Genomic DNA, 55,004 nt, shown 5'->3' with positions numbered 1-55,004 from the left:
CGCCCGCGTACAGGGCGAGGGCGCCGGACGCGGCGTACAGCATGGCCGTACGGCGCTGCTTGCGGCTCTGCTCGCGCAGCTCCTCGCGGATGGTCTCGCGTGCCACCTGCGCCAGCTCGTCGACCAGATGCTTGTCCAGATGCTCCAGGTGATCCATGCGCTCCATGGCGGCCGGGTACCCGGGGTGACGGGCGCGTAACGCCGGCGGGGCGGGGGTACCCGGGCGGCTCGTCCACCGGACACGCGAGAGAACGAGGAAAGGACGAGGAAGGAACGAGGAGAGAAAGAGGAGAGGGAGAAGGGAGGAAGAGGATGGACCGGCGAACCGACGTGGTGGAGCTCCTCAAGGGGCAGCACACGCGGATCCGGGAACTGTTCGACGAGGTGGTGCGGGCCCGGGGCGAGGTGCGCGAACGTGCCTTCCATGACCTCGTCCGCCTCCTCGCGGTGCACGAGACGGCCGAGGAGGAGGTCGTTCATCCCTTCGCGCGCGGCCACATCGACGACGGTGAGCGCGTCGTCGAGGACCGGATCCACGAGGAGGAGCAGGCCAAGCGGGCGCTTACCCGCCTCGACGACATGGACCCGGACTCGCCCGAGTTCCTCGACCTGTTCGCGGCCCTGCGCCAGGACGTGCTGGCGCACGCCGACAACGAGGAGCGGTACGAGTTCGCGCACTTCGACCGGGCCGCGGACCGGGGCAGGCTGGAGACGCTCGCCCGTGCCGTGCAGGCGGCCGAGGCCCTCGCGCCGACGCGGCCGCATCCCGGCGCGGACACCGCCGCCAGGAACCTGGCTGCGGCTCCCGTCGCGGCCGTGGTCGACCGCACGCGGGACGCCGTCCGCAAGGCCCTGGGCTGAGCCGGCGTGCGCGCGGCGGCCGGGGGGGATCGGGTGAAGGGTCCTCCTCTCCCCCGGCCTCCCCAACTAGGCTCGTCCGCATGGACATTCTCGGAGCCACGCTGCGTGTCTGCGTCGACGATCTCGAAGCCGCCGTCCCCTTCTACGAGCGCCTCGCCGGCACCCCGGCGCTGCGGTTCGAGCGCGGCGGGGTGCAGGTGGCGGCGGTCGGTTTCTTCCTGCTGATGAGCGGGCCCGAGGCCGAGCTGGAGGTGCTGCGCAAGGTCGCGGCGACGATCGCCGTCACGGACGTCGACGAGGCGCACAAGACACTCACCGAGCTGGGCGCCGACGTGATCGCGGGGCCGGTGCCGACGCCGGTGGGCCGCAACCTGATCGCCCGGCACCCCGACGGGTCGGTGTACGAGTACGTGGACCGTCGTCAGCCGTGACGCGGGCGCCGGTCAGGTGCGGCCGAGGGCGGAGACGACGATCTCGGTGAGGAGCGCGCCCGCGGTGCCGTCCGGGTCCAGGTCGGGGTCGTAGATGGTGACGTTGAGGCCGGCGCAGTGCGGGGAGTCGAGCAACGGCCGCAGCAGCGCGACGAGTTCGCCGGGGAACAGCCCGTCGGGGTCGGGGCTGTCGACGGCCGGCATGACGGTGGGGTCGAGGACGTCGGCGTCCAAGTGGACCCAGAATCCGTCGAGTTCGGGAATCTCGAAGGCCTGGGCGGTGGCGCGGGCGAGCGCCTCCGGGCCCCACTCGCGCAGCTCCCCGACCGTCACGACGGGCATCTTCAGGGCGACGAGTTCGGCACAGTCGTCGGTGAACTCGTCACGGATGCCGAAGAACCGCACGTCCTCGTCGCGCAGATACGGCCGCAGCCCTTCCAGGTCGGTGAGGTCCTCCTGCCCGCGCCCGGTGGCGAGCGCGACCTCCTCCCCGCCGGCCGCGCCGACCCGGTCGGAGTTGCCGGGGTGCCGGAAGTCGGGCGAGGCGTCGACCGCGGCGAGCCCGTAGCGGCCGATGCGGCGCAGGGCGAGGGAGGCGCCGAGCCCGATCGAGCAGTCCCCGCCGAGCACGACGGGGAAGTCACCGGCGCGCACGTGCCGCTCGATCCGGTCGGCGAGCCTGCGGGTGTAGGAGGCGAGGGCGGCCGCGTTGAAGACGCCGTCGCCCTCCTGCCAGTCCCCGCGGTCGTAGCGCGGCGGGACGACGACCCCGCCCTCACGGGCGCCGAGCCGCTGCAGGATCCGCTGCTCGCGCAGGGCTCCGGCGAGCTTGTAGCAGCCGGGCACGGTGCCGGGGGCGGGCGGGCGCAGGCCCAGGTTGGAGGGGGCGTCGAGCACCACGAAATTCCGCATGCGAGGCATCCTCGCCGACGTAGAGTCGGCCGTTCAACGGCTTTCACGAAGGAGCGAGGAGCGCGCGTGACCGAGCAGCACACCTACCGGGTCATCGTCCGGGGCACCTGGGACGGCCTCACCGACGAGGCCCGTGCGCGGCTGCTCGCCGAGGCGGCCGACCACGGCCTGGCCGGCATGCGGTTCACCGAGGAGGGCACGCTGTCGTACGAGCCGTCGCCGCTGAAGCACTTCTCGATGCGGTACGTGGTGGTGTCGGACGCGGCGGACGGCGAGGAGATGGCGGGCGCGCTCGCCGAGGACCGCGCCGAGGCGACGCTGCGGGAGCTCGGCTACGGCTTCACCGGGCTGCGGTCGACCGTCACCGACCTCGACACGATGAAGATCAACCGGAAGAGCGGGAAGGCCGGGAAGAGCGCATCTCGACGGTGAGCGCCCACCGCTCGTGGTCCCGCCAGGCCCCGTCGATGAAGATCATCTTCGGGGAGAAGCCCTCCAGGCGGAATCCGCAGGTGCGGGCGAGGGCGATCGAGGCGGCGTTGCCGGGCTGCACGTTGATCTCCAGCCGGTGCAGCCGCATCGGCCCGAACGCATGCGCCACCACCAGGTCGAGCCCCTCCCGCATCAGCCCGCGTCCGGCCGCGTGCGCGAAGGCGCCGTAGCCCAGCGCACCGCACTGGAAGCCGCCCTCGACGATGTTGTTGATGTTGATGAACCCGGCGATGGCCCCGTCGTCCAGGGTGCACACGAGGAAGCCCGCCTTCGTGGGGTCCTCGATCAGCCGGCCCGCGTACGCGGTGTACGCCTGGGCGGTGGCCGGCGGGAACAGCCACGGGTGGTGCAGGTCCTTGCTCTCCCGCACGCGTGCGGTGAACTCGGCCCCGTCCGCATAGGTGAAGTGGCGTATGCCCACGCGGGGGCCCTCGGCGAGGTAGCGGGATGCGGTGTGCGGCATCGGCCCAGCGTACGACGGGGTCGGCGGCGGCGTACCGGGAAGCCGGCCGGGCCCCTCACGCCCTCAGCCGCGCCGCTTCACGAGGTACGCGCCGCACAGCGCGCCGATGATCCCCGTGGCGAGGAGCGCCGTCCACAGCGGCGTCGTCACCTCGGGGACGAGCAGTCTGATCGTGGTGGCGCGGGTGTTCTCGAAGATGAAGATCAGGGCGAGCACGGCGAGCGCGAGCACGGTGATACGGGCGGGTGCCGGCGCACCGCCCTGTCCGCCGGCCTTCCTGCCGCTCCCGGAGGTCTTCGGGTTCATGCGACCAGGGTGGTCCCGGCGTCGGCCGCACGCACGGCGGGGTCTGCCCTCCGGGTGACCGGCCGGCGTCACCGCAGGGCGGGCGTGTCCAGGGTCAGCGTGCCGGCGTCGGCGTCCAGCTCGGCGCGCACGCCGAACGGCACGGTCAACGCCCCTTCGCAGTGCCCGAACCCCAGTTCCTCGACGACGGGCACACCGAGCCCGCCGAGCCGGTCGGCGAACACGGGCCGCAGCTCCTCGTAGGGCCCGCAGCGGTCCCAGGAGCCGAGTGCGACACCCGCGACGCCGTCGAGCCAGCCGGTGCGCAGGAGCTGGGTGAGCGCCCGGTCCACGCGGTACGGCTGCTCCCCCACGTCCTCGAGCAGGAGCAGCCCGCCGCGGGCGCCGGCCCGGGTGTGCGGGGTGCCCTGGCCGGTGGCGAGCAGGGCGAGGCAGCCGCCGAGGGTGACGCCCCGCGCCCGGCCCGGGGCGAGGGCGGCGCCGGAGGAGGTGAGGGTGCGGACGCTCTCCGGGGCGAACAGGGTGGCCTTCAGATGCTCCTGCGCCCGGGTGTTCTTGACGAAGTCGACGCCGGCGGCGACGGGCCCGTACAGCGTGACCAGGCCGAGGCGGACGGCGAACGCCTCGTGGAGCGTGGTCGCGTCGCTGAAGCCGAGGAACACCTTCGGGCCGGCCGCCCGCATCGCCTCCCAGTCGAGCAGGTCGACCATGCGCTGGGCGCCGTAGCCGCCCCGCGCGCAGATCACCGCGTCGACGGCCGGGTCGCACCAGGCCCGCTGGAGGTCGGCGGCCCGGTCGGCGTCCGTGCCCGCCAGATGGCCCAACTCCTCGTGCCGGTCGAGCACATGGGGTGCGGGCACCGGGTCGAGGTCCCAGCCGCGCAGCAGGTCGAGGCCGGCCTGGAGCCGCTCCTCCGCCACGGGTCCGCTGGGCGCGACGATCGCGACCCGGGCGCCGGGGGCGAGCCGGGCGGGCCGTACGAGGTCCTTCACGTCACGAGCTCCAGGGTCGGGATGCCGGGCCGGGGCGCAGCCGGAAACCTGAGCGTACAGGGACAGCTCGGCCTCCAGAGCGCGCACCGTCGCCTCCGCCCGCCGGAACCCGCCCCCTCGGAGGCGAGGGCCTTCGGCCACGCTGCACACCCGTTGGCTCGGCTGCGGTGAAGGCCGAACGCAGCCGATACTCGATCGCCGTGCCGACGCCGGGGCCCGGCAGCACGATCTGGCCACTGTGCGGCCGAAGGGCCCGCCGTGCGGCGGGCCCTTCGGCATGTCGGACGGCTTGCGTCATCGCTCCGCGCACAGTGAGCCGTAACCGCACGGCTTCTTGATCAGGATGAGGCTTCCGCTGCCGCCCTGGGGGTACTGGAAGCTGAGCGAGGGAGTCCTGATGCTTTCGAATCCGGTATCGGGGTCTGTGGGACCTGGTCCAAGCCCGCCTCCGGTGAGGATGTGATTCAGCTTGGTTCCCGGTTCGGTGAACACCTCGCTCCGAGCGGGCCCTTCCTGTGCGAGGTCGAACTGGAAGGTCAGCGCCGCAGTACCCTTGTCGCCTTCGTACCACACGACGACGTCGACTCTTCCGGTGGAGCTGAACCCCAATCCTTCGTTGAATGAGGCGAAGGGATTTTTCCTGGCCGGCACCCGCACCGTCAGCTCGCCCACTCCTGTGTCGTCGATGCGACGATCGTGAGTGATGTCGGGAATGAGCTGGACCGGCATGTCCGCGGATCGGAGACTGTCGACGTACGCCTGGTCATTGATGTAGATGTCCAGGGGATAGATGTGGAACGCGCCCGGAATGTTCAAACCAGCCGCGGCGGCGTCAGCCGGTTCCCGCACCAGGATGCTCGGGATGTTCACCAGAGAGGTTGGTTGTGACACCGTGCCGTCGATGCTGAAGTTTTCATTGCAGACGTTGACGATCACAAACACACCGTCGTTTTCGCCCCCTACTCCGACATCCGAGGCGGACACGGGTTCATACCCCTCCGGAAGGAGCGGAAGCAGCTTCGCCTTGTTGACGCGAATGGCGTTGGCCATCTCGGTCGCGAACGACATCCGGTAGGTGTGAAGAACCTCGGCACCTGGCGTGGTGGCGCGTGTGGTCACTGTGGGATCGGCACCGGCCCGACAGCTGCTCGACCCGTTCTCGGTGCGGCCAGTGGTCGCTGACGCGGGTACGGCCGCCAGCAGCGCCACCCCGCCCAGCACCAGGGCGCCGAGCCGGAGCAGCCGCCTCCGGGGCGCACTCCGGCGTCGGCTCTCACCGATCCGCCGGATCGCTTCCAGAGTGGTCAGCAGGACGAACAGCCCTGCCGCCATGGGGGGCTTGGATCCTCGCCGACTTCTCGTCCGAAACGGATGCATGGGCAACCTCAGCGTGTCAGGGTGCGCGGACGTTCTCGTTCCGACCCGCGCCAGGCGGAGTGACTGTCGTGATCCATTAGGTGACGCTCGGTGATGGACGGCAACCGCCCAGTCGTCGGATTGCTGCAGATGGCCGACCGCACAGTGGGGCAGGGACGGTCGTGCATGCCCTGTGCCCTCGGCGCCGTGGCGGCGGGAGCGGTCTGCCCACCGGGCGGCGGTGGTGTGGCGGGCCTGAAGCGCTCCGCGACCCGCCGCGAGGGCCAGTAGTCCTCCACGGCACACCGGGCCGGACGCAGCCTGCCGGTCGGGGTCAGCGGGGCATCACGGTGGGAGAACGAGGGCCTCCTGGGCGTCAGTTGTCGATGTCACGATCCACACCGACCCCAGAGGACCTCCCCCCCTTTCAAGGACCGCTCAAGGCGTGTCGCCCGTCGGCGACGTCCCCGGACAGCACACCTAGGCGATGCGCAGGAAGCGGTCGAGGACGCTGATTCCGAAGTGGAGGGCCTCGACGGGGACGCGTTCGTCGACGCCGTGGAAGAGGGCCTGGTGGTCGAGGCCCTCCGGCAGCTTCAGCGGCGCGAAGCCGTAGCCGGTGATCCCGAGCCGCGAGAACTGCTTGGCGTCCGTACCGCCGGACATGCAGTACGGCACCACGTGCCCCTCGGGTGCGAACTCCTCCACGGCGGCACGCATCTTCGCGAACGTCGGCGCGTCGACCGGTGCCTGGAGGGCGACCTCGCGGTGCTGGAACTCCCAGGCCACCTCGGGGCCGGTGAGCTCGTCGAGGGTCGCGCGGAACTCCTCCTCCCAGCCCGCCAGATACCGCCCGTCGACATACGCGACGGCCTCCCCCGGAATCACGTTGATCTTGTAACCGGCGTCCAGCATGGTCGGGTTGGCGCTGTTGCGGACGGTCGCCTCGACCAGCCCGGCCGCCGGGCCGAGCTTCTCCAGGAGGCCGTCCACGTCCTCGATGCCGGTCTCGATGCCGTACACGACGGCGAGTTCGGCGAGCGCGGCCCGCACGGTCGGCGTCAGCCGCAGCGGCCACTCGTGCTCGCCGATCCGCGTGATCGCGGCGGCGAGGCGGGTCACCGCGTTCTCCTTGTTGACCTTGGAGCCGTGCCCGGCCCGCCCGCGCGCGGTCAGCCTGAGCCATGCGGTGCCGCGCTCCCCCGCCGCGATCGGGTAGATCTCGCGCCCGCCGCCGTCGTGGAAGGTGAACGCGCCGGACTCGCCGACGGCCTCCGTACAGCCCTCGAAGAGGTGGGGATGCTCGTCGGCGAGGAAGCCCGCGCCGTCCTCGGCGCTGGCCTCCTCGTCGGCGGTGAAGGCGATCACCAGGTCCCGCCGGGGCCGGATCCCCTGGCGGGCCCAGGCGCGGACGACGGCGAGGATCATCGCGTCCATGTTCTTCATGTCGACGGCGCCCCGGCCCCACACCACCCCGTCGCGCACCTCCCCGGAGAAGGGGTGCACGCTCCAGTCGGCGGCCTCGGCGGGAACGACGTCCAGGTGACCGTGGACGAGCAGCGCGTCCGCGGACGGGTCGGTGCCCTCGACGCGGGCGACGACGTTGGTCCGCCCCGGGGTGCGCTCCAGGAGCGTCGGCTCCAGTCCCGCCCCGGCCAGCAGTTCGGCCGCGTACTCGGCGGCGGGCCGCTCCCGGCAGTCACCGCCACCCCGGTTGGTGGTGTCGATCCGGATGAGGTCGGAGGTGAACCTCACGACCTCGTCCTGCGCCCGCGCGTCAGCCATGCCGCTCCTCAGCCGTACTGCTCCTCGATCGCGGACGAGACGACCGTCGTGACCGCCTTGAACGTCCGGATGCCTTCGTACATGGTGCCGCTGGTGTACGCGACCTTCCGTTCCCCGATCCGCGCCACGCCCGGTACGACGGTCGCGGCCATCGCCAGATGCTCGGCGTCGAACTCCACGGCGACCGTGAACGGCCCGCCCACGACCGGTTCGTGACGGACCGCCAGGTGCGCTGCCTCCTTCGCCGCCGCCCGGATGTCGGCGGCGGTCCGGGCGGGCGTCCGGCACACGGCCGCGTACCGCGACACATGGTCCTTGACGGCCACCTTCAGCGCCTCGGGCGCGTACCCGAGCGCGTCCTCGCAGGCCACGTCGTCCCCGGTGACCAGCACGACCGGCACCCCGTACTCGGCGACCACCTGCGCGTTGAGCAGTCCCTCGCTCGCCCGTACGTCGTTCAGCCACACCCCGGTGACGGAGTTGGCGAGGTAGGTGTGGGAAAGGACGCCCTCCATGCCGGCGCCGGCGTGGTAGCCGACGAAGGCGATGCCGTCGACGTCGCCGTGCTGGACACCCTCCACCATGGACAGCGCCTTGTGCCGCCCGGTGAGCATCTCCGCCCGCTCGTCGAGCTGTTCGAGGAGCAGGTTGCGCATGGTCGAGTGGGCCTCGTTGATCAGGACCGTGTCGGCGCCGCCGTCGAAGAAGCCGAGGACGGCGGCGTTGACGTCCGAGGTGAACAGCGCACGGCACCGCTCCCACTCCGGCGTCCCCGGCAGCACGTCGGCCGGCCAGGTGACGCCGGTGGCACCTTCCATGTCGGCGCTGATGAGGATCTTCATGCCCGGTTCTCGCCCTCTCCAGGAAATCCCCTGAGCTTAACGGGCGTCCACCGGGCGGACGGACAACGAATCCGGTCGGTCCTCCGCCGACGCCGACCGGTGCACAGCCCCACCTCGAAGCCGGGTGCGGCTGACCGGTGCGGGGTGCTGTGGCCCGCGGGCCACAGCACCTCCCGGCGGGTTCAGGCCGCCAGCACGGCCGGCTCGTCCGCCTCCGTGAGCTGGCGGGCCAGCGTGGCGCGGGCACGGGCCACGCGTGAGCGCACGGTGCCGACGGGGCAGTCGCTGCGCTCCGCGGCCTCGTCGTACGGCAGACCGAGGATCTGGGTCAGCACGAACGCCTCGCGCCGGTCCCGCGGCAGCGCGGCCAGCAGGTCCAGCAGGACGACGCCGTCGTCGAAGCCCGGCAGACCGCGCGGCTGGGCCAGTTCGGCGGCCTGCTGCCAGTCCGGTACGTGTGCGCGGCGGGGCCGGGCGGCGGCGTACCGGTAGCTGTCCATGACCGCCCGGCGCGCGATCGACAGCAGCCAGGCGCGCGCGGAGGAGCGGCCCTCGAACCGGTGCAGGCTGCCGAGCGCCCGCAGGAACGTGTCCTGGGCGAGATCGTCCACCGCCTGCGGATCGGCGCACAGATGGGCGACGTAGCGCAGGACGTCCCGGTGCAGGGCGCGCACGAACCGCTCGACGGCGTCCGCGTCACCCCCGCGGGCGGCCAGCGCCAGCGCGGTGACCGACTCGTCGGCACAGGCCGATCGGTCGGACGCGCGGTGGACAGTGGTCAGGGAAGGGTCCATCACCTGGTGTCCTTCTCGGGTCAGGGATCCGGACCGGCGGCGCGCGAGGGCGCGGGCGGTCCGGTGAACGGGAGACGGCCCTACGGCGACCGCGCGGCGTCCTGGGGCGCCCGCGTCGGCGTACGGCCGTGGCCCGAGGCGCACAGGGGCGGCCTCGGGGCACCGGCTGTCGTCAGAGGACAGCGGTCTCCGCGGGCGGACCCCGAGAAATGATCGCGTGGACGAGGAGCAGCAGCCGCGGCGCCCGCTCGGCCCGGCGGCGCCGTACGCGCACGCGTGGGCCCTCCGGCGCGACCGGCCGGGCGAACAGCAGCCGCAGCGGCGCCGCCAGCCATCCGGCGACGGCCCGCAGGATGCGGAACGCGGCCCGCTCCCCGTACGCCAGCCACAGCCCGCACAGCAGCGCGGCGAGCAGGTGGGCGGCGAGCATGCCGTACGACGAGGTGCCGACGCCGGTCATGGAGTGCGGGGCGTGCCCCATGGAGGCCATGTCCATGGCGTCCATGGACATCGAGCCCATGCTCATGCCCATGTCCATGCCCATGCCTGGGTGCATGTCCATGTTCATGGAACCGGTGTCGCCGGCGGCCATGGTCCCGGTCGTCGACTGGGCGAGGGAGAACGCCGAGTGCAGGGCGGTCTGCGCGGCGACCACGACGGTCACGATCAGCGGCAGTCCGCGCTCACGCCCGGCCAGGCACCAGCCCGCAGCGCCCGTCACGGCCGCGCCGGCCCCCAGCGCCCACCAGGGCACGCCGCCGCCGGACATCAGGACGTGGCCGAGAGCGGCGAGCAGCACACACACGGCCGCGAACACCGCGGCCCGTACTGTGCGAGAACACCACCCTGCTGTCATGGCGCCTCATCCTCGCATCCCGGCTCGGCCCCTCAGTCCTGGGTACGGAAATCGGCCCGGTTCCGTACTCAATTCCGGCCGTGTGGCGCGCGTCACGCTCTGCCGCCGGGAAATCCCTGAGGTCCCGGAGATCGTTTTCTGCTCTGATCTCCCACGCGGAAGCCTTCCGCCCTTCGCCGAAGCGACATGAACGGGGACCCGGCCATGACCACGCCCACCCTGCCTGCGGAACGTTTCGAGGCCGACCGGCCCCGGCTGCGGGCCATCGCCCACCGTATGCTCGGCTCGCTCGCCGAGGCCGACGACGCCGTCCAGGAGACCTGGCTGCGGGCGTCCCGGGCCGACCTGGACGAGGTGGAGAACCTCACGGCCTGGCTGACCACGGTGGTGAGCCGGGTGAGCCTGAACATGCTGCGCTCGCGCCGGACACGGCGTGAGGAGCCGCTGGAGACACAGGTGGGTGAGGCGGCCGTGGACGCGGGAGAGGGCGCCGATCCGGAGGAGGAGGCGCTGCAGGCCGACTCGGTCGGGGTGGCCCTGCTGGTCGTCCTGGACACGCTGAACCCGGACGAACGGCTGGCGTTCGTGCTCCACGACCTGTTCGCGGTGCCGTTCGACACCATCGCCCCGCTGGTCGAGCGCACCCCGGCCGCGACCCGGCAGCTCGCGAGCCGCGCCCGACGGCGGGTCAGGGGAGGAACCCCCGCGCCCGCCGCCGACCTGGCCCGGCAGCGCGAGGTCGTCGACGCGTTCCTCGCCGCCACCCGCGGCGGGAACTTCGACGCACTGCTGTCTCTGCTGCACCCGGACGTGGTTCTGACCGCCGACCGTTTCGTCGTCCCGACCCCGGAGCCGATCACCCTCGGCGGTGCCCGCCCCGTCGCCCACAGCGCGATGGCGGCGACCGGCCGGGCCCTGTTCACCGGTCCCGCGCTCCTCGACGGCCGCGTGGGCCTCGTGATGGCGCCGCAGGGCCGGCTGCGGCTGGTCCTGCTCTTCACGGTCACGGACGAGGGCATCACACGGATCGACGTCGTCGCGGACCAGGAGCGGCTGGCCGGGATCGAGGTGGCGGTACTCGAGGGCTGAGGAAAGGGGGAGGGGTGACCGGGATTCCCGGTCACCCCTCCCCCGTGCTCGGACAGCCCTGCCAGGACCGCCGTCTCAGAACCGCCGTTCTCAGAACCGCCGTTCTCAGAACCACAGGACGAGCGAGACGGCCGCCGGTGCCGCGTAGATCAGCGGGAACGGCACGTGCGAGAACCAGCGGGCCCGCAGCACGGTGACGACCGCCCCGAGGAAGTACAGCACCAGGCCGGCCGCGGCCAGTGCACCGATCACGGGCACGAGCAGCCCCACCAGCAGACCGGCCGCACCGGCTGCCTTGGCGACGCCGAGCCAGAGCCACCACGAGCGGGGCACGCCGTAGTCGGCCAGCGGCTTCACGGTCCACTCGGCCCCGAAGAAGACCGAGGCGGCCGAGAATCCGGCCAGGACGGCTCCCAGGACGGTGACGACGACGTAGGCAGTGGACATGTCAGCAGCTCCTCATCAGGGTTCGCGGGCTTCCTTCACCCCCCTGACACCCCGCGCCGAGCCGGTGTGACAGGAAGAGGAGCTGCTTTTTGATGTGACCGTGCTCACACTGCCCGGCCGGCCAGGATCCACGTCGACGGCAGCTCGATCCGGGTGCCGTCGGGGGCGTACTCGGTGGTGGTGAGCGGGAGTTCGCCGGACGCCAGGACGGTGAGGCCGGCGGCCGCCAGATACACGGGTACCGCCTCGTCGGCCACCTCGCCGGGGGCGATGCCGTGCCGGAAGACCGACGCGAGCTTCGCGGGCGGTCCGCCGGGGCTCTGGGCGAGGCCGGCGAGGACGGGTCGGGCGGCCTCCGACAGCTCGACGAGGAAGGCCCGGCCGCGGTCGCCGAGAAGGGCGGCGATCCCGTCCACCAACGGCTGCCGGTCGTCGGGCTCGCACTGGTGCAGGACGCCCCTCATATAGACGTTGGCGTCGCCGAGTTCGGCGTGCAGCACCTCGGCCGCGCCCTTCTCGGCCGCGTCCAGCAGCCGGTACGTCGCCTGCCCGGCGGGGTCGGCCCGCCGGGCGTGGTCGAGGGCCGCGGCGGCCAGGTCGGCGCCGATCACATGCGGGAAGCGGTCGGCCAGGAAACGGGTCTGGGTGCCGTTGCCGCAGCCGAGGTCGATCAACGGCAGCCCGGGGTCCACGAGTCGGGGCTCGAAGAAGGCGAGGTGGGGAGCGGCGGTCACCGCGGGGTCCGCGTCCCAGAACACCGCGCCCGTCTCCTCGGGGGCCTCGCGCCAGAACCCCTCCCAGGTCTCCCGGTACCGACTCGTCACGCTCATGCCCAACTCCCCAGGGTGCGACGCCGATCCGTCGTAAGTGACGGGCCAGTACGGTGTATCGCTCCCGGGTGGGACGGACAAGCGCGGTACGGATTCCTTCACGCCTCGTTCGGGAGACATACGCGGTCGAGCGCCCCGCTCAGCGCCTCGGCAGCGTCAACTCGAACCAGACGGACTTGCCGCCGCCCGTACGGCTGGCGCCCCACTCGCGGGCCAGGGTGCTCACCACGCGCAGCCCCCGCCCGTACGCGTCACCGGGCCCGGCGCTCAGCAGGGTCGGCAGCTCGTGGCCGTCGTCGTCCACCTCGCACAGCAGTGTGTCCCCGCGGACGAGCCGCAGCGCGACGGGCCGGCTGTGGGAGTGCCGTACGGCGTTGGTGACCAGCTCGCTCACCATCAGCTCGGCGGGGTCGGCGAGCTTCGGCAGGCCCCAGTCGTGGAGCTGCTCGCGCACCACCGCGCGGGCGCGGCCGACCTGGGCCGGGTCGAGGGGGAAGGTCCACTCGGCGACGTCGTCGGGTTCGATACCGGCCAGACGGACCATGAGCAGGGCCACGTCGTCCTTGCGGCCGCCGCGGCCCGCTTCGGAGAAGGTCACAGCGAGGGCGCGGATGATGGTGTCGCAGGCGTCGTCCATGGAGGCGGCCGGGTGGGCGGCGGACTCGCACAGGGTCGCGAGGCCCACGCCGATGTCCTCGCCGCGCACCTCGACCAGCCCGTCGGTGCACATCACCAGCCGGTCGCCGGGCTTCACGCGCACGCGCACCGCCTGGAACGGCACCCCGCCCACGCCGATCGGCGCACCGGTGGGCAGGTCGAGCAGCTCGCTGCGACCGTCGTCGGCGTGGACCAGCACGGGCGGTATGTGGCCCGCGTTGGCGAGGTGCAGCTCGCTCGCGATCGGGTCGTAGACGGCGTACAGGCAGGTCGCGAGGTAGGTGTCGCCGAGGCGTTGGGCGAGATCGTCGAGGTTGCGCAGGAGCTGGGCGGGCGGCAGGTCGAGGGCGGCCATGGTCTGCACGGCCGTCCGCAACTGGCCCATCATCGCGGCGGAGTTGAGGCCGTGACCCATGACGTCGCCGACGACGAGGGCGGTGCGGGCGCCGGGCAGTTTCACCGAGTCGAACCAGTCGCCGCCGACGCGCCCCAGCAACGTCCCCGGCAGATAACGGGTGGCGATGTCGCAGCCCGTCATGTGCGGCGGGATGTGCGGCAGCATGCTGTCCTGGAGGGTCTCGGCGACGCTCTCCTGGTAGGTGTACATGCGCGCGTTGTCGAGCACGAGGCCCGCCCGGGCGGCGAGTTCGGCGCCGGTGACCCGGTCCATGTCGTTGAACTCGGCGCGCTCGGGGTGGCGCAGCAGGATCATGAAGCCGAGGACGACGTTACGGGCCTTCAGCGGGACGACGAGCATGGAGCGGCCGGTGATCAGGGGCCGGATGTCACGCTTGTCGAACTGCGAGGCGATGGCGTGGCCCATCTGCTCGCTGATGCGCGGCACCAGGACCGGCTCGCCGGTGGTCATGCACTGGAAGAAGGGGGTGTGCGCCGGGAACGGCATCGCCTCGCCGACGGGGACGACGTCGTCCCAGCGGCCGGGTTCGTCGGTGTGCTCGACGGCGACCCGGTGCCACATGGTGGTCGTGTCCGGTACGCCCTCCGGGAAGCCCTCACCGGCGACGACCTGTTCGCGCAGATAGGTGCCGGCGACGTCGGTGAAGCGGGGGACGACGGCCTTGCTGACCTCGATGATGGTCCGGGAGAGGTCGAGGGAGGTGCCGATCCTCCCACTGACCTCGTTGAGGAACTCCAGGCGCTCGCGGACGGCGGCGTACTCGAGGTCCTCGCCCTCGTCGTCGAGGTCCTCCGGTAGAGGTGAGCCGTCGGCCGCGGCGCGGGCGGCCCGCTCGCGGCGGGCTCTGCGCTCGACGCGCCGGGCGACGCCCCAGTCGGGGGTGACGGGCACCCGGTCGTTCTGGCTGAACTCCAGGACGGGGTAGCCGAGTTCAAGGACCTGCGCGACGATGCGGGCGCTCTCGCCGACGCTCATGCTGGGCAGGATCTCAGGGAGCCTGCGGGCGAGTTCCTCGGCGCCGGGGAAGTCGGTGTGCAGCGCGAAGCCGGGCGCGATGCGCTCGACGACCAGGCGGTTGTCCTGTTCGGGCCGGTGCAGGCCCTCCGCGTCGGCCGCCAGCACGAGCAGCCGCTCACGCCCCGGCCCGACGAGCGGGTACGCCCACCACAGGACGTCGACCCTCCCCGACCCTTCGGACGGGGGGACCACCGTCTCGCCTCGCTCGCGCTCGGGCACGGTCAGCCGGGCCCGCCCTGCGGCCGGATAGCTCAGCCCGCGGTCGAGGGAGGTCTCCAGGCCGGGCCCGAGTCCGTCGTAGGCGGCGTGGTCCCCGTACGGCAGGTCGTCGTCCACCTCCGGGAGGGCGCCGGAGACGGGTAACAGGTCGATGGCGGCCTGGCCGATCGCGTCGTTCTTGGCGACGCCGAAGAGCCGGCGGGCACCGGTGCTCCAGTGGGAGACAAGGCCGTCGCGGTCGACCACGACCACGGCGAGCGGGATGCGCCCGGCGTCGGCGGGTCCGGCCGCCGTACCGCCCCCGGCTCCGCGGCTGGGAGGCGCGTCCCCTTCGGTGCCACGGTCCATGGCCCAGGCCCTCTCTCCCCAGAGCTACGCAAGATCTGTTCCGCAGCCACCACCGTACGGCGCACGCTGCTCGCGATGTGCGGCAATTCTGGAATTGGTTTCACCCGGGCGGGGGCGGGTAGCGCCTGCCCCGCGTGCCGTCGGTCCTCGGGGCGGAGCCGCAGGTCACGCTCGGTGTGCGGCCGCCGCCCGCCAGGTGGCGCACGGTGGCGACCGGGGGGTGTCCGGCGGCGGCGACGGCGTACTCGCCGGGGGCTGACGCGGCCGCCCTCGCGTCCGCTGCGGCGAGTTGCGGCACCGACCCGGTCCGAGGGGGGGAGCACGCGAACCGGGAGAGCGGCCGACGGCCAAGGGCCGTGGGGCCCTTGACCCGGGTGCGCTACTTCTCGACCTCGGTGGCCAGGTTGGTGAGGATCGCGTCGTAGATCCGGCCGAGTCCCTTGGGCGCGAAGGTCTTCTCGAAGAAGCCCCCGATGCCGCCGGCGCCGGTCCAGGTGGTGGTGACGACGACCCGGGACCTGCCCTCGCCGGCCGGGGTGACGCGCCAGACGGTGACCATCGAGGAGTTGCGGTCCTTCTCGACGAGTTCGCCGTCGGCGGGCTCGGTGACCTCCAGGAGGCAGTCGCGGACGCGCTTGCTGGTGGCCTGGAGCTTCCAGTGGACGAGGGTGCCCTCGCCGTCGCCGCCCTCGCGCACCTCGTACTCGCTGAAGTGCTCGGGCAGCAGCCTCGCGCGCGTACCGCTGTAGTCGGCGATCGTGTCGAACACCGTCTCCGGGTCCGCCGCGACGACCCGCTCGGTGGTGGCTTCGACCTGCGCCATGGGTTCCTCCAGGTCTTTGTGTCTCGGGGTTGGGGCAAGCCAACCACCCCGGTGCCCGGCCGCCCAAATCGGGGTTCCGCAAGCGGTCGTGAGGCGATCGGAAAGAACCGTCGCACGATCATGGGAACACATGTTCTATTGTGGGCCCAGCGCTACCGAGGAGGCGTCATGCGCTGGGAGAACCTCACAGCCGAGTCCCGTCACGACCGGGCGGCGGACGCCGCGCTGTTCGGCGCGGACGCGGTCACGACCAGGACCTTCGACACCCCCGAGTTCCGCGGGATCACCTTCCACGAGGTGCGGGCCCGTTCGATCCTCAACCGGGTGCCGGGCGCCTCCCGCATGCCGTTCGAGTGGACGATCAACCCCTACCGGGGCTGCACGCACGCGTGCGTGTACTGCTTCGCCCGCAAGACGCACAGCTACCTGGACCTGGACACCGGGATCGGCTTCGACACCCAGATCGTCGTCAAGGTGAACGCGCCCGAGCTGCTGCGCCGCCAGCTGGCCTCCCCCCGCTGGCACGGCGAGCATGTCGCGATGGGCACCAACGTCGACTGCTACCAGCGCGCGGAGGGCCGCTACCGGCTGATGCCGGGCATCCTGGCCGCCCTGCGCGACCACGCCAACCCCTACTCGATCCTGACCAAGGGCACCCTGATCCTGCGCGACCTCGACCTGCTGAAGCAGTCCGCCGAGGTGACCGACGTCGGCATCTCCGTCTCGGTCGGCTTCACCGACACCGAGCTGTGGCGCACCGTGGAGCCGGGCACACCGGCCCCCGAGCGCCGTCTGGACGTCGTACGGACCCTCACCGAGCACGGCATCGGCTGCGGGGTGCTGATGGCGCCCGTGGTCCCCTTCCTCGGCGACGAGCCGGCCCAACTGCGGGCCACCGTACGGGCGATCGCGGCGGCGGGGGCCACCTCCGTCACCCCGCTGGTGCTGCATCTGCGGCCCGGCGCCCGCGAGTGGTTCATGGCCTGGCTCGGGCAGCACCATCCGCACCTGGTGCGCCGCTACGAGCGGCTGTACGCGGACGGCGCCTACGCGCCGAAGTGGTACCAGCGCCGGATCACCCGTCAGGTGCACGACCTGGCCGAGGAGTACGGCATCGGCCCCACACGCGCGGGGATGCCCCGCAGGATCCGGCCGCCCGAGCCGGTGGAGGAGCCCGAGGAGTCCGGGCCGACCCAACTCACGCTGATCTGAGCGCGTTCGAGGGCATCCCGCGACCCGATCGGGTCAAGTATCACCAGAACAGGTTCTTTCGGACGATCTTTTCGGGACGATGCGGCGAGGGCCGTGATCCACGCGGTCCGTCGACCTCCGTCCTGGGAGGACTCCATGAGAAAACGCGCAGCTGTGCTGTGCGGCGCCGCCGCCGTCGTCGTGGCCGGGACCTTCGCCGCCGTGCCCGCCGGCGCGAGCCCGTCGCACAGCCCGGAGGCCGTCCGAGCGGCGACGCTCAGCTGGAAGAAGTGCCCCACCACCGACTACCCGACGCTGCAGTGCGCGTCCCTCGAGGTGCCGCTCGACCACGGCGATCCCGGCGGACAGCACATCACGCTCGCGCTCTCCCGTGTCCCCCACACCGCCAAGAAGTACCAGGGGCCGCTGCTGGTCAACCCGGGCGGCCCCGGGGGCAGCGGACGGACGCTCGCCGGGTTCGTCGCGAAGTCGCTGCCGAAGAAGGTGGCGGCCGAGTACGACGTCATCGGCTTCGACCCGCGCGGGGTGGGCAGGAGCACGCCCGCGCTGACCTGCAAACCGGGCCACTTCGGTTCGGTGCGCCCGGACCCGGTCCCGGCCACCGCGGCGATCGAGCGGGCCAACCTCCAGCGCGCCAGGTCCTTCGCCGAGGCCTGCGGCAAGAAGTACGCGAGCGTGCTGCCGCACATCAACACCCTCAGTGCCGTACGGGACATGGACGCCATCCGCCGGGCCCTCGGCGCGCCGAAGCTGAACTACTTCGGCTACTCGTACGGCACGTACCTGGGCACCGTCTACGCCAAGCTCTACCCGGAGCGGGTGCGGCGCCTGGTCCTCGACTCGATCGTCGACCCCACCGGCGTGTGGTACGAGGACAACCTCGGGCAGGACCCCGCCTTCAACGACCGGCACCGGGCGCTGATGGCCTGGATCGCGAAGCACGACGCCACGTACGGGCTCGGCACCGATCCCGGGAAGATCGAGGCCAGGTGGTACGCGATGCGGACGGCGCTGGCGAAGAAGCCGGCGGACGGCAGGGTGGGCGCCGCGGAGCTGGAGGACACGTTCCTGCCGGGCGGCTACTACAACGGCTACTGGCCGCACCTCGCCGAGGCGTTCGCCGCGTACGTCAACGCCAAGGACGCCGAGCCGCTGGTCGAGGCGTACGAGGACTTCGCCGCGGTCGACGCCGCCGGGGACAACGGCTACAGCGTCTACACCGCGGTGCAGTGCCGTGACGGCTCCTGGCCGCGCGACTGGGACGCGTGGCGCGCGGACCACTGGGCGGTGTACGAGAAGGCGCCGTTCATGACCTGGAACAACGCCTGGTACAACGCGCCGTGCGCGTTCTGGCCGACCCGCCCCCTGGAGCCGGTGAACATCGCCAACGGCGAGGTGCCGCCGGCCCTGCTGTTCCAGGCGACGGACGACGCGGCCACCCCGTACGAGGGAGGCGCCACGACGCACGCCCTGCTGCGTGGTTCGAGCTTCGTCGTCGAGCAGGGCGGCGGCAACCACGGCATCACGCTGAGCGGGAACTCCTGCCTCGACACACACCTGGCGAAGTACCTGACCGACGGCACGGTGCCCCGCGGCACCGGCACGGTCGACGCGGTGTGCAAGGCGCTGCCCGACCCCAGGCCGCTGACCGCGAAGGTCGCCTCGGGCACGGCCCACGGCTCGACACTGCACGGGCTGCTCGGCTTCCGCGGCTGAGGGCCACGACGGCCGGCGACCCCGTCGGGGGCGGTGTCGGACCCATGGTCCACCATGGACGCATGAGTGAGCTGACCAGGATTCCCGCCCCCGACGGTGTCGCCGCCGCGGCCCAGTACACGCATGTCGTGCTGGGCACCGGCCGTTTCGTGGCCGTCTCCGGCCAGCTCCCTCTCGACGCGCACGGCGGGCTGGTCGGCGAGGGCGACCCCGAGGCCCAGGCCCGCCAGGTCTTCGAGAACCTGCGGCGTTGCCTCGCCGCCGCCGGAGCGAGCTTCGACGACGTCGTCAAACTCACCTATTTCGTCACGGACATGGCCCATCTGCCGGCGATCCGCGCGGCCCGCGCCGCACACATACCCGACGACCGTCTTCCGGCCTCCTCGGCCGTGCAGGTCGCCGCGCTGGTGCGCCCGGAGTTCCTGATGGAGATCGAGGCCTTCGCGGTGGTGGCCGAGTGACGGCCGCGCTCGTCCGTGAGATGACGCTCGCCGACTGCGACCGCGTCTCCGAGATCCGCATCCGCGGGTGGCAGACCGCCTACCGGGGCCTGATGCCGCCACATCGGCACCGGCACCGGCCGGGGGCGGTGAGAGGTGCGGCAGGTGGGGAGACTTGACGGCTTGACGGTGGATACAGGCTACGGGGGCAGGCGCGCGTTCTCGACCGACCGGTAGGGCAACTTCCCCAGGGGCGCGGGGCTGTGTGGATGTGCGGCTCCGCCGCTTGGGCGCGACCAGCCCACCACAGCCCGCACCCGCCAACTCACACCATTCCCCACTCCATCCCGCGCCCCCTGTACGTCGCCCCCTCAGCGTTGGCGAGGAATCCGCTCCAGCGCCCGTACCGCCGCCTCCGCGAGGGTCGGGTGGGCGAGGGCCTCCTTCAGTACGGGGCGGGCTCGGTGGTCGCCCAGGGTGCCGAGGCCGTCGACGCAGGCGAGGGCCACCCCTCGGTGGGGGTCGTGCGGGGTCAGCCGCCGCTGCAGGGTGGTGATCAGCGCCGGGACGGACTCGGGGGCGCGCAGCTCCACCAGGAGCCGGACGGGGTGCAGGGCGTAGGCGACGCGCAGTTCGTTGGTGGCCAGGGCGGCCGCGGCGCGGGCGGTGCGGGGGTCGCCGAGGCGGGCCAGGGCGTGGGCCGCGGCGGCGCAGCGCGGTGGGTCGCGGTGGTTGAGCAGCAGGACGAGGGCCTCGAAGGCGCGCCGGTCCCCGGCGAGCCCGAGCCGGAACGCGGCCAGCTCCCGGGCCCACAGCGGCTGTCCCGACTCGGTGAGCACGCCCGCCAGTTCGTCGTGGTCGGCGGTGCCCGCCAACCGCTCGTACGCCGCCGTCCCGCCCGACTCCCGCCGTAGACGCTCCGTGAGCGATCGCAACTCTTCGTCCATGCGTCGAGGGTAGGGGCTGCGCCCCTCGCCGGGGGCCGGGCGGCGCGCAGAGGCGCACGGAAGCACAACCAGCGCACTGCCCAACGCCGGGAACACACCTGCCCGGTACCTGCGCCCGGCCTCCGGGACGACCGCGGCTCAAGGCCCGGACGGTCCCGTTCCCACCAGTGACGTGCAGCAATGCCGCGCGCCCCGGACAGGTGGCACGGCCTCAGGTCCCAACTCCGTTCACTACCAGCCATGTTCGGCGAGTTTTCGAAGGAAGATCCTTCGTCCGGGTGAACTCGCGGGGCGGAAAGGCGTTGCCGCCCGGGTCAGTACGATGCGCAGCCAACAGCCCGTGAAGCGGCTGTTGTTGACGCATCCCCCGGAACATCCACCTCCTTGAGCAGTGGTCTACCCAAGAACGATCACAGAGCGTTGCTACTGGTAAGTAATGAGTCATCGAGTGGGTGCCGAGACCGACAGGAAAAGGGTCTGCGGTCTCCCCCCTGATGATGTGTGCCGTCGATGCGGAGCCGGTGAGCTCCTGCACCGAGGCGCCGGCGGCGCCATCGTTTTGTCCGAAGGGCCTTGAACAAATGAGTCCTGCTGTGTCCCTCGACCCGTCCCGCCAGATGGAACTGATGCACAGTCTGTTCCACAAGGTGCAGTTCGACACGTTCGAGGCCTACGACGACCCGCGCTGCAACGTCACGGCCATCACCCAGGAGACCTTCACCAGGACCCTGCCCCATCTGCCCGCCGACATCTGTGTCGAGGAGGCGTACGAGAGGCTGATGGACGTGAGCATGCAGCTCGCGGCCGACGACGTGAAGGCCCGCGAGAACTGCTGCGGCCCGCACGAGGTGCACCTGATCCCCCTCGTCTCCCTGTACGGCTTCCGGTTCGGCGAGGTGGACGACGGGTTCCGGCCGTGGCTGGTCGAGGTCGACGCCCTGCCGCAGTCGGAGCGGGCGGTCTACCGCCTCATCGCCTTCCTGGGGTGGACCAATGCCAGGACCGCCGAGGTGCTGGCCCGCTCGCCGGGCTGGACCAGCAAGCTCATGAAGCGGGCCAAGGGCCGCCTGACGTCCGCCGGCGTCTCCGTGGAGGAGCTCCAGAAGGGCTTCTTCGACGTAGAGATCGAGAGAAGGAAGGAGAAGGCATGCCTCATGTGACGGCGTATCGCCGTAAGGCACGTCTGATCGACCATGCCGCTCCGCCCACTCCCCAGGAGTGGTTGGAGCACGATGCCCGGTACTTCGAGGACGTCGTGGCCGAGATCCAGCGGCGGGCCGCGGGAGGCGACCCCGGCGAGGCCCCCTGGGCGTCGCCGCTCTATTTCGACACGGCCGAACGCGACGAGTCCGCCGTGGGCCGCGCCCTGCTCGCCCTGCGGCACCTGCCCGCCGGGGCGGTCGCCCGCCTCGCCGTCCTGAGCCGGATGTTCCAGGGGGAGAACATCCGGCCCGAGGCCGGCCCGGTGGCGGAACGCAACGAGGAGACCGACGCCGGCACCGACGGCGGGCTTCCTGCCCGCGCACGCCGCAAGGAAGGCACCGTGGGCCCTGCCGTTCGAGCCGGCAGGACCCTCGTGACGCCACTGGACAGCGCGGAGGCGCTGGCCGGCTGACGCCATGACGGAGCCGCCGCTCCCCCGGCCCCGGCCGACGGAGCGGCGGTACCCGGCGCCCCACCCCCGACCCCCCGCACAGAAAGCGCACGACGATGGCGACCCACGGCACCCCGCCGAAGAAGAACGCCGAGCGGCAGCGGACCGGCGTGCCGCAGCCGAGCCCGGCAGCCGCCACCCCCTCCGGCGCGGCGGCATCGACCGCGCCCACGGCCGGGACCGGGAGAGAGCCCGAGACCGGGACCGAGCCGGAGACCGCAGCGGCGGCACCGGCCGCGGGCGAGGCCTCCGCCGTACGGAACGCCGCGGCCGCCCGCCGTCTGCGCCGCCGGCTCCTCACCCTGAAGGCCACCATCTACGTGCTGGTCGCCGGCTGCCTCGTCGCCATCGGCCTCACCATCCGGCAGGTGACCCTCCAGCCCGTGCTCGCCGGCGTGTACGTCGGGCTGGCCTCGGTCGGCGTGGCGGGCATAGGTGTCTGCGTCACCGTCTACCTCCACATCCGCCGCAGGGACGGCTCCGACTCCTGAGACCGCAGGCGCGCCGCGCTCGGGAGCCACGTCACAAACACGGGGGCTGGCGCGCTCGTTACCCACCGGTTAAGCTCATACGAGCGAGTCACCCACTCGCTCCACCCCTCGCGGCGGCCTGGTGACGCAGTTGCCGCAAGGGAAGTCGGTTCGGTACCTCGTACCGCAGTACGACCCGGCCACGGGACAGGGCCGGTCGGATCTCCCCGTTCGTCCTCCGGGCGTGTGCACGCCCGCGGCGACCGGCACCGGGCGTGTGCGCTCGCAGCCCGGCAACACCCGCACTCCTTTCCGCACCCGGTGCGCCCAGGCCTCCGCAGAGGCGTCCTCGGCGCACCCGGGCGCGTTCCCAGTCGTCACCCTCATTTCTGGAGTCCGCGATGGCCACTCCCCTGTCCCCCGCCTCTCAGTCCCCCCTGCGCACGATCGCCGTCGTCGGCCTGGGCACCATGGGCACCGGCATCACCGAGGTCCTGGCCAAGGCCGGCCGCGAGGTGATCGGCATCGACATCAGCGAGGCCCAGGCCGCGCGCTCCGTCGCCGCCCTGGAGGCCTCCACCGCCCGCGCCGTGGAGCGCGGCCGGCTGACCGGGCAGGAGCGCGCGGACGTCCTCGCCCGCGTCCGTACCGCCACCGACCTGCGGGCGGCGGCCGACGCCGACCTCGTCATCGAGGTGGCGCCGGAGTCGTACGAGATCAAGCAGCAGATCTTCCGGGAGCTGGACGGGATCGTGCGGCCGGAGGCGATCCTCGCGACCGGGACCAACGCGCTGTCCGTGACCCGGCTCGCCGCCGACTCGGCGCGTCCCGAGCGGGTGCTCGGGCTGCACTTCTTCAACCCGGCGCCGGCCATGCGGCTGGTCGAGATCGTCTCCTCGGTGCTGACCGCGCCCGCCGCCGTCACCGCCGTCACCGACCTCGCCCTCGACCTGGGCAAGGAGCCGGTCGCGGTCGGCGACCGGCCCGGGTTCGTCGCGGACGGGCTGCTGTTCGGCTACCTCAACCAGGCCGCCGCGATGTACGAGGCGAAGTACGCCTCCCGCGAGGACATCGACGCCGCGATGCGGCTGGGCTGCGGCCTCCCGATGGGCCCGCTCGCCCTGCTCGACCTGATCGGCATCGACACCGCGCGCACGGTCCTGGACGCCATGTACGCCGCGTCCCACGACCGGCTGCACGCCCCCGCGCCGATCCTCAAGCAGCTCAGCGAGGCGGGCCTGACCGGCCGCAAGTCGGGCCGCGGCTTCTACACGTACGAGGCGCCGAACAGCCCGACGGTCGTCCCGGACGCCCTGACCCCCTTGTCCGGCGGGACCGGGCTCCCCGGCCGTCCGGTGCGCAGCGTCGGTGTCGCGGGGTCCGGCACCATGGCCTCCGGTATCGCCGAGGTCTTCGCCAAGGCCGGTTACGACGTCGTCCTGGCCGCCCGCAGCGAGGAGAAGGCGCAGGCCGCCAAGGCCCGTGTCGGCAAGTCGCTCTCGCGCTCCGTCGACAAGGGCCGGCTCACCGCTCAGGCCGCCGCGCAGACCCTGGACCGGATCACCCCGGCGGGCTCCTACGACGCCTTCGCGGACGTCGACCTGGCCGTCGAGGCGGTCGCCGAGGACCTGGACGTGAAGCGGCAGCTGTTCGCGGCGCTGGACAAGGTGTGCAGGCCGGGCGCGGTGCTCGCCACGACCACGTCCTCGCTGCCGGTCGTCGCGCTCGCCCGCGCGACCTCGCGTCCGCAGGACGTGATCGGCATGCACTTCTTCAACCCGGCGCCGGCGATGAAGCTGGTCGAGGTCGTCCGCACGGTGCTGACCGGCGAGGACGTCCACGCGACGGTCCACGAGGTCTGCGGAAAGATCAGGAAGCACGCGGTGGACTGCGGTGACCGTGCGGGCTTCATCGTGAACGCGCTGCTGTTCCCCTACCTCAACAACGCGGTCAAGATGGTGCAGGAGCACTACGCGTCCCTCGACGACATCGACGCGGCGATGAAGCTGGGCGGCGGCTACCCGATGGGCCCCTTCGAGCTGCTGGACGTCGTCGGGCTCGACGTCTCGCTCGCCATCGAGAAGGTCCTGCACCGCGAGTTCCGCGACCCGGGCCTGGCCCCGGCACCGCTCCTGGAGCACCTGGTGGCCGCGGGCTGCCTCGGCCGCAAGACGGGCCGCGGCTTCCGCGAACATGCCCGCCGCTGACGGGGGCGGCGACCGGCTGCGAGCCGGTGAGGACTGGGGCGGGCTGCTCGGACCGGCAGCCCCTCCCCCGCCCGCGTGGGGCGGGGGATACCCCGGACCTGCGCATCGAGCTGCGCACATGCAGTACGTTCGGGTCATGTCCCAGCCCGCCAAGTCCTCACGTACACCAGCCACGACCGACGCGCCGGAAAGTGCCGCAGGCTCCCGCGCGGCGGCCCAGCGGCTCAAGATGCGCCGGGAACTGGCGGCCGCGGCGATGGAGTTGTTCGCGACCAAGGGGTACGAGGCGACCACCGTCGACGAGATCGCGGCCGCGGCCGGGGTCGCCCGCCGCACCTTCTTCCGTCACTTCCGCTCCAAGGAAGAGGCGATCTTCCCCGACCACGACGACACCCTGATCCGCGCCGAGGCGGTGCTGAACGCGGCCCCCGCGCACGAGCACCCGCTCGACACGGTGTGCCGCGGCATCAAGGAAGTCATGAAGATGTACGCGGCCCGGCCGGAGATCTCGGTCGCCCGCTACAAGCTGACGCGTGAGGTGCCCACCCTGCGCGAGGCGGAGATCGCGTCCGTGGCCCGCTACGAGCGCCTCTTCACCCGCTACCTCCTCGGCCACTTCGACGAGCACGCCCACGACGACGACGCCAACGACGACCCGCTGCTGGCCGAGGTCGCCGCGTCCGCCGTGGTCACCGCCCACAACCACGTCCTGCGGCGCTGGCTCAGGGCCGGCGGCCAGGGCGACGTGGAGGCGCAGCTCGACCACGCCTTCGCGATCGTGCGGAAGACGTTCGGGACGGGCATCGGGGCCGGGCGCGGCAGCGCCACCGCCCCCAGGCCGACCCTCGCGACGGTCTCCGCGCAGGGCGAGGTCCTGGTGACGGTCGCCCGCACCGACGCCCCGCTGGACGAGGTCATGCGGACCATCGAGCAGGCCCTCAAGGAGCGCTGAGCCCCCGGGTCCCTGCCGGGACGCTGTGAGAACGGCCACCCCATCGGGTGGCCGTTTTGGCATGTCAGAGCCCCTTTTCGAGCAGATTTCAGAGCACGTTCGATCGATCATCGCTCATTTGTTACGTAAAGATTTCAGCTGAGAGGAAGTTCTGGCACTCAGTGCCTTGCGGGGTGACACGCGGTGTCATACGTTGAAGGAGTCCGGGCGGCCGGCGTGCAGAGACCATTCGTACGTCGGCTGTCCCCGCAACCCCATGGATGCGCGCCCGGACGCCTGCGTCACAGGCAACCTCCCGCGCCACAAAGCGCTGCCGGACAGCACCACCCGCCGAACCGACGGCACACCCTCATCCCTCAGCAGCACCGACGTAACCCTCAGCGCCCCTCCCTCAGGGCGCTCACCGCCGGAGGCAACACCGTGACCGTGAAGGACATCCTGGCCGCGATCCAGTCGCCGGACTCCACGTCCGCCGACTTCGCCGCCCTGCCGCTCCCCGAGTCGTACCGCGCGATCACCGTGCACAAGGACGAGACGGAGATGTTCGCGGGCCTCGCGACCCGCGACAAGGACCCCCGCAAGTCGATCCACCTGGACGAGGTGCCGCTGCCGGAGCTCGGCCCGGGTGAGGCCCTGGTGGCCGTCATGGCCTCCTCGGTCAACTACAACTCCGTGTGGACCTCGATCTTCGAGCCGCTGTCGACCTTCGGGTTCCTGGAGCGCTACGGCCGGCTCAGCGAGCTCACCAAGCGCCACGACCTGCCGTACCACATCATCGGCTCCGACCTCGCGGGCGTCGTCCTGCGCACCGGCCCCGGCGTCAACGCCTGGAAGCCGGGCGACGAGGTCGTCGCGCACTGCCTGTCCGTCGAGCTGGAGTCGTCCGACGGCCACAACGACACGATGCTCGACCCCGAGCAGCGCATCTGGGGCTTCGAGACCAACTTCGGCGGCCTCGCCGAGATCGCGCTGGTCAAGTCCAACCAGCTGATGCCGAAGCCGGACCACCTGAGCTGGGAGGAGGCCGCCGCTCCGGGCCTGGTCAACTCGACCGCCTACCGGCAGCTGGTCTCCCGCAACGGCGCCGGCATGAAGCAGGGCGACAACGTCCTCATCTGGGGCGCGAGCGGCGGACTCGGCTCGTACGCCACGCAGTTCGCGCTCGCGGGCGGCGCCAACCCGATCTGTGTCGTCTCCAGCGAGCAGAAGGCGGAGATCTGCCGCTCGATGGGCGCCGAGGCGATCATCGACCGCACCGCCGAGGACTACAAGTTCTGGAAGGACGAGCACACCCAGGACCCGAAGGAGTGGAAGCGCTTCGGCAAGCGCATCCGCGAGCTGACCGACGGCGAGGACGTCGACATCGTCTTCGAGCACCCCGGCCGCGAGACCTTCGGCGCGAGTGTGTACGTCACGCGCAAGGGCGGCACCATCGTCACCTGCGCCTCGACGTCCGGCTACAACCACGAGTACGACAACCGCTACCTGTGGATGTCGCTGAAGCGGATCATCGGCTCGCACTTCGCCAACTACCGCGAGGCCTGGGAGGCCAACCGCCTCATCGCCAAGGGCAAGATCCACCCGACCCTGTCGAAGGTCTACGCCCTGGAGGAGACCGGGCAGGCCGCCTACGACGTGCACCGCAACCTCCACCAGGGCAAGGTCGGCGTCCTGTGCCTGGCGCCCGAGGAGGGCCTGGGCGTGCGCGACGAGGAGAAGCGCGCGCAGCACATCGACGCCATCAACCGCTTCCGGAACATCTGAGGACATCCGAGGTCATAGATGACTGAGCGTCAGAAGGACCGGCCGTGGCTGATGCGCACGTACGCCGGTCACTCCACGGCCGAGGCGTCCAACGAGCTGTACCGGCGCAACCTCGCCAAGGGCCAGACGGGTCTGTCGGTCGCGTTCGACCTGCCGACCCAGACCGGCTACGACTCCGACCACATCCTCGCCCGCGGCGAGGTCGGCCGGGTCGGTGTGCCGGTCGCGCACCTCGGTGACATGCGCCGGCTGTTCCAGGACATCCCCCTGGAGCAGATGAACACCTCGATGACCATCAACGCCACGGCCATGTGGCTGCTGGCGCTCTACCAGGTCGTCGCGGAGGAGCAGGGTGCGGACGTCACCAAGCTCCAGGGCACGACCCAGAACGACATCGTCAAGGAGTACCTGTCCCGGGGCACCCATGTGTTCCCGCCGGGGCCGAGCCTCCGGCTGACGACGGACATGATCGCGTACACGGTCTCCCACCTCCCCAAGTGGAACCCGATCAACATCTGCAGCTACCACCTGCAGGAGGCCGGGGCCACGCCGGTGCAGGAGATCGCGTACGCGATGTCCACCGCCATCGCCGTCCTCGACGCGGTGCGCGACAGCGGCCAGGTGCCGCAGGAGCGCATGGGCGACGTCGTCGGCCGTATCTCCTTCTTCGTGAACGCGGGCGTCCGCTTCATCGAGGAGATGTGCAAGATGCGGGCGTTCGGCCGGATCTGGGACAGGATCACGCGCGAGCGGTACGGCATCGAGAACCCCAAGCACCGCCGCTTCCGCTACGGCGTCCAGGTCAACTCCCTCGGCCTGACCGAGGCGCAGCCGGAGAACAACGTCCAGCGGATCGTCCTCGAGATGCTGGCCGTGACCCTCTCGAAGGACGCACGCGCGCGTGCCGTCCAGCTCCCCGCCTGGAACGAGGCCCTGGGTCTGCCCCGTCCCTGGGACCAGCAGTGGTCGCTGCGCATCCAGCAGGTGCTCGCCCACGAGAGCGACCTGCTGGAGTACGAGGACATCTTCGAGGGCTCCAAGGTCATCGAGGCCAAGGTGGCCGAGCTGGTCGAGGAGTCACTCGCGGAGATCGAGCGGATCCAGGAGATGGGCGGCGCGATGGCCGCCGTCGAGTCCGGCTACCTCAAGTCGCAGCTCGTCTCCTCGCACGCCGAGCGCCGGGCCCGTATCGAGTCCGGGCAGGAGAAGATCGTCGGCGTCAACGTCTTCGAGACGACCGAGCCGAATCCCCTGACCGCCGACCTCGACACGGCGATCCAGACGGTCGACCCGGCCGTCGAGGCCCGTGTCATCGCCTCCCTCCAGCACTGGCGCGACACCCGCTACCAGCCTCCCTTCAACCACCCGCGCCCCTGCAAGGCGCTGGAGAAGCTGAAGGAGGCCGCCAAGGGGACCGACAACCTCATGGAGGCCACCCTGGAGTGCGCCCGCGCCGGTGTCACCACCGGCGAGTGGGCCGGGGCCCTGCGCGAGGTGTTCGGCGAGTTCCGCGCGCCGACCGGTGTCTCGTCGGCGCCGGTGGCGATCCCCGCCGAGGAGGGCTCGGCCCTGTCCGAGGTGCGCCGGACGGTGGATCTGACGGCCAGGGACCTGGGCGTCGGCAAGCTGCGCTTCCTGGTCGGCAAGCCCGGCCTGGACGGGCACTCCAACGGTGCCGAGCAGATCGCCGTCCGCGCGCGGGACGCCGGCTTCGAGGTGGTGTACCAGGGCATCCGGCTCACGCCCGAGCAGATCGTGGACGCGGCCCTCGCCGAGGACGTGCACGCGGTCGGCCTGTCCATCCTCTCCGGCTCCCACGCCCAGCTGGTGCCGGACGTGCTGGAGCGGCTGCGTGTGGCCGGTGCCACAGATATACCGGTGATCGCCGGTGGCATCATCCCGAATGGTGACGCCGAGCAGCTCAGGGCAGCCGGAGTGGCCGCGGTCTTCACCCCGAAGGACTTCGACATCACCGGCATCATCGGCCGCATCGTCGACGAGATCCGGAAAGCGAACAAGCTCGACCCTCTGGAGGTCCCCGCATGACCGTCAACCGTCTGCGTCCCCGCCGCTCGTGTCTCGCGGTCCCGGGAAGCAACCCCCGCTTCCTGGAGAAGGCGCAGGGCCTCCCGGCGGACCAGGTCTTCCTCGACCTGGAGGACGCGTGCGCCCCGCTCGCCAAGCCCGAGGCGCGGCACACCATCGTCAAGTTCCTCAACGAGGGCGACTGGACGGGCAAGACCAGGGTCGTGCGGGTCAACGACTGGACGACCGAGTGGACGTACCGCGATGTCGTCACGGTCGTCGAGGGCGCCGGGCAGAACCTCGACTGCATCATGCTGCCGAAGGTCCAGGACGCCCAGCAGGTCGTCGCCCTGGACCTCCTCCTGACGCAGATCGAGAAGACCATGGGCTTCGAGGTCGGCCGCATCGGCATCGAGGCGCAGATCGAGAACGCGCAGGGCCTCAACAACGTCAACGAGATCGCGCAGGCCTCCCCGCGCATCGAGACGATCATCTTCGGCCCTGCCGACTTCATGGCGTCGATCAACATGAAGTCGCTGGTCGTGGGCGAGCAGCCGCCCGGCTACCCGGCGGACGCCTACCACTACATCCTGATGAAGATCCTGATGGCCGCCCGCGCCAACAACCTCCAGGCGATCGACGGCCCCTACCTGCAGATCCGCAACGTCGACGGCTACCGCGAGGTCGCCCAGCGCGCCGCCGCGCTCGGCTTCGACGGCAAGTGGGTGCTGCACCCGGGCCAGGTCGAGGCGTCCAACGAGATCTTCTCGCCCTCGCAGGAGGACTACGACCACGCCGAGCTGATCCTGGACGCGTACGACTACTACACGTCCGAGGCGGGCGGCAAGAAGGGCTCGGCGATGCTCGGCGACGAGATGATCGACGAGGCCAGCCGCAAGATGGCCCTGGTCATCTCCGGCAAGGGCCGCGCCGCCGGCATGCAGCGCACCAGCACGTTCGAGATCCCGGAGGCGTGACGCGATGCAGTTCGGGCGCACCTACGAGGAGTTCGAGGTCGGGGCGACGTACAAGCACTGGCCGGGCAAGACGGTCACGGAGTACGACGACCACCTCTTCTGTCTCCTCACCATGAACCACCACCCGCTCCACATGGACGTCAACTACGCCGAGAACACGACGGACTTCGGCAAGAACGTGGTGGTCGGGAACTACATCTACTCCCTCCTGCTCGGCATGTCCGTGCCGGACATCTCCGGCAAGGCGATCGCCAACCTGGAGATCGAGTCGCTCAGGCACGTGGCGCCGACCTTCCACGGCGACACGATCTACGGCCAGACGACCGTGCTCGACAAGTGGCCGTCGAAGTCGAAGAACGACCGCGGCATCGTTCATGTCGAGACCAAGGGCTACAAGCAGGACGGCACGCTCGTGTGCGTGTTCCGCCGCAAGGTGATGGTGCCGACCGAGACGTACATCAAGGAGCGCGGCGGCGAGCAGCCGGGCCGCCCCGAGCTCAAGGAGCAGGAGAAGTAGCCATGGCACGACTCGCCCAGACCGCCGGTCTGACCGACATCCAGCAGGAGATCCTCTCCACCGTCCGCGACTTCGTGGACAAGGAGATCATCCCGGTCGCGACCGAGCTGGAGCACCGCGACGAGTATCCGCAGCAGATCGTCGACGGTCTGAAGGAGCTGGGCCTGTTCGGCCTGATGATCCCCGAGGAGTACGGGGGCCTGGGCGAGTCGCTCCTGACGTACGCGCTGTGCGTCGAGGAGATCGCCCGCGGCTGGATGTCCGTCTCCGGGATCATCAACACGCACTTCATCGTCGCGTACATGCTCAAGCAGCACGGCACGCAGGAGCAGAAGGATCACTTCCTGCCGAGGATGGCCGCCGGCGACATCCGCGGCGCCTTCTCGATGTCGGAGCCGGGCCTGGGCTCGGACGTGTCGGCGATCACGTCGAAGGCGGTCAAGGACGGCGACGAGTACGTCCTGAACGGTCAGAAGATGTGGCTCACGAACGGCGGAACGTCCTCCCTCGTGGCCGTCCTGGTCCGAAGTGACGAAGGACACCCCGAGGGCACCGCGCCCCACAAGTCGATGACGACCTTCCTCGTCGAGAAGGAGCCCGGCTTCGGCGAGGTCCGCCCCGGCCTCACCATCCCGGGCAAGATCGAGAAGATGGGCTACAAGGGTGTCGACACCACCGAGCTCATCATGGACGGCCTGCGGATTCCCGCGGACCGGGTGCTCGGCGGGGTCACCGGCCGCGGTTTCTACCACATGATGGACGGCGTGGAGGTCGGCCGCGTCAACGTCGCGGCGCGTGGCTGCGGTGTCGCCCAGCGTGCGTTCGAACTGGGTGTCCAGTACGCCCAGCAGCGTCACACCTTCGGCAAACCGATCGCCCAGCACCAGGCCATCCAGTTCAAGCTGGCGGAGATGGCTACCAAGGTCGAGGCCGCCCATGCCATGATGGTGAACGCTGCACGCAAAAAGGACTCCGGCGAAAGAAACGACCTTGAGGCAGGGATGGCGAAGTACCTCGCCTCCGAGTACTGCAAGGAGGTCGTGGAGGACGCCTTCCGGATCCACGGCGGCTACGGCTTCTCCAAGGAGTACGAGATCGAGCGCCTCTACCGGGAGGCCCCGATGCTGCTGATCGGTGAAGGTACCGCCGAGATCCAGAAAATGATCATCGGCCGCAGGCTGCTCGAGGAGTATCGGTTCCAGGGCTAGATGTCAGGGTTGGGGGTGTTTTCTTCGAGAAGAAGATCACACCCCGTCCATCCCCTTCAGCCGCCGACTCGGCTTCCTGACTTACCCAGTTGCGGCCCCGAACCGCTACGATCGCGGAAAGCCGCCGTCCCCCCGTCGAAGCGCGGCATCATCCGCTACGAAGGTCATCCATGCCCCACAGCCAAACCTCTGCACACCGCGACAGCCTGGTAGGCGCACGCCTCGCGCGCGGAGCATCGCCGTGGCTTCTGCCGACCGTCGCCACCGCAGCCCTCAGCCTGGTCCGCGCCCGCCGCTCGGGTGTAGCCAAGGCCGTCGCCGTGCCCGCCACCGCTCTCGCGGCGGGCATGCTGTGGTTCTTCCGCGACCCCGAGCGTGAGATCGCGCAGGGCCGGGTCATCTCCCCCGCCGACGGAGTGGTGCAGAGCATCATGCCGTGGAAGGACGGACGGACCCGGGTCGCGATCTTCATGAGCCCGCTCAACGTCCACGTCAACCGCGCGCCGCTGGCCGGCACCGTGACGTCCGTCGAGCACATCCCGGGCGGGTTCGTGCCGGCGTTCAACAAGGAGAGCGAGAACAACGAGCGCGTCGTCTGGCACTTCGACACCGAGCTCGGTGACATCGAGATGATCCAGATCGCCGGTGCCGTGGCCCGCCGCATCGTGCCCTACGTCCCTCAGGGCACGAAGGTCGAGCAGGGCGACCGGATCGGTCTGATCCGCTTCGGCTCGCGGGTCGACATCTACCTGCCCGAGGGCGTGGAGGTCGCGGTCGAGGTCGGGCAGAAGACCGTGGCAGGGGTGACTCGCATTGACCGTGATTGACCCTGACACCCAGGCCGGCTGGGTGCCCGAGGCCGACGAGGTGGACGAAGAGGAGGAGATGCCCCTCTCCCTCCGGCTGTCGATAGCGGACACCCTCACCCTCGGCAACGCCACCTGCGGCTTCATGGCGGTGTACTTCACCACCACGGGCATCCTGATCCCGGACCTCACCGGCAGCCAGGAGCCCGGCATGGCCCGCCACAGCGCGGCCACGGCGGTCATCCTGATGCTGTGCGCGGCGGTCTTCGACCTCTTCGACGGGCTGGTCGCGAGGAAGCTGCGCTCCTCCCCGATGGGCGCGGAGCTGGACAACCTCTCCGACCTGATCAGCTTCGGCCTCGCGCCGGCGTACTTCGTCCTGGTCTACGGCATGGTCGCCGACGACGCCCACCAGCGGGTGGCGGCGGTCGGCGCGATCGTCGTTCTTCTGGCGGTCGTCCTGCGGCTCGCGAGATTCTCCTGCGTGACGATGAAGGACGGCATGTTCCAGGGCATGCCCTCGCCCTTCGGCGCGCTGACGGTGGTCTCGATCGTGCTGCTGGAGCTGCCCTTCGTGGCGACGCTCCTCGCCATCCTGGGCACGGCGTGGCTGATGGTGAGCCGGGTCGAGTACCCGAAGCCGCGGGGCCGCCTCGCCGGCGCGATGCTCTCCTGGATCGTGCTGTCGATGGGGCTCCTCGCCGCGTGGGCCTTCGACGCCCCCAGCGGCCAGCTGCTCCTCCAGACCGGCTGCGCCCTGCAGCTCGTCATGGGCGCGGTCATCCCGCTGTTCGCCACGGCCCGCCGGGTGAACAACTTCCGCGACAACCGGCGGGAGGCGCGGGCGGCGCAGCTGCCGTAGCGCTCCGCTGGGTGGGGCCCCGGACCGGTCGGTCCGGGGCCCTTCGCTTTGCCCCGCGCCGGCCCCTCGCCGGGGGCTCCGCCCCCAGACCCCCGGCCTATGCCCACCCACCGCCCGACTCGGTTGGCCAAGAGGCGCCCCACACATCACCCCGCCCCGGCGCTGCCCGGGCAAGGGCCGGCGGTTCCGGCCCGTCCGCATCTTCCAGACAAGGGCCGGCAAAACCAGCCCGTCTGGGGTGGCCCCCTCTGGGGGAGTTTGAGGACGAGGCCCGTTCAGGGCCGAAGCGGGGTACGGGACGGCAGCCCCGCGTGGGGTGCAGGGGCGCAGCACCGCCGGGGGTCCGGGGGCGCAGCACCGCCGGGGGTCCGGGGGCGCAGCACCGCTGGGGGTCCGGGGGCGGCAGCCCCGCCAGGGGTGCAGGGGCGCAGCACCGCCGGGGGTCCGGGGGCGCAGCACCGCTGGGGGTCCGGGGGCGGCAGCCCCGCCAGGGGTGCAGGGGCGCAGCCCCGCTGGGGGTCCGGGGGCGGAGCCCCCTGGTGGGGTCGAAGGGGCGGAGCCCCTGGGGACGGGAAGGGTAGGGGCGGCGGGGGCGGGGAAACGCTCGGGCTCAGGTCAGGAAGTCCTGGGCGATGCGCTCTGCGACCCGCTCCAGGATGGGACCGGCCTCGGCGATGCACGTCGCCACGTCCGGCTCGACCTCCGTCAGGGGGTACGCCCGACGGATGCCGGCGCGCCCCAGGGCCTCAGGGGGGAGGGCGAGGCGGCCACAGACGGCCACGACCTCCTTGCCGGCCGCGCGGGCGGCCGCGGCGACGCCCGCGGGGGCCTTGCCGTGCAGGGTCTGCTGGTCCAGCGACCCCTCCCCCGTGATCACCAGCTCCGCCCGCTCCAGCGCCGGCGCGAAGCCGAGGACGTCGAGCATGACCTCGATGCCGGCCCGGAAACGGGCACCGAGCAGGAGGGCGCCGTAGCCGATGCCGCCCGCGGCCCCCGCGCCCGGCGCGGCGGCGTACTCCGCGGCCTTCGGGCCGGCCGCCGCCTCCAGCACCTTCGCGTAGTGCGCGAGCGCCGCGTCGAGCGTCTCGACGTCGTCCGGCGAGGCGCCCTTCTGCGGGCCGTACACCGCCGGCGCGCCCTTCGGGCCGGTCAGCGGGTTGTCGACGTCGCTGGCCAGGATCAGTTCCACCGAGGACAGGCGCGGGTCGAGGCCGGAGAGGTCCGCGCGCGCCATGTCCGCGAGGCCGCCGCCGCCCGGGGCGACCGGCTCGCCGTCCTCGTCCAGGAAGCGGGCGCCCAGCGCGGACAGCATCCCCGCGCCGCCGTCGGTGGTGGCGCTGCCGCCCACGCCGAAGACGATCGTCCGCACACCCGCGTCCAGCGCGGCGCGCAGCAGCTCGCCGGAGCCGTACGTGGAGGCGGTGAGCGGGGCGAAGACGCCGGCGGGGAGCCGCTGCAGGCCGCTCGCCTCGGCCATCTCCACGACCGCGGTGTCGCCGCGCAGCGCGAACGCGGCGCTGACCTCGGTGCCGAGGGGTCCGGCGACCCGTACCTCCCGGCGTTCGAACCCGGCCGCGACCGCCGCGTCAACCGTGCCGTCGCCGCCGTCGGCGACGGGCAGAGCCTCGACCTCGACGTCCGGTACGACCCGGCGCAGCCCGGCCGTCACCCGCTCGGCGACCTGTACGGCCGTCAGCGACCCCTTGAACTTGTCCGCGGCCACGAGCACCCTGCGGGTGCCTTGCGCTGCAGCGTCCGCCACCTTGCATCCCCTTGCTCTCCGGGCCCGCGCACGTCAGGGCCAGTCGCGCCGCAGCGACCTTAACCGGCGGACGCCCCCGCCGTCATGCGCTCCCCGGACCCCGAAAGGCACCACGACGGCGCGGCCGTTGCCGGAATCGGGTAAACCGGAGCTATGACCCCTGTGGGCACCGATCCCGAGCTCGCCGACCGCATCTTCGGTGGCTGGCTGGGCCGGATCGCCGGCAACATGCTCGGCAAACCGGTCGAGCAGGGCGACCTGTGGACGCGCGAGCGCATCGACCGCTACCTGCGGCTGGCCGCCGCCCTGCCGCTCACCGACTACCTGCCCGAACCGGCCGCCGAGGACGACGGCCCGCCGCTGCGCCCCGAGTGGCGCGACTGCGTCCGCGGCCGTATCCACGGCAGCTGCCGCGACGACGACGTCGACTACGCCATCCTCGGCCTGCACCTCCTGGAGACCCACGGCTTCGGCTTCAGCACCGAGCAGATCGGCGACCTGTGGCTGCTGCGGCTGCCGTATCTGCAGACGTTCACGGCGGAGCGGGCGGCGTACCGCAACCTCGCCAACGGGCTCAAGCCGCCGCTGACGGCCACGTACGACAACCCGTACCAGGAGTGGATCGGTGCGCTGATCCGCGCGGACATCTACGGCTGGACCTGCCCGGGCGTCCCGCGCCGGGCCGCCTCGCTGGCCCGGCGGGACGCGGTGCTGTCCCACACCGGCAACGGCGTGTACGGCGCGATGTGGGCGGCGGCGCTGATCTCGGCCGCGTTCACGGCGCCGACGGTGCGCCGCGCCGTGGACGAGGCGCTGGCCGTGATCCCGGCGAGCAGCCGCCTCGCCCGTACCGTACGCCGGGTCGTCTCCCTCCACGACACCCGCATGACCTGGGAGGACACGCTCACCACGGTCACGGAGGAGACGGCGGGCCTCGGCTGGATCCACACGATCCCGAACGCCGCCGTCCTCACCGCCGGGCTCCTCTACGGCGACGGCGACTTCACGCGCACCATCACCCTCACCGTCCGCGGCGGACTGGACACCGACTCCAACGGCGCGACGGCCGGGTCGGTCGCCGGTGTGCTGAGCGGGGCGCGGGCGATCCCCGGCCAGTGGAAGGAGCCCCTGGAGGACACCGTGCGCAGCGCGGTGTTCGGCTTCGACCGGGTGCGGATCAGCGAGCTGGCGGAGCGGACGGTGCGGCTGGCGGAGGCGGGGACCGAGTCGCGCGGATGACGCAGCGACGTCTCCGTACGACACTGTTGCTCATCCGGCCGTACTGTGACCTAATCGGATCGCTGACGATACGGATCTTGGCGGTACTGTGCCGCGCCGGAGGGAGCGGCTCGTATGCACGGCGATGTGACCACGGGCGGCGACGAGGTGACGGCGGCGCCGGGTGGGCTGCTGGACCTCCTCAAGGTCGCGGCCGTGGTCCTGGACGGCGTCGGGCACATCGCGCTGTGGAGCCCCGAGATCGAGCAGTTGCTCGGCTACTCCGCCCACGAGGCGCTCGGCCAGCGCGCCGACCTGCTGCTGGTCTCGCCCGAGAACCGGCCACGGGGCAGGGAGCTCTTCGGCCAGGTCCGGTCGGGCGCCCGGTGGGCGGGTGTCTTCCCGCTGCGGCACCGGGACGGCACGGAACGCGCCGTCGAGTTCCGCACGATGCGGCTGCTGGACAGCGAGGGGCAGCCCCATCTGCTCGGGCTCGCGACGGACGCGACGACCGTGCGGGGCGTGGAGCGGGATCTGGCCCTCTCCCACAGCCTCGTCAACCAGACCCCGGTGGGCATCGCCGTCTTCGACAACGACCTGCGCTGGGTGGGGGTCAATCCCGCGCTCGAACGCATGAACGGAGTTCCCGAGTCGGCCGTGATCGGCCACCGGGTGGGGGAAATGCTGCCGGATCTGGACGTGCAGGCCATCGAGGACCGTATGCGCCATGTCCTGGAGACCGGCAAGCCCCTGCTCGACCAGCAGACCATCGGCCGTACGGCGGCGGACGCCGAGGACCGCGCGTACTCGGAGTCGTACCACCGCATCGAGGACACGAACGGCCGGGTGCTCGGCCTCGCGATGGCCGTCCTGGACGTCACCGAACGCCAGCAGGCCGCGGCCGAGGTCGCGCAGGCACGGCGACGTCTGGCCGTGATCGCGGACGCCGGGGTGCGGATCGGCACCACGCTGGACCTCCAGCAGACCGCGCGGGAGCTGACCGACGTGACCGTGCCGCGCGTGGCCGACCTGGCGGCCGTCGACGTCCTGGAGTCCGTGGTGGCCCACGGCACGATCACGCCCGTCACGGGTGACGCGCCCGCCGAGTTCCGGGCGCTGGCCGTCGCGGCCGGCTACCCCACCGACGCCATCCACGCCGCGGACCCGGTCGGGGAACTGGCCACCTACGGCTCCTCGCGGATCATCACCCAGTGCGTCCGCAACGCCCGGCCGGTCCTCGTCGAGCGGGTGGACGGGCAGATCATGCGGCGCATCGCCCGGGACGCACGCGCCGCCCAGACGCTGCACGAGGCCGGCGTGCACTCCTATCTGGCGCTGCCGCTGATGGCGCGGGGAAAGGTGCTCGGCACCCTCAGCCTGTACCGCACCGTCAACGAGCGCCCCTTCGACGAACAGGACCGGGTCCTCGCCTCGGAACTCGCCGCCCGCGCCGCGATCTGCATCGACAACGCCCGTCTGTACGGACGCGAGCGCACCACCGCCCTGACGCTGCAGCGCAGTCTGCTCCCGTCGGCGCCGGTCCAGCGGGAGGGCCTCGACATCGCCGCCCGCTACCGCCCGGCGCTGAGCGAGGTCGGCGGCGACTGGTACGACGTGCTGGCGCTGGGGCCGGCACGCACCGGCTTCGTGGTGGGGGACGTGATGGGCAAGGGCGTCCAGGCCGCGGCGATCATGGGACAGTTGAGCACCGCCGCGCGAGCGCTGGCCCGCCTCGATCTGCCGCCCGCCGAGCTGCTGCGGCACCTCGACGACATCGCCGGCTCCCTCGGCGACGCGATCGCCACCTGCGTCTACGCCGTGTGCGACCTGGGGCGCGGCACCTGTGCCCTGTCCAGCGCCGGTCACCTGCCGCCCGTCCTGGCCACGGCCGACGGCTCCGCGCGACTCGTGGACGTCCCCGGGGGCGTACCCCTCGGGGTGGGGGGCGTGGACTTCGCCACCGTGGAACTGGAGTTCGCCCCCGGCTCGCTGCTCGCCCTCTACACCGACGGACTGGTCGAGAACCGCAGCGAACCGATCGACACCGGCCTCGCCACCCTGACCCGCCTTCTCCAGACCCCGGACCCCTGCCTGGAGAAGACCAGCGACGCCCTCCTCAACGCCCTGCGCCCGGAACCCGACGACGACGTCGCCCTCCTCCTGGTCCGTGCCCGCGCCTGAGCACGCAGCGCCGGTACGGGCGGCCTTCATTCCGGTCCGCCTCAGGAGCGGGCTTCGGCGGCGGCCTTCAGGTCGCGCAGCCACGCTTCGAGGCTCGCACCCAGGGCGGCGGTCGCTGTGGGGACGTCGGCTTCGACCTGGGCGCCGGTCCAGGTCTCCTCGGTGTGGACGCGGACGCCGCCCTTGACCTTGGTGAAGGTCCACAGGTGAACGCCCTCGTCGATGCGCAACCCGTCGCCGACCGCGGGTCCGCTCCACAGGACGCACTGCCGGCTCTTCAGTTCCCGGACGGTGGAGGTGATCTCCAGGGTGGTGGCGGGGGTCGTCGGCGTGGCGGGCGCGGGGGTGGTCCACCGGAACTGCGAGCCCTTCCGCAGGCGGCCGGCGTCGAGGCGTTCGGCGGTGGTGACGGGCGGCTGCCAGGCCGGCCAGCGTTCGACGTCGGTCTGCAGCTTCCAGACGGTGCTGAGCGGCGCGTCGATCACGACGTCGGCCTGGTAGCGGATACGGGCGGTGGTGTCGACGCCTTCCCCGCGGCAGGCGGACGGACCGCTGTGGTGGGCGGCCCAAGCCGGGGCGGGTGCGGCTTGCGCGGCGGGGACGGTGCTCCCGAGGACGCCGGCGACGGCGAGCGGGAGCGTGAGCGCGGCGGAGCGCATCCTGAGCATGGTGATCTCCTCGTGGTGGTGAGCGATGAGCGATGAGTGACGAATGGTGCTGGGTGAGTGTGGGTGGGTGATCGGATGCGCTACGGGTTCAGTACGACCTTTCCGGCCACCGTGCCGGACTCGGCCAGCCGCAGGGCGTCGGCGACGCGGGTCAGCGGCAGCTGGGCGGCGATCCGGGCACTGACGTCACCGCGCTGGAGGGCTGCGAAGACCTCGGTGAGGTCGGCGCGCAGCCGGGCCCGGAACCGGTTCCTGGCCAGGGCCCGCCCGGCCCAGACGTTGTAGAAGGAGGCCCGGCGGCGGTTGGGCAGCGCGTTCCACAGCCACACCCGGCCGAGCAGTTTGAGCACGGGCCACTGCTTGGAGCCCTCGTCGTCCCGGGTGGAGGCGCTGCCGTACGAGACGAGCGTGCCGCCGGGTGCGAGGAGGCGCCAGGAGTCGACGATGCCCCGGCCGCCGACGTGGTCGAAGACGGCGTCCACCCCGCCGGGGGCGAGTGCGCGGATGCGCGCGGCGACGTCCTCGGTGCGGTAGTCGACGGGGAGGACGCCCTGTTCCCGCAGGGCGTCGTGGTGGCGCACGGACGCCGTGCCGATCACCTTCACGCCGGCGGCCCGCGCCAGCTGGACCAGGACCGAGCCGACGCCGCCGTTGGCGCCGTGCACCACGACGGTCTGTCCGGCGCGGACGCGTGCCGTGCGGTGCAGCATCTGCCAGGCGGTGACGCCGTTGACCACCAGGGTCTCGGCCTCCGCCGCGCCGATGCCGTCGGGCACCGGCACCACGTCGGCCGCGTCGACGAGCACATGGCTGGCCCAGCCGCCGACCTTGACCAGCGCGGCCACCCGGGTGCCGGCCAGGCCCGGCTCGACGCCCTCGCCGGTCGCCAGCACCGTGCCGACCAGGTCGTAGCCGGGCACGAAGGGGAACGGCGGCTGGTCGTAGTACCGGCCGCGGCGCATCTGCTGTTCGGCGAAGGAGACCCCGGTCGCCTCCATCCGGATCACGGCCTGTCCCGGCCCCGGCGCGGGAACGGCCCCGTGCCGGATCTGAAGCTCCTCCGGCTCCACCTTGCCGGGCAGGACGATCTCGACGAGCTCTTCGGTGTTCATGACGACCTCCACTGCACAGGGGGCGATTGGCGAGTTACTTGCCCTTGCGTTCGTTAGAAGTTGTAACTCATCAGAAGGGGAAGGGTCAATAGCTTGCGTGATAACCTCTAACTCAATCTTCAGGCCGTAGCGACGCAAGGCCGGTCGCGGGAGGTGGCAGAGCAGTGGCGGAGAAGACGGGCACGAAGACCCCGCGCGAGCGCTACCGCAGTCAGGTGCGCGCGGAGATCAAGGAACGCGCGTGGGAGCAGATCGCCACGGCGGGGGCGTCCGCGCTCTCCCTCAACGCGATCGCCAAGCAGATGGGCATGAGCGGACCCGCCCTCTACCGGTACTTCGCCGGCCGCGACGAGCTGATCACCGAGCTGATCAGGGACGCTTACCGCAGCCTCGCCGACACCTTCCGCGCGGCCTCCGCCTCCGGTGCCGACGTCGCCGCGCTGGCGCACGCCCTGCGCGGCTGGGCGCTGGACGACCCCCAGCGGTACTTCCTCGTCTACGGCACACCCGTCCCGGGCTACCACGCGCCCGACGACGTCACCGCGATCGCGTCCGAGATCATGGCGACCCTGCTCGACGCCTGCGCCGCGCTGCCCCCGGGCGACTTCGCGACGCCGTTCGCGACCCATCTCGAAGGCCACCGGCAGTGGGCGGACGGCCACCCCGCCCCGCCCGCGGCTCTCCACCGCGCCCTGGCCTTCTGGACCCGGCTGCACGGCGTCCTGTCCCTGGAACTCGCGGGCCACTTCACCGGGATGGGTTTCGACCCCCCACTCCTCTTCGCCGCCGAACTGGAGGACCTGTCGGCGCACTGACCTCGCGACCCCGCCGACCGCGCCTGACCGCCCCACTCGCTGTCTGCCGCGCCGGGCAACGAGGCCGGGGCAGCCGTCGAGCTGGTTACCCTTCGAGCATGACCACTGCTGACTTCGCCGCGTACATCGCCTCTCTGCCCCGTGTTCTGGCCGGCGCCGCCGCCCTCTTCCGGGACGCCGAGGGGCGGGTACTGCTCGTGGAGCCCAACTACCGTGACGGCTGGGCGCTTCCGGGCGGCACGATCGAGTCCGACGACGGCGAGACCCCGCGCCAGGGTGCCCGCCGGGAGACGCTCGAGGAGATCGGCCTCGACCGCGAGCTGGGCCGGCTGCTCGCGGTGGACTGGGTGCACGGCACACACCGGCCGCCGCTGGTGGCGTACGTGTACGACGGCGGAGTCCTCACCGACGAGGACTTCAAGGCGATCCGGCTGCAGGAGGAGGAGCTGCTGTCCTGGCGGCTGGTCCCGCGCGAGGAGCTCCCCGACCACCTGCTGGGCTCGCTCGGCCACCGGGTGCTGGCCGCCCTCGACGCCCTGACGGACGGCTCGGGGACGGCCGAGCTGGAGAACGGGCGCCGGGTGGCCTGACCGCCGGACAGGCCCTCAGGCCTCCACATCGCGCGGTTTGGCGTCCACCGCCCGCAGCGCCTCGTCGCGCGTGGCCGTCCGGGCCTCGGTGCGGTGGCCGCGCTCGATGTAGTCGCGGACGACGAGTTCGACGGCGTCCTGAGGGCTGCCCACACCGGTGAGCACCATGATCTCGACGACGAGGTCGGCGTCGAGGGAGACAGTGACCTTGGCCATGTCCGGACGGTAGCACCGGCCGCGGCCGTCCGATATCCGTTCGCAGCTCCCGGATCCCGCGGCCTACCCTCGGTCACATGACCAAGCCCCTCGTCGCCATCCTCAGCGGCGCCGGAATCTCCACCGACTCCGGCATCCCCGACTACCGCGGGCCGAACGGACTGTGGCGGCGGAATCCGGAGGCGGAGAAGCTCGTCACCTACGAGTACTACATGGGCGACCCGGAGATCCGGCGGCGGTCCTGGCAGATGCGCCGCAAGAACCGCACCCTCCGGGCCGAACCGAACGCGGCACACCGCGCGGTCGCCGAACTGGAGCGGGCCGGCGTGCCGGTGCGGGTGATCACACAGAACGTCGACGGGCTCCACCAGCTCGCCGGAATGCCCGCCCGCAAGGTCCTCGAACTGCACGGCACCGCCCGCAGCGTCGTGTGCACGAAGTGCCACGCGCGCGGCCCGATGGAGGACGCGCTCGCCCGCGTCGCCGCCGGCGAGGAGGACCCGCCGTGCCTGGAGTGCGGCGGCATCCTGAAGTCGGCGACCGTGATGTTCGGCGAACGCCTCGACCCCCAGGTTCTGGGCGAGGCCGTCGCCATCACCAAGGCCTGCCAGGTGTTCATCGCCGTCGGCACCAGCCTCCAGGTACAGCCGGCGGCAGGACTCGCGGGCGTCGCCGCCGACCACGGCGCCCGCCTGATCATCGTCAACGCCGAACCGACCCCGTACGACGAGATCGCCGACGAGATCGTACGGGAGCCGATCGGGACGGCACTGCCGCGGCTGCTGCGGACGCTGAGCGGCGAGAACGACTCCTGAAGCCCCGCTGGGCTCGCGCTCCACTGCCCGGCGGGAGGGATCGCGGTCCCACCCCTCCGTCCATGTCGTTCCTGGCCTCCCATGGGAGCGCACATTGTGCACGGCCGGCCAAGACCGTGTGTCGACCTGCCCGCAGGCGGAGTGGCGAGGTTTTGGTGCGCACCTCGCCAGTGGCATGATCGATTGGCTGTTCGAGACAACGAGCTGGAGGGGGAACAGGTTGTCTTTCGAAGAGGAATGGGCCCAGTTGAAGGCCGACGCGCTGGCGCGTCAGCAGACCGGCATGCAGATCGACCAGCTGCCGGCAGACGGAGGCGGTGGGGCCGGCGCGCCGGCCGCAGGCTCCCTGGTGGCCAAGGCCGAGTCGATCAACGGGAACTCGAATCTGCTGATCGAGATCGCGGGCTTTCTCCACGAGGGGCGGCCCGATGCCGAGCTGACCACCATGGCCCGGCAGCCCCGGACGCCCGAGGACGTGGCCAAGCAGGTGGCACGGTTCGCCGGATTCGCCGACGACCAGTACCTGGACGCGGTCGCCCTGTTCGCGGCGCTCTCCACTCGCCTGAGGACAACCGGCAGCACCTTCGTGAAGATCGATGACGACACGGCTCAACGCTTCCTGGACAACGTGCTCGAGTACGGCCAGTACGTCGCCCCGGAGGCACGATGAGCAGCGGCATCAGTCACCGCAAGGACGTCGAGTTCCTGGAGAGCTGCAACCCGCCCCTCGTCGAACGGAACGCGGACGAGTTCAAGCGTCTGCACGACATGCTCGTGGCGGTCGACCCCTCCGCCGAGCGAGCCGAGAAGCACACGCGGTGGAAGAGCGAGGGCAGTCAGCACTATGAGGCCCGGCTCGCCGAGGGGCGCAAACTGCTCGCGCAGCTCGCGGAGGGCTATGCCAAAGCCGCCGGCGCCCTGCAGAGCTACGCGTTCGCGCTGGAGGTCGCCAAGGCCCACTACGCCAACGGCAAGGCCAACGAGCAGGCGCTGGCAGAACTGATCCACACCAAGGGCACGGCGATCACTCGTGAGGCCCAGGAGGCGGAGCCGATGCGCCAGTGGGAGGACATGCGAGCCACCACCGGCGTCATGGACTTCTTCGCCGAGCTGACCATGGACGTCGACGACATCCGCGACGACGCGAACCGGCTGCACGACGCCGCCGGTGGGGACTTCCATCTGGCGAAGACCACGGAGCACGAGGCGCGGGAGATCTGCGTGCACGAGCTCAAGCAGGCCTACGACCTGCTGCCGGACTTCCGCATGGGTTTCATCCAACGCGTCGACTTCGTCTCGGCGATCTCGGAGCTGCGGCGAGAGGCAGCCGAGGCGAGCACGAACCCGTTGACGCGGCTGCCCGGCAGTGGGCCCAAGCAGGACTACTACCCCAGCGCCGGCGACGACATCGTCTCCCCGGCCTTGCGAGACATCCGCCTCCAGGTCGCCAACCTTCCGGGCGCGCAGGACAGTTACTGGAGCCCGCCGTCCAACGACCAGGAGCGGGCCGACTGGATCGCGGCGAACAAGGAAATCATCAAAGCCGCGGCTCGAAACTCGGGACTGCCGCCGGACATGGTTGCCGGTATCGCGTGGCAGGAGATCGGCGGACAGCCCGGCATCCTGGACGACATGACCGACACCATCCGCGAGCAGGCGGATTCTCCGTTGAGCCCGATCGCTCCTGAGAGCCTGCCGTGGCGCCTCGGCGGTGATCCCGACAACACGTCCATGGGCCCCATCGCCATCCAGGTGCGACGCGGCGCCGAGGTCCTCGGTTACGACCCCGAGCACCTCACCGACCAGCAACGCGGCATGGTGGAACAAGCCCTGCAGGACCCCGCGCAGAACATCTTCATCGCCTCGGAGTACCTGGCCCAGCTGAAGGCGGAGAGCGAGTTCGCCGATGTGCCGGCCGAGGAGATGACGCCGGCCCAGTACCAGGAACTCGCCGCACGCTACAACGGCGGCCCGTACTGGGAGACCGACGACGCCCAGGTCTACGGGCGTGGTTTCAGGAACGATCTGGACGAGGCAAGGAACGCACTGCGCTGATGACCGGCCCTTCCCACGTGGACGACGACCGCGGTTGCCTCCGCCTGGTCCTCGCCGTACCCCTCACCCTGCTCACCCTCATCGCCGTCTTCTTCTGCTGGACGGCATTGACCATCAGGCCGTCCGGCGTCTGGGACGACGACGCCTACGCCGGGATCGTTCTGTCATGCGTGCTCACCATCGCGGCTGCTGGAGCGGCGGCAGCGTTGTGGCTGGTGCCTTCGGTGAGGAGGGCCGTGCCGTGGTGGTGGATACTTCCGGCACTGTTGTCGGGCGTGGTTGCAGGAGCGCGATGGGCCGTGAGCGGGTAGGTCCACCGCCACCGTCGCGCGTCACATCTGTCCGACCGTGGTGGCCGTGGTGCGAGGTGTCCCGGGCCCCGGCAGGCGGGACGGCGGCCGGGGCCCGGGAGGGGATCACTGCGTTGCCCGGTTGCCGCCGAAGGTCACGACGAGGCGGCCGTCCGTGGCGAAGGACCAGTTCAGGGCGCCCGCGTAGGAGGAGCAGCGGGATCCGTTCGAGCCGGACCAGAACTGGTTGGAGCTGTCGGCGTTGCCGATGATGCGGTCGTTCGTGCCGCTGCCGCTGCGGCACGAGGTGTTGTTGCGGAACACCGAGGTCCCGGCGTCGAAGTTGTAGTTGCGCTGGGCGTTGTCGATGCTGATGTTGTCCGACACGGTCATCGTGCCGGGGTTGCTGTTGTAGGTGAACCCGTGCTTGCCGTTCTTGTAGGCGATGCTGCGCCGGACGATGTGGTCGACCGCGATGTCCTCGCCGCCGAGCTTGTAGCCGTTGCGGTCGCCGTTCCCGGCCTGGGAGCCGTCGCTGAGGGTGCCGTTGTCGTAGGCGAGGGAGTCCTCGATGGTCACCGGGCCGATGGCGCCGGTGTCCGACTTGGTGTAGAGGTCCCAGCCGTCGTCGATGTTGTTGTGGGCGACGGCGTAGCGGAAGACGTTCCCGGCGCCGGTGGTGAGTTTCGCGGCGAAGCCGTCGGCGTCCTCGCCGTCGGAGTCGGCGTTGTCGTGGGACTCCGCGCTCAGGATGAGGTTGTTGGACGGCCACTGCTCCTTGGGGGTGGTGGAGGCGATCCGTCCGAGCTGCAGCCCCGTGTCGCGGTTGTGGCGCGTCACCGTGCGCTCGATGACGTTGTTGCTGCCGCCGACGTAGATCCCGTTGTCACCGGCACGCTCGACGACGACGCCGTGGACGTGCCAGTAGGAGCCGTTCACCTGGAGGCCGCGGTTCGACGAACTCTCGCTCTGCGCCGAGAAGTTCAGCACCGGGGTCTCGCCCGGGTAGGCGGACAGCTTCGTGCGGGCGCTCGACGTGCCGTTGTTGCCGACCGGGATGGTGATCGTCTGTGCGTGGTGGTAGGTGCCGCCGCGCAGGTAGATCGTGCCGCCGGGGGTGATGCGGCTGATCGCCGAGGTGAGCGTCGTCGGGGCCGACTGCGTGCCGGCCGCGCCGTCCGTGCCGTTCGGCGCCACGTACAGCGCGGTGCTCGACGGCGGCGGGGTGGTGCCGCTCGTCTCGACGTCCAGGTAGTCGATATTGGGCAGGCCCACGGAGGTGGTCGGGTTGAACCGGATGGTGTTGCTGCCCGCGTTCAGCGGCACGGTGAGGGTCTTGGTGGCCCAGGTCGACCAGGCGCCCGTGGCCTCGAAGGACGGAGTCTGCACGGTGGACCCGTTGACGATCAGGGCAGCCGGGCGCGCGGTGGTGGCGCCGTTGGCGAACCGGACGCTCAGCGTCGCCGTGCCCGCGGCGGGGGCGTTCACGGTGAACTGCGCGTAGGCGCCGGTGGTGTTGGTGGCGTTGCAGAATCCGCTGCCGGAGTAGCCGGACCAGTCGGAGTCGATGGTGCCGGTGCAGACCGCCGGCGAGCTCTCGGCCTCATAACGGGTGGACGCTGCCTGCGCCGTGGTGCCGGACAGCGCGACGAGCGTGCCGGCCAGCAGGCTGACGCACGCGATGAGGGGTCTCCGTTGCATCGTTTGTCTCCAGGTGGGTGGGCTCGACCGACGAGGGGGCTCAGTGCCCCCTTTCGCTGCGGCGGTCCCTGGTGCGACGATGCGTTCCGTTCGACCATGTGAACATCATCGGCAACCAGACATCGCGCGCGGATGACCGAAGTGCTTGTTTGGGAAGGTAAGCGCTTGCCATATACGCGTCAACGGTCGTGCATCTGATTGCCGTTCAAGGAGATGAACGATTCTCCGGGCTCATCACCGTCTACCGGAGGGGGTGCGCCGATCAGAAGAGCACCGCTCCGCTCTCGAGGTTCAGCAGGCGCCGCTTGCGGTCGAGGCCGCCGCCGTAGCCGGTGAGGCTGCCGCTCGCTCCGACCACGCGGTGGCAGGGGACGATGATGCCGACGGGGTTCTTGCCGTTGGCGAGGCCGACGGCGCGGGAGGCCGTCGGGTTGCCGAGGGCTTCGGCGAGTTCGCCGTAGGTGCGGGTCTCGCCGTAGGGGATCTTCCGCAGCTCGGACCAGACGGCGCGCTGGAACGGGGTGCCGTGCAGGCGGAGTTCGAGGGTGAACTCCTTCAACTCGCCTGCGAAGTAGGCCTCCAGCTGTTCCTCGGCGGCGCCGAAGAAAGTGTCGTCGCGCGGGCCGAAGCTCTCCTGCGGTGGGCGGTGGCGCTGTTCGGTCATGTAGAGGCCGCACAGGACGCCGTCGTCGGCGACGAGGGTGAGGGGACCGTACGGGCTGTCGATGACGGTGTGCTGCTTCACGGGGTTCCTTACACGGGCAGGAAGTTGATCGGGTGGCTGTCGGTCGCCCACAGGTACTGGACCGCGTAGGCCCGCCAGGGGCGCCAGGCCGCCGCGCGGGCGGTGAGCGCCGCCGGGGTGGAGGGCAGGCCCAACTCCTGGGCGGCGCGCCGGATTCCGAGGTCGGTGGGGAGGAAGGCGTCGGGGTCGCCGAGGGCACGCATCGCGATGACGTCGACCGTCCAGGGGCCGAAACCGGGGAGGGAGAGGAGGCGGGCACGGGCCTGGGACCAGTCGCTCTCCACACCCAGGTGCAGGGTGCCGTCGGCCAGTTGGGAAACGAGGGTGGTGAAGGTCGTGCGACGGGTGCGGGGCATCCCCAGGGACTCGGGGTCGAGTGCGGCGAGGGCCTCGGGGCTGGGGAAGAGGTGGGTGAGGCCGCCTTCCGGGTCGTCGACCGGGTCGCCGTGCGCGGTGACCAGGCGGGCCGCGTGGGTACGGGCGGCCGCCGTGGAGACCTGCTGGCCGAGGACCGCTCGGACGGCGAACTCCGCCTCGTCGACGGTGCGGGGCACCCGGCGGCCGGGGGCCTTGTCGACCAGGGGCGCGAGCTGCGGATCCGTGCGCAGCTGGTCGTCGATGGCGACCGGGTCGGCGTCCAGGTCGAGCATGCGCCGACAGCGGCTGATGGCGACGGTGAGGTCGCGTAGATCACTGAGGGTGAGACGGCAGCCGATGTGGTCGGGGTTCGGGGTGAGCGCCACGATCCCGTGCCCGTAGGGCAGGCGGAGTGTGCGCCGGAAGGCTCCGTCGCGCCATTCCTCCACGCCCGGTACGCCGGTCGCGGCGAGGTGGCCGAAGAGGTTGTCGGGGTTGAGCGGGGCACGGAACGGGAGGCGGAGAGTGAGCGTGCCGGGGGTGCCCGGGGTGCCGGTGTGCACCGCCGGGGTGGCCCCGTTCTTCTTCGGGACGCGGGCCCGCAGTTCGCTCGGGGAGAGGGCGAAGACCTCACGAACGGTGTCGTTGAAGGTACGGACGGAGGCGAAGCCGGCGGCGAACGCCACGTCCGCCATGGGCAGTTCGCTGGTCTCGATGAGCAGCCGAGCGGTCTGGGCACGCTGGGCGCGGGCCAACGCGAGGGGCCCCGCGCCGAGTTCGGCGAGGAGTTGGCGCTCGACCTGGCGGGTGCTGTAGCCGAGGCGGGCGGCCAGGCCGGGCACGCCCTCGCGGTCGACGACACCGTCGGCGATCAGCCGCATGGCGCGGGCGACGAGATCGGCTCGCTGGTTCCACTCCGGGGAGCCCGGGCTGGTGTCGGGCCGGCAGCGCTTGCAGGCCCGGAAGCCGGCCTGCTGGCAGGCGGCGGCGCTCGGGTGGAAGGTCATGTTCTCCGGTTTGGGCGCCACCACCGGACAGCTCGGACGGCAGTAGATGCCGGTGGTCAGGACCGCCGTGAAGAACCAGCCGTCGAACCGCGCGTCCTTGGACTGCACGGCACGCACACAGCGCTCCCGGTCGGTGTACATCCCGTTGTACATCCCGTTCTGCATGCGTCCAGCATCGACCACCGGCCCGAAGGGCGCTGGCGAGAATCCGACATCAACCTCCCCTGTCCAGCGCCGCCGCCGATCACCCCTGCCAGGCCCGCTCCCGCAGCAGCCGCAGCCCGTTCAGCCCGACCAGCACGGTCGAACCCTCGTGCCCGGCCACGCCCAGCGGAAGAGGGAGGTGCCCGATGAGGTCCCACAGGACGAGGCCGGTGATGAAGGTCCCCGCGATCACCAGGTTCTGCAGCACCAGCCGACGGGCGGTCCGGGACAGCCGTACGACCGCGGGGATCGCGGTGAGGTCGTCGCGCACGACGACGGCGTCCGCCGTCTCCAGGGCCAGGTCGGAGCCCGCCCGGCCCATCGCCACGGCGGAGTGGGCGGCGGCCAGCGCGGGCGCGTCGTTGACACCGTCACCGACGAACAGCACCTTGCGGCCGGAGAGTTGGAGCTCGCGGACGGCGTTCACCTTGTCCTCGGGGAGCAGATCCGCGCGGATGTCCGTGATGCCGGTGGCGTCGGCGACACGGGCGGCGGCCTGCGCGTTGTCGCCGGTGAGGAGGACGGGGGTGGTGCCGGTGAGGGCGGTCAGGGCGGCGGTGGCCGCGGGGGCGGCGGGGCGGAGACGGTCGGTGAGGGTGAGGGTGCCTGCCGGGGTGGCGTCGACGGTGATGAGGACGGTGGTGCCGGGGGGTGGGGTGGGTGTGGGGGTGGGGGTGGCTGCGGGATGCCGCATACCGTCGACAGGGGCGGGCGTACGGTCGGCGAGATCCTGCATGTCGTCGACCCCGAGCCTACGGTCGGCGAGATCCCGCATGCCGTCGACTCCCTCGCGACGACGGTCGGCAGACTCTCGCATACCGTCGACCTCGCGCCCACGGTCGACAGAATCCTCCACGCGGCCGACCCTCACCTCACGCCCTTCGACCACCGCCGAGACTCCCCACCCCGGCGTCGCCACGAAGTCCCCCGCCGGCGCGATCCGCAGCCCCCTCCCCCGCGCCGCGCCCACGATCGCGCGGGCCAGCGGATGTTCGCTGGGGTGCTCGGCGGCGGCGGCCAGGGCGAGGAGGGAGTCCTCGTCGAGGCCGGAGCCGGGCAGGGGGGTGACGTCCGTGACCTCGGGGGTGCCCTCGGTGAGGGTGCCGGTCTTGTCGAGGGCCGCGGTGTCGATCTCACCGAGGCGTTCCATGGCGACCGCCGACTTGACCAGGACGCCGTGGCGGCCGGCGGTGGCGATGGCGGAGAGCAGGGGCGGCATGGTGGCCAGCACGACCGCGCACGGGGAGGCGACGATCATGAAGGTCATGGCACGCAGCAGGGCGTCGGTGAGGTTCGCGCCGAAGGCGAGCGGCACGGCGAAGACGGTGAGGGTCGCGGCGACGACGGCGACGGCGTAGCGCTGTTCGATCTTCTCGATGAACAGCTGGGTCGGCGCCTTGGTGCGGGAGGCCTCCTCGACGAGGGTGACGATGCGGGCGATCACCGAGTCGGCGGGGTCGCGTTCGACGCGGACGCGCAGGGCGCCGGTGCCGTTGAGGGTGCCGGCGAAGACCTCGTCGCCGGGGCGCTTGACGACGGGCAGGGGTTCGCCGGTGATGGTCGCCTGGTCGGCCTCGCTGACGCCGTCCTCGACCCGGCCGTCGGCGCCGATGCGCTCGCCCGGGCGGACCAACAGCAGGTCGCCGACGGCGAGTTCGGTGGCCGGGACGGTCTCCTCGCCGTCGTCGGTCAGGCGGGTCGCGGTGTCGGGGGCGAGGTCGAGCAGGCCGCGGACGGAGTCGGCGGTGCGGGCGGTGGCCAGGGCCTCCAGGGCGCCGGAGGTGGCGAAGATGACGATGAGCAGGGCGCCGTCGAGGACCTGGCCGATCGCGGCGGCACCGAGCGCCGCGACGATCATCAGCAGGTCGACGTCGAGGGTCTTCTCCCGCAGGGCCCGCAGGCCTTCGAGGGCCGGTTCCCAGCCGCCGGTGACGTAGGCGACTGCATACAAGATCCCGTACACCCACGACGGTGCGCCGCCGACGTCCAGGCCGAGACCCAGCAGGAAGGCGACGGTGGCGGCGAGTGCCCAGCGGGCCTCGGGGAGGGCGAGGAGGCGGGTCCGGCGGCGGGGTGCTGTGGGGCCGGACGCGGCGGTCGACGGGGAAGCGAGAGTCGTGGACACGCGGCCACCATACAGGAACACATGAAGACTCATTCATTCGTTCATGTGCGGTGGGTAAGATACCCCGCATGGGTCATGGAGCCGTCACCCCCGCAGCCACCGAGCGCGTACGCCTGGACGCGGGCAACGTGGCCAAGGTGGCCACCACCCTCCAGGCCCTCTCCACCCCCTCCCGGCTGCTGATCCTCGCCCGCCTGCGTGAAGGGCCGCTCCCCGCGACGGAGTTGGCCGCCGAGGTGGGCATGGAGCAGTCCGCGTGCTCGCACCAGTTGCGGCTGCTGCGCAACCTGGGCCTGGTGGTCGGTGAGCGGCGCGGCCGGTCGGTCGTCTACGCGCTGCACGACCACCACGTCGCCGAACTCCTCGACCAGGCCGTCTACCACGTGGAGCATCTGCGGCTGGGCCTCAGTGACACCGCCGAGTGATCCGGCGAGCGGGCCGAGCGGCGCTCCGCGCGGGCGGATGTGGCCGCTGTACGCGGCCGGTTTCACCACCGCGTTCGGCGCGCACGGCATCGCCGCGAACCTCGGCGGCGACAGCGATGACGCCGTCACCTCGCTGCTCGTTCTCGGCGGGCTGCTCGCGCTGTACGACGGCGCGGAGGTGCTGCTGAAGCCGGTGTTCGGCACGATCGCCGACCGCGTCGGCGCACGTCCGGTCCTCCTCGGTGGCCTCGTCGCCTTCGCGGTCGCCTCCGCGCTGTACGTCGTCGTGGACAGCGTCGGCTGGCTGTGGGCGGCCCGGCTGGGCCAGGGTGCGGCGGCCTCGGCGTTCTCACCGGCGGCCTCGGCGCTGGTGGCCCGGCTCAACCCGGCGGCCGGGCATGGGCGGGCGTTCGGCAGTTACGGCTTCCACAAGTCCGTCGGTTACACGCTGGGTCCGTTGCTGGGCGGGGTGCTGGTGTGGGCGGGCGGGCTGCGGCTGCTGTTCGGGGTACTCGCCGTGCTCGGTGCCTGCGTCGCCGTATGGGCGGCCGTCGCGGTGCCCGTCGTACCGCCGCTGCCGCGGGCGCGGCAGACCGTCGTGGATCTGGCGCGGCGGCTGGCGGATCGGGGTTTCCTGGTGCCGACGGGCGCGCTCGCCGGGGCGACGGCCGCGCTCTCGGTCGGTGTCGGGTTCCTTCCGGTGTCCGGTGCGGCGGCGGGGCTCGGGACGGTGGCGACCGGGGCCGCGGTGTCGGTGCTGGCGGCCTGCGCGGCGGTCGTACAGCCGCGTGCGGGGCGGGCGTTGGACGCCGGGCGGCTCACCGCACGGGGCGGGCTGGCCTGCGGGACACTCGTCGCGGCGACCGGGTTGGCGTGCGCGATGCTGCCGGGGCTTGCGGGCGTGCTGCTCGCCGCGGCGCTGATCGGTGCCGGTACGGGGCTGATCACCCCGCTCGGGTTCGCGGCCCTTGCCGCGTCGGCCCCTCAGGAGCGGTTGGGGCAGACGATGGGGGCGGCCGAGTTGGGACGTGAACTCGGGGACGCGGGCGGGCCGTTGGTCGTGGCGGGGGTCGCAGCGGCGACGACGTTGACGTACGGGTACGGGGTGTTGGCGGTGTTGTTGGTGTGCGGGCCGGCGTTGGCGGTGGTGCTCGCGGGGAGGCGCAGGGTCTCATCGAGGCCGTAGGTCTCACCGGGCCATACGTAGCTCTCCCGGACCCGCAGGCGCCCCGACCGGAGGTCTTTCTTCAGGTTCCGGCCTCGCCGTCAGGCAGGAGTGCGGCGATGCCGCAGGGGCGACGGCGAGGCCGGTGAGCGGCAGCATTCCTGCGGACGGCCCGCGGGCCCCGCCCGACGCAGGAGTGGTTCTCGAGCCCTTGGAGCTCCCGGAGCAGAAGTGTGCCGCCGCCTGGCCGACGCTCTCCTCGTACTGCTCCGCCGGTGCGGGCGCGAGAGGGTTTCGCCCTGGCGTGCGGCTACTTGAGCTCGGCGGCGGTGTAGTAGCCGCCCGCGACGAGGACCAGGTCGTAGTTGGTCTTGTCGACGCTCGTCGGCTGCAGCAAGTAGGCGGGCACGGACTTGACGCCGTTGTTGTAGGCCCTTCTGTTGTTCAGTCTCGGCGTCCTGTCGTTGAGTATGTCTTCGGCCATGTCCGCGGCGACCTCGGCGAGCTCGCGGACGTCCTTGTAGATGGTCTGCGACTGCTCACCCGCGATGATCGATTTCACCGAGGGAAGTTCGGCGTCCTGACCGGTGATGATCGGGAGGGGCTTGCTGCCGGAGCCGTAGCCGTCCGCCTTCAGCGCGGACAGGACACCGAGGGAGATGCCGTCGTACGGTGACAGGACCGCGTCGACCTCCTTGCTCCCGTACGTTTCGGCGAGGATGTCGTTCATGCGCTTCTGCGCGGTGGGCCCGTCCCAGCGCAGGGTGGTGACCTGGGTGAGCTTGGTCTGGCCGGACTGGACGACCAACTGCTTGCTGTCCAGGTACGGCTGCAGGAGCGCCATCGCACCGTCGAAGAAGTACTTGGTGTTGTTGTCGTCGGGGGAGCCGGCGAACAACTCGATGTTGAACGGGCCCTTGCCGTCCTCCAGGCCGAGCTTGTCGATGATGTAGCGGGCCTGGAGCCGGCCGACCTGCTCGTTGTCGAAGGAGACGTAGTAGTCGACGTTCTTGGTGCCGAGGATGAGCCGGTCGTAGGAGATCACCGGGATCTGCGCGTCGGCGGCCTGTTGGAGCACGCCGTTCAGCGACTTGTTGTCGATGGCCGCGATGATCAGCGCGTCGACGCCCTGCTTGATCAGGTCCTGTATCTGTGAGACCTGGTTCTTCGGGTCGTCCTCGCCGTAGACCAGCTTGGCCTCGTACCCCTTGGTCTGCAGGTCCTTGACGACGCTTTTGCCCTCGGTGACCCAGCGCTCGGAGCCCTGGGTCGGCAGGGCGATGCCGATGGTGCCGCCGCCGCCCTCGGAGCTGCCCTCACTGTTCTGGCCGCAGGCGGACAGGGTGAGGGCGAGGGAGGCGGCTCCGGCGAGGGAGGCGAGCGCGGCTCTTCGGTTGCGCATGGTGATCGTTCCTCGTACTTCTCGTCGTCGAGAGGGGGACGTCGTATCGGATGCCGATGGGGAAGCGGTGGAGCGGGCCGGCCAGGCGGCGGGCAGGCCGAACGCCGAGGTCATCGGGGTTCTTGATGCACATGTCCAGGGGGAAGGAACAGCCGACGGCTCTCGCTGAGCGGTGTGCACCTGTGCATACGCGCCACGGTGTCCCGGCCACGTGGGTGCTGATACCGGTGCTGCGCAGGGCACTTGCCTTTCAACTGTTCGAAATATCGTCACCTGGTCGCAATGTTGGCGTGACGCTAAGAGGAGGGTGTGCGGAGTGTCAACGGGGCGTACAGGAACGGTTCCGCAAAGTTGTTGGAGAAGCGGTCCCGCGTGCGGACAGCGGAAGGCTTCTCAGCCCACGCCCTCCCGGTGCGACGCCAGTGCCCGGATCACGAACACGTCGAGCGCCATCAC

Annotated in this window: 54 protein-coding genes and 2 pseudogenes (2 of these 56 running past the window's edge); 30 read left to right on the top strand and 26 right to left on the bottom strand. The window is 71.4% G+C overall.

The genetic code is table 11. The features are described from left to right. Window positions 1-166, bottom strand: partial view of a phage holin family protein gene (locus tag IE263_RS04245; RefSeq protein WP_189932321.1) — the beginning only. It extends 311 nt beyond the left edge of the window; the window shows 166 of its 477 coding nt (coding positions 1-166); its start codon is at window positions 164-166; the stop codon falls past the left edge of the window. A 146-nt stretch (window positions 167-312) separates the two neighbouring features. Here IE263_RS04245 and IE263_RS04240 point away from each other — a divergent pair, with 146 nt between their 5' ends. Next, window positions 313-861 (top strand): hemerythrin domain-containing protein, encoded by a 549-nt coding sequence (locus IE263_RS04240; protein WP_189932320.1) that lies wholly within the window; start codon window positions 313-315, stop codon window positions 859-861. A gap of 80 nt (window positions 862-941) precedes the next feature. Continuing rightward, window positions 942-1,292, top strand: coding sequence for a VOC family protein (locus IE263_RS04235; protein ID WP_189932319.1), 351 nt, complete (start codon window positions 942-944; stop codon window positions 1,290-1,292). A 12-nt stretch (window positions 1,293-1,304) separates the two neighbouring features. On the opposite strand, the gene IE263_RS04230 is transcribed toward IE263_RS04235, so the two are convergent. Further along, entirely contained in the window at window positions 1,305-2,204 is a 900-nt protein-coding gene (locus tag IE263_RS04230) for an arginase family protein (RefSeq protein WP_189932318.1), read from the bottom strand. A gap of 66 nt (window positions 2,205-2,270) precedes the next feature. Between IE263_RS04230 and IE263_RS04225 the strand changes: the two genes are divergently transcribed. After that, window positions 2,271-2,636 carry a DUF6204 family protein gene (locus tag IE263_RS04225; protein WP_189932315.1) on the top strand — a complete coding sequence of 122 codons (366 nt, stop codon included), beginning with the start codon at window positions 2,271-2,273 and terminating at the stop codon, window positions 2,634-2,636. On the opposite strand, the gene IE263_RS04220 is transcribed toward IE263_RS04225, so the two are convergent. The 9 genes and pseudogenes from IE263_RS04220 to IE263_RS04180 form a co-directional block, all read right to left on the bottom strand. After that, window positions 2,590-3,159, bottom strand: a complete 570-nt coding sequence (locus IE263_RS04220; RefSeq protein WP_189932313.1) for a GNAT family N-acetyltransferase — start codon at window positions 3,157-3,159, stop codon at window positions 2,590-2,592. The genes IE263_RS04225 and IE263_RS04220 overlap by 47 nt on opposite strands. Before the next feature lie 63 nt (window positions 3,160-3,222). Next, entirely contained in the window at window positions 3,223-3,465 is a 243-nt protein-coding gene (locus IE263_RS04215) for a LapA family protein (RefSeq protein ID WP_189932311.1), read from the bottom strand. 68 nt (window positions 3,466-3,533) lie between these two features. Further along, window positions 3,534-4,457 carry a S66 peptidase family protein gene (locus IE263_RS04210; RefSeq protein ID WP_189933152.1) on the bottom strand — a complete coding sequence of 308 codons (924 nt, stop codon included), beginning with the start codon at window positions 4,455-4,457 and terminating at the stop codon, window positions 3,534-3,536. Between the two features lie 294 nt (window positions 4,458-4,751). Then, window positions 4,752-5,789: a hypothetical protein gene (locus IE263_RS04205; protein ID WP_189932309.1), complete on the bottom strand. Its 1,038-nt coding sequence runs from the start codon at window positions 5,787-5,789 to the stop codon at window positions 4,752-4,754. Window positions 5,790-6,008: 219 nt separating this feature from the next. After that, a pseudogene (locus IE263_RS04200) lies at window positions 6,009-6,193 on the bottom strand (hypothetical protein); the annotation flags it as partial. A 100-nt stretch (window positions 6,194-6,293) separates the two neighbouring features. Then, entirely contained in the window at window positions 6,294-7,598 is a 1,305-nt protein-coding gene (locus IE263_RS04195; RefSeq protein ID WP_189932308.1) for a M20/M25/M40 family metallo-hydrolase, read from the bottom strand. Between the two features lie 8 nt (window positions 7,599-7,606). Further along, the gene (locus tag IE263_RS04190) at window positions 7,607-8,440 is read right to left on the bottom strand and encodes a M55 family metallopeptidase (protein WP_189932307.1); all 834 of its coding nucleotides are present in this window, start codon (window positions 8,438-8,440) and stop codon (window positions 7,607-7,609) included. 182 nt (window positions 8,441-8,622) lie between these two features. Further along, window positions 8,623-9,234, bottom strand: coding sequence for a sigma-70 family RNA polymerase sigma factor (locus IE263_RS04185; RefSeq protein ID WP_189932306.1), 612 nt, complete (start codon window positions 9,232-9,234; stop codon window positions 8,623-8,625). 172 nt (window positions 9,235-9,406) lie between these two features. Beyond that, window positions 9,407-10,090: a hypothetical protein gene (locus tag IE263_RS04180; protein ID WP_189932305.1), complete on the bottom strand. Its 684-nt coding sequence runs from the start codon at window positions 10,088-10,090 to the stop codon at window positions 9,407-9,409. Window positions 10,091-10,294: 204 nt separating this feature from the next. Here IE263_RS04180 and IE263_RS04175 point away from each other — a divergent pair, with 204 nt between their 5' ends. Beyond that, window positions 10,295-11,179 carry a sigma-70 family RNA polymerase sigma factor gene (locus tag IE263_RS04175; protein WP_189932304.1) on the top strand — a complete coding sequence of 295 codons (885 nt, stop codon included), beginning with the start codon at window positions 10,295-10,297 and terminating at the stop codon, window positions 11,177-11,179. Between the two features lie 105 nt (window positions 11,180-11,284). Here the strand turns inward: IE263_RS04175 and IE263_RS04170 are convergent, their stop codons facing one another. From IE263_RS04170 to IE263_RS04155, 4 genes are all read right to left on the bottom strand, one after another. Next, window positions 11,285-11,626, bottom strand: coding sequence for a DoxX family protein (locus IE263_RS04170; RefSeq protein ID WP_189932303.1), 342 nt, complete (start codon window positions 11,624-11,626; stop codon window positions 11,285-11,287). Window positions 11,627-11,730: 104 nt separating this feature from the next. After that, window positions 11,731-12,456 carry a methyltransferase domain-containing protein gene (locus IE263_RS04165; protein ID WP_189932301.1) on the bottom strand — a complete coding sequence of 242 codons (726 nt, stop codon included), beginning with the start codon at window positions 12,454-12,456 and terminating at the stop codon, window positions 11,731-11,733. A 139-nt stretch (window positions 12,457-12,595) separates the two neighbouring features. After that, the gene (locus IE263_RS04160; RefSeq protein WP_189932299.1) at window positions 12,596-15,115 is read right to left on the bottom strand and encodes a SpoIIE family protein phosphatase; all 2,520 of its coding nucleotides are present in this window, start codon (window positions 15,113-15,115) and stop codon (window positions 12,596-12,598) included. 379 nt (window positions 15,116-15,494) lie between these two features. Continuing rightward, window positions 15,495-15,938, bottom strand: a complete 444-nt coding sequence (locus IE263_RS04155; RefSeq protein ID WP_189932297.1) for an SRPBCC family protein — start codon at window positions 15,936-15,938, stop codon at window positions 15,495-15,497. A gap of 168 nt (window positions 15,939-16,106) precedes the next feature. Between IE263_RS04155 and IE263_RS04150 the strand changes: the two genes are divergently transcribed. From IE263_RS04150 to IE263_RS48240, 4 genes and pseudogenes are all read left to right on the top strand, one after another. Next, a complete protein-coding gene (locus IE263_RS04150) occupies window positions 16,107-17,150 on the top strand; it encodes an Rv2578c family radical SAM protein (protein ID WP_189932295.1) in 1,044 nt (347 codons plus the stop codon). 135 nt (window positions 17,151-17,285) lie between these two features. Continuing rightward, window positions 17,286-18,866, top strand: coding sequence for an alpha/beta hydrolase (locus IE263_RS04145; RefSeq protein ID WP_189932292.1), 1,581 nt, complete (start codon window positions 17,286-17,288; stop codon window positions 18,864-18,866). Window positions 18,867-18,928: 62 nt separating this feature from the next. Beyond that, window positions 18,929-19,327, top strand: a complete 399-nt coding sequence (locus tag IE263_RS04140) for a RidA family protein (RefSeq protein ID WP_189932290.1) — start codon at window positions 18,929-18,931, stop codon at window positions 19,325-19,327. Window positions 19,328-19,347: 20 nt separating this feature from the next. Further along, window positions 19,348-19,425: pseudogene (locus IE263_RS48240) on the top strand (GNAT family N-acetyltransferase); the annotation flags it as partial. Between the two features lie 252 nt (window positions 19,426-19,677). On the opposite strand, the gene IE263_RS04135 reads toward IE263_RS48240, so the two are convergent. Further along, the gene (locus IE263_RS04135; protein ID WP_189932287.1) at window positions 19,678-20,253 is read right to left on the bottom strand and encodes an adenylosuccinate lyase; all 576 of its coding nucleotides are present in this window, start codon (window positions 20,251-20,253) and stop codon (window positions 19,678-19,680) included. Between the two features lie 581 nt (window positions 20,254-20,834). Here IE263_RS04135 and IE263_RS04130 point away from each other — a divergent pair. The 12 genes from IE263_RS04130 (at window position 20,835) to pssA (ending at window position 33,695) form a co-directional block, all read left to right on the top strand. After that, a complete protein-coding gene (locus IE263_RS04130; RefSeq protein WP_189932285.1) occupies window positions 20,835-21,413 on the top strand; it encodes an RNA polymerase sigma factor in 579 nt (192 codons plus the stop codon). After that, complete coding sequence (locus IE263_RS04125) at window positions 21,401-21,868, top strand: hypothetical protein (RefSeq protein ID WP_189932283.1); 468 nt, start codon at window positions 21,401-21,403, stop codon at window positions 21,866-21,868. Before IE263_RS04130 ends, IE263_RS04125 begins: the two co-directional genes overlap by 13 nt. A gap of 95 nt (window positions 21,869-21,963) precedes the next feature. Beyond that, window positions 21,964-22,398 carry a hypothetical protein gene (locus tag IE263_RS04120; RefSeq protein WP_189932281.1) on the top strand — a complete coding sequence of 145 codons (435 nt, stop codon included), beginning with the start codon at window positions 21,964-21,966 and terminating at the stop codon, window positions 22,396-22,398. Window positions 22,399-22,778: 380 nt separating this feature from the next. Next, window positions 22,779-24,584 carry a 3-hydroxyacyl-CoA dehydrogenase family protein gene (locus IE263_RS04115; protein ID WP_189932279.1) on the top strand — a complete coding sequence of 602 codons (1,806 nt, stop codon included), beginning with the start codon at window positions 22,779-22,781 and terminating at the stop codon, window positions 24,582-24,584. A 136-nt stretch (window positions 24,585-24,720) separates the two neighbouring features. Further along, on the top strand, window positions 24,721-25,536 hold the full coding sequence (locus IE263_RS04110; protein ID WP_189932276.1) for a TetR family transcriptional regulator: 816 nt from the start codon (window positions 24,721-24,723) through the stop codon (window positions 25,534-25,536). A 426-nt stretch (window positions 25,537-25,962) separates the two neighbouring features. Continuing rightward, window positions 25,963-27,300: a crotonyl-CoA carboxylase/reductase gene (gene ccrA, locus IE263_RS04105; RefSeq protein WP_189933150.1), complete on the top strand. Its 1,338-nt coding sequence runs from the start codon at window positions 25,963-25,965 to the stop codon at window positions 27,298-27,300. An 18-nt stretch (window positions 27,301-27,318) separates the two neighbouring features. Continuing rightward, complete coding sequence (locus IE263_RS04100) at window positions 27,319-29,346, top strand: ethylmalonyl-CoA mutase (RefSeq protein WP_189932274.1); 2,028 nt, start codon at window positions 27,319-27,321, stop codon at window positions 29,344-29,346. After that, window positions 29,343-30,302 (top strand): HpcH/HpaI aldolase/citrate lyase family protein, encoded by a 960-nt coding sequence (locus IE263_RS04095; RefSeq protein WP_189932272.1) that lies wholly within the window; start codon window positions 29,343-29,345, stop codon window positions 30,300-30,302. The genes IE263_RS04100 and IE263_RS04095 overlap by 4 nt, the downstream gene beginning before the upstream one ends. Before the next feature lie 4 nt (window positions 30,303-30,306). Continuing rightward, window positions 30,307-30,819 carry a MaoC family dehydratase gene (locus IE263_RS04090; RefSeq protein ID WP_189932270.1) on the top strand — a complete coding sequence of 171 codons (513 nt, stop codon included), beginning with the start codon at window positions 30,307-30,309 and terminating at the stop codon, window positions 30,817-30,819. A 2-nt stretch (window positions 30,820-30,821) separates the two neighbouring features. Continuing rightward, window positions 30,822-32,027, top strand: a complete 1,206-nt coding sequence (locus tag IE263_RS04085) for an acyl-CoA dehydrogenase family protein (RefSeq protein WP_189932268.1) — start codon at window positions 30,822-30,824, stop codon at window positions 32,025-32,027. A gap of 170 nt (window positions 32,028-32,197) precedes the next feature. Further along, entirely contained in the window at window positions 32,198-32,854 is a 657-nt protein-coding gene (locus IE263_RS04080; RefSeq protein WP_189932266.1) for a phosphatidylserine decarboxylase, read from the top strand. A gap of 22 nt (window positions 32,855-32,876) precedes the next feature. Beyond that, on the top strand, window positions 32,877-33,695 hold the full coding sequence (pssA, locus tag IE263_RS04075; protein WP_189933147.1) for a CDP-diacylglycerol--serine O-phosphatidyltransferase: 819 nt from the start codon (window positions 32,877-32,879) through the stop codon (window positions 33,693-33,695). A 610-nt stretch (window positions 33,696-34,305) separates the two neighbouring features. Here pssA and IE263_RS04070 read toward each other — a convergent pair. Beyond that, window positions 34,306-35,424, bottom strand: a complete 1,119-nt coding sequence (locus tag IE263_RS04070) for a glycerate kinase (RefSeq protein ID WP_189933145.1) — start codon at window positions 35,422-35,424, stop codon at window positions 34,306-34,308. Window positions 35,425-35,610: 186 nt separating this feature from the next. Between IE263_RS04070 and IE263_RS04065 the strand changes: the two genes are divergently transcribed. Next, a complete protein-coding gene (locus IE263_RS04065) occupies window positions 35,611-36,696 on the top strand; it encodes an ADP-ribosylglycohydrolase family protein (RefSeq protein ID WP_189932264.1) in 1,086 nt (361 codons plus the stop codon). Window positions 36,697-36,810: 114 nt separating this feature from the next. Continuing rightward, window positions 36,811-38,856, top strand: coding sequence for a SpoIIE family protein phosphatase (locus IE263_RS04060; RefSeq protein WP_189932263.1), 2,046 nt, complete (start codon window positions 36,811-36,813; stop codon window positions 38,854-38,856). A 41-nt stretch (window positions 38,857-38,897) separates the two neighbouring features. Here IE263_RS04060 and IE263_RS04055 read toward each other — a convergent pair whose 3' ends face one another. Beyond that, the gene (locus IE263_RS04055) at window positions 38,898-39,524 is read right to left on the bottom strand and encodes an SRPBCC family protein (RefSeq protein WP_189932261.1); all 627 of its coding nucleotides are present in this window, start codon (window positions 39,522-39,524) and stop codon (window positions 38,898-38,900) included. Between the two features lie 80 nt (window positions 39,525-39,604). Beyond that, complete coding sequence (locus tag IE263_RS04050) at window positions 39,605-40,636, bottom strand: medium chain dehydrogenase/reductase family protein (RefSeq protein ID WP_189932259.1); 1,032 nt, start codon at window positions 40,634-40,636, stop codon at window positions 39,605-39,607. A 164-nt stretch (window positions 40,637-40,800) separates the two neighbouring features. Between IE263_RS04050 and IE263_RS04045 the strand changes: the two genes are divergently transcribed. Next, window positions 40,801-41,451 carry a TetR/AcrR family transcriptional regulator gene (locus IE263_RS04045; RefSeq protein WP_189932257.1) on the top strand — a complete coding sequence of 217 codons (651 nt, stop codon included), beginning with the start codon at window positions 40,801-40,803 and terminating at the stop codon, window positions 41,449-41,451. 98 nt (window positions 41,452-41,549) lie between these two features. Next, window positions 41,550-42,041: an NUDIX domain-containing protein gene (locus IE263_RS04040; protein ID WP_189932255.1), complete on the top strand. Its 492-nt coding sequence runs from the start codon at window positions 41,550-41,552 to the stop codon at window positions 42,039-42,041. A 15-nt stretch (window positions 42,042-42,056) separates the two neighbouring features. Here the strand turns inward: IE263_RS04040 and IE263_RS04035 are convergent, their stop codons facing one another. After that, window positions 42,057-42,257 (bottom strand): type II toxin-antitoxin system VapB family antitoxin, encoded by a 201-nt coding sequence (locus tag IE263_RS04035; RefSeq protein WP_189932253.1) that lies wholly within the window; start codon window positions 42,255-42,257, stop codon window positions 42,057-42,059. A 77-nt stretch (window positions 42,258-42,334) separates the two neighbouring features. Here IE263_RS04035 and IE263_RS04030 point away from each other — a divergent pair, with 77 nt between their 5' ends. From IE263_RS04030 to IE263_RS04015, 4 genes are all read left to right on the top strand, one after another. Continuing rightward, complete coding sequence (locus IE263_RS04030) at window positions 42,335-43,072, top strand: SIR2 family NAD-dependent protein deacylase (RefSeq protein WP_189932251.1); 738 nt, start codon at window positions 42,335-42,337, stop codon at window positions 43,070-43,072. Window positions 43,073-43,292: 220 nt separating this feature from the next. Continuing rightward, a complete protein-coding gene (locus IE263_RS04025) occupies window positions 43,293-43,742 on the top strand; it encodes a hypothetical protein (protein ID WP_229910790.1) in 450 nt (149 codons plus the stop codon). Continuing rightward, window positions 43,739-45,127 carry a hypothetical protein gene (locus IE263_RS04020; RefSeq protein WP_189932248.1) on the top strand — a complete coding sequence of 463 codons (1,389 nt, stop codon included), beginning with the start codon at window positions 43,739-43,741 and terminating at the stop codon, window positions 45,125-45,127. The genes IE263_RS04025 and IE263_RS04020 overlap by 4 nt, the downstream gene beginning before the upstream one ends. Continuing rightward, the gene (locus IE263_RS04015; protein ID WP_189932246.1) at window positions 45,127-45,438 is read left to right on the top strand and encodes a hypothetical protein; all 312 of its coding nucleotides are present in this window, start codon (window positions 45,127-45,129) and stop codon (window positions 45,436-45,438) included. The genes IE263_RS04020 and IE263_RS04015 overlap by 1 nt, the downstream gene beginning before the upstream one ends. Before the next feature lie 105 nt (window positions 45,439-45,543). On the opposite strand, the gene IE263_RS04010 is transcribed toward IE263_RS04015, so the two are convergent. The 4 genes from IE263_RS04010 to IE263_RS03995 all read right to left on the bottom strand — a co-directional run bounded on the left by IE263_RS04010 (window position 45,544) and on the right by IE263_RS03995 (window position 51,589). Then, on the bottom strand, window positions 45,544-47,118 hold the full coding sequence (locus tag IE263_RS04010) for a right-handed parallel beta-helix repeat-containing protein (protein WP_189932244.1): 1,575 nt from the start codon (window positions 47,116-47,118) through the stop codon (window positions 45,544-45,546). 262 nt (window positions 47,119-47,380) lie between these two features. After that, window positions 47,381-47,863, bottom strand: coding sequence for a methylated-DNA--[protein]-cysteine S-methyltransferase (locus IE263_RS04005; RefSeq protein ID WP_189932241.1), 483 nt, complete (start codon window positions 47,861-47,863; stop codon window positions 47,381-47,383). An 8-nt stretch (window positions 47,864-47,871) separates the two neighbouring features. Continuing rightward, the gene (locus IE263_RS04000) at window positions 47,872-49,368 is read right to left on the bottom strand and encodes an AlkA N-terminal domain-containing protein (RefSeq protein ID WP_189933142.1); all 1,497 of its coding nucleotides are present in this window, start codon (window positions 49,366-49,368) and stop codon (window positions 47,872-47,874) included. 103 nt (window positions 49,369-49,471) lie between these two features. Further along, window positions 49,472-51,589, bottom strand: a complete 2,118-nt coding sequence (locus IE263_RS03995) for a heavy metal translocating P-type ATPase (RefSeq protein WP_189932239.1) — start codon at window positions 51,587-51,589, stop codon at window positions 49,472-49,474. A gap of 35 nt (window positions 51,590-51,624) precedes the next feature. Between IE263_RS03995 and IE263_RS03990 the strand changes: the two genes are divergently transcribed. Both IE263_RS03990 and IE263_RS03985 read left to right on the top strand, forming a co-directional pair. Further along, window positions 51,625-51,981: an ArsR/SmtB family transcription factor gene (locus tag IE263_RS03990; RefSeq protein WP_189932238.1), complete on the top strand. Its 357-nt coding sequence runs from the start codon at window positions 51,625-51,627 to the stop codon at window positions 51,979-51,981. A 37-nt stretch (window positions 51,982-52,018) separates the two neighbouring features. Beyond that, a complete protein-coding gene (locus IE263_RS03985) occupies window positions 52,019-53,167 on the top strand; it encodes an MFS transporter (protein WP_189933140.1) in 1,149 nt (382 codons plus the stop codon). Window positions 53,168-53,456: 289 nt separating this feature from the next. On the opposite strand, the gene chvE is transcribed toward IE263_RS03985, so the two are convergent. Both chvE and IE263_RS03975 read right to left on the bottom strand, forming a co-directional pair. Next, window positions 53,457-54,548, bottom strand: coding sequence for a multiple monosaccharide ABC transporter substrate-binding protein (chvE, locus tag IE263_RS03980; protein ID WP_189932235.1), 1,092 nt, complete (start codon window positions 54,546-54,548; stop codon window positions 53,457-53,459). A 393-nt stretch (window positions 54,549-54,941) separates the two neighbouring features. Then, a protein-coding gene (locus IE263_RS03975; protein ID WP_189932233.1) for a DUF7144 family membrane protein crosses the window boundary here: on the bottom strand, window positions 54,942-55,004 show its 3' portion. The gene runs 411 nt beyond the window's last position; only the last 63 of its 474 coding nucleotides appear in the window; its start codon lies off the right edge, out of view; its stop codon occupies window positions 54,942-54,944.

The organism is Streptomyces aurantiogriseus, from assembly GCF_014649375.1.
GTDB classification, from domain to species: domain Bacteria; phylum Actinomycetota; class Actinomycetes; order Streptomycetales; family Streptomycetaceae; genus Streptomyces; species Streptomyces aurantiogriseus.
The sequence above is the reverse complement of the archived record's forward strand: the minus strand, read 5'-3'. Positions and strand labels throughout refer to the sequence as shown.

What these genes read in the sequence shown, in the direction of transcription:
- IE263_RS04230 (WP_189932318.1), bottom strand. Translation starts at nt 2,204, where the DNA reads ATGCGGAATTTCGTGGTGCTCGACGCCCCCTCCAACCTGGGCCTGCGC.
- IE263_RS03995 (WP_189932239.1), bottom strand. Translation starts at nt 51,589, where the DNA reads ATGAGTCTTCATGTGTTCCTGTATGGTGGCCGCGTGTCCACGACTCTC.
- IE263_RS04120 (WP_189932281.1), top strand. Translation starts at nt 21,964, where the DNA reads ATGGCGACCCACGGCACCCCGCCGAAGAAGAACGCCGAGCGGCAGCGG.
- IE263_RS04180 (WP_189932305.1), bottom strand. Translation starts at nt 10,090, where the DNA reads ATGACAGCAGGGTGGTGTTCTCGCACAGTACGGGCCGCGGTGTTCGCG.
- IE263_RS04130 (WP_189932285.1), top strand. Translation starts at nt 20,835, where the DNA reads ATGAGTCCTGCTGTGTCCCTCGACCCGTCCCGCCAGATGGAACTGATG.
- IE263_RS04030 (WP_189932251.1), top strand. Translation starts at nt 42,335, where the DNA reads ATGACCAAGCCCCTCGTCGCCATCCTCAGCGGCGCCGGAATCTCCACC.
- IE263_RS04220 (WP_189932313.1), bottom strand. Translation starts at nt 3,159, where the DNA reads ATGCCGCACACCGCATCCCGCTACCTCGCCGAGGGCCCCCGCGTGGGC.
- IE263_RS04145 (WP_189932292.1), top strand. Translation starts at nt 17,286, where the DNA reads ATGAGAAAACGCGCAGCTGTGCTGTGCGGCGCCGCCGCCGTCGTCGTG.
- IE263_RS04235 (WP_189932319.1), top strand. Translation starts at nt 942, where the DNA reads ATGGACATTCTCGGAGCCACGCTGCGTGTCTGCGTCGACGATCTCGAA.
- IE263_RS04100 (WP_189932274.1), top strand. Translation starts at nt 27,319, where the DNA reads ATGACTGAGCGTCAGAAGGACCGGCCGTGGCTGATGCGCACGTACGCC.
- IE263_RS04090 (WP_189932270.1), top strand. Translation starts at nt 30,307, where the DNA reads ATGCAGTTCGGGCGCACCTACGAGGAGTTCGAGGTCGGGGCGACGTAC.
- IE263_RS04240 (WP_189932320.1), top strand. Translation starts at nt 313, where the DNA reads ATGGACCGGCGAACCGACGTGGTGGAGCTCCTCAAGGGGCAGCACACG.
- IE263_RS04040 (WP_189932255.1), top strand. Translation starts at nt 41,550, where the DNA reads ATGACCACTGCTGACTTCGCCGCGTACATCGCCTCTCTGCCCCGTGTT.
- IE263_RS04150 (WP_189932295.1), top strand. Translation starts at nt 16,107, where the DNA reads ATGCGCTGGGAGAACCTCACAGCCGAGTCCCGTCACGACCGGGCGGCG.
- IE263_RS04065 (WP_189932264.1), top strand. Translation starts at nt 35,611, where the DNA reads ATGACCCCTGTGGGCACCGATCCCGAGCTCGCCGACCGCATCTTCGGT.
- IE263_RS04085 (WP_189932268.1), top strand. Translation starts at nt 30,822, where the DNA reads ATGGCACGACTCGCCCAGACCGCCGGTCTGACCGACATCCAGCAGGAG.
- IE263_RS04185 (WP_189932306.1), bottom strand. Translation starts at nt 9,234, where the DNA reads ATGGACCCTTCCCTGACCACTGTCCACCGCGCGTCCGACCGATCGGCC.
- IE263_RS04060 (WP_189932263.1), top strand. Translation starts at nt 36,811, where the DNA reads ATGCACGGCGATGTGACCACGGGCGGCGACGAGGTGACGGCGGCGCCG.
- IE263_RS04015 (WP_189932246.1), top strand. Translation starts at nt 45,127, where the DNA reads ATGACCGGCCCTTCCCACGTGGACGACGACCGCGGTTGCCTCCGCCTG.
- IE263_RS04055 (WP_189932261.1), bottom strand. Translation starts at nt 39,524, where the DNA reads ATGCTCAGGATGCGCTCCGCCGCGCTCACGCTCCCGCTCGCCGTCGCC.
- IE263_RS04080 (WP_189932266.1), top strand. Translation starts at nt 32,198, where the DNA reads ATGCCCCACAGCCAAACCTCTGCACACCGCGACAGCCTGGTAGGCGCA.
- IE263_RS04165 (WP_189932301.1), bottom strand. Translation starts at nt 12,456, where the DNA reads ATGAGCGTGACGAGTCGGTACCGGGAGACCTGGGAGGGGTTCTGGCGC.
- IE263_RS04110 (WP_189932276.1), top strand. Translation starts at nt 24,721, where the DNA reads ATGTCCCAGCCCGCCAAGTCCTCACGTACACCAGCCACGACCGACGCG.
- IE263_RS04135 (WP_189932287.1), bottom strand. Translation starts at nt 20,253, where the DNA reads ATGGACGAAGAGTTGCGATCGCTCACGGAGCGTCTACGGCGGGAGTCG.
- IE263_RS04035 (WP_189932253.1), bottom strand. Translation starts at nt 42,257, where the DNA reads ATGGCCAAGGTCACTGTCTCCCTCGACGCCGACCTCGTCGTCGAGATC.
- IE263_RS04170 (WP_189932303.1), bottom strand. Translation starts at nt 11,626, where the DNA reads ATGTCCACTGCCTACGTCGTCGTCACCGTCCTGGGAGCCGTCCTGGCC.
- IE263_RS04050 (WP_189932259.1), bottom strand. Translation starts at nt 40,636, where the DNA reads ATGAACACCGAAGAGCTCGTCGAGATCGTCCTGCCCGGCAAGGTGGAG.
- IE263_RS04205 (WP_189932309.1), bottom strand. Translation starts at nt 5,789, where the DNA reads ATGGCGGCAGGGCTGTTCGTCCTGCTGACCACTCTGGAAGCGATCCGG.
- IE263_RS04000 (WP_189933142.1), bottom strand. Translation starts at nt 49,368, where the DNA reads ATGTACACCGACCGGGAGCGCTGTGTGCGTGCCGTGCAGTCCAAGGAC.
- IE263_RS03985 (WP_189933140.1), top strand. Translation starts at nt 52,019, where the DNA reads ATGTGGCCGCTGTACGCGGCCGGTTTCACCACCGCGTTCGGCGCGCAC.
- IE263_RS04195 (WP_189932308.1), bottom strand. Translation starts at nt 7,598, where the DNA reads ATGGCTGACGCGCGGGCGCAGGACGAGGTCGTGAGGTTCACCTCCGAC.
- IE263_RS04155 (WP_189932297.1), bottom strand. Translation starts at nt 15,938, where the DNA reads ATGGCGCAGGTCGAAGCCACCACCGAGCGGGTCGTCGCGGCGGACCCG.
- IE263_RS04125 (WP_189932283.1), top strand. Translation starts at nt 21,401, where the DNA reads ATGCCTCATGTGACGGCGTATCGCCGTAAGGCACGTCTGATCGACCAT.
- IE263_RS04140 (WP_189932290.1), top strand. Translation starts at nt 18,929, where the DNA reads ATGAGTGAGCTGACCAGGATTCCCGCCCCCGACGGTGTCGCCGCCGCG.
- IE263_RS04215 (WP_189932311.1), bottom strand. Translation starts at nt 3,465, where the DNA reads ATGAACCCGAAGACCTCCGGGAGCGGCAGGAAGGCCGGCGGACAGGGC.
- IE263_RS04115 (WP_189932279.1), top strand. Translation starts at nt 22,779, where the DNA reads ATGGCCACTCCCCTGTCCCCCGCCTCTCAGTCCCCCCTGCGCACGATC.
- IE263_RS04020 (WP_189932248.1), top strand. Translation starts at nt 43,739, where the DNA reads ATGAGCAGCGGCATCAGTCACCGCAAGGACGTCGAGTTCCTGGAGAGC.
- IE263_RS04095 (WP_189932272.1), top strand. Translation starts at nt 29,343, where the DNA reads ATGACCGTCAACCGTCTGCGTCCCCGCCGCTCGTGTCTCGCGGTCCCG.
- IE263_RS04175 (WP_189932304.1), top strand. Translation starts at nt 10,295, where the DNA reads ATGACCACGCCCACCCTGCCTGCGGAACGTTTCGAGGCCGACCGGCCC.
- IE263_RS04010 (WP_189932244.1), bottom strand. Translation starts at nt 47,118, where the DNA reads ATGCAACGGAGACCCCTCATCGCGTGCGTCAGCCTGCTGGCCGGCACG.
- chvE (WP_189932235.1), bottom strand. Translation starts at nt 54,548, where the DNA reads ATGCGCAACCGAAGAGCCGCGCTCGCCTCCCTCGCCGGAGCCGCCTCC.
- IE263_RS03990 (WP_189932238.1), top strand. Translation starts at nt 51,625, where the DNA reads ATGGGTCATGGAGCCGTCACCCCCGCAGCCACCGAGCGCGTACGCCTG.
- IE263_RS04190 (WP_189932307.1), bottom strand. Translation starts at nt 8,440, where the DNA reads ATGAAGATCCTCATCAGCGCCGACATGGAAGGTGCCACCGGCGTCACC.
- IE263_RS04160 (WP_189932299.1), bottom strand. Translation starts at nt 15,115, where the DNA reads ATGGACCGTGGCACCGAAGGGGACGCGCCTCCCAGCCGCGGAGCCGGG.